A 57671-nucleotide genomic window follows, 5' to 3' on the forward strand; every position below is an offset into this window, starting at 1 on the left:
GTTTTTATTAATGAATAAACAAAGCATGTGGTCCTTGCGTTTTTCAACCGCGTCACTTGTTCTGATACCAGTTGCTGTAGGGATTAACTATATTGGCAAATTTGTTGCCGGGATTTTAAAGCTGCCTTTGTGGCTGGATTCCATTGGTACGGTGTTAGCCGCTATGCTTGGAGGTCCAATTGTCGGAGCGCTGGCGGGTGCAATTAATAACATTATTTATGGTTTTACTGATCCGATTTCTTTCGTATATGCCATTACTAGTGTGGCAATCGGTGTAGCTGCTGGGGTTCTATTTTATAAAGGGTATATTTCCAGCTGGGGTAAAGCTGTGGTGGCCGGAATTATCATTGGCCTTGTGGAAAAAGTGATTTCAACGCCGTTAAATATCGGCTTTTGGGGCGGCCAGACAGGGAATGTTTGGGGCGATGCGTTGTTCGCATTTGTGCTAGCAAACACTGAATCTACTTGGCTTGCTTCTCTGCTTGATGAAATCGTTGTCGATGTGCCGGACAAATTATTGGTTGTACTAGTCAGCTATGGGATTTTCCAAGGTTTACCGCGGAATGTGGTTCAGCTGTACAACAATAATGACAAAGTGGAAACTTTGGACTAAAGAAATCATTAGGAAGCATTTTATGAGGACAGAGGGTTGGGTAAAAAGGCACCCTTTGTCCTCATAGAGTGTTTATGAGAACAGAGAGCTGTGGGAGCGTGCCGTCCTTGTTCTCATAAAGTGCCCATGAGAACAGAAAACCAAGCAACTGCCCTAATCTTGTCCTCATAAAGCGTTCATGAGAACAGAAAGCTGAGAAAAAGTGCCGCCCTTGTCCTCATAAAGCGCCCATGAGAACAGAAAGCCTAAGAAACCGCACCAACTATGTTCTCATAAAAAGTTTATATGCCATAAATGCCCTTGAAAATGAAAGCCGGTGAAATTCCTTGAAATCAATTAGTCTATTTGTAGATCGGGAATCGTTTGTCCACGACATCGATCCGATTACGAAACTCTACTATATTTTATTTGCCATCATCATTCCTATTATTCTGCCATCTTTCACGATTTCCACCATATGTGTTGGCATCAGTATTTTGCTATTACTGACAGCAAAAGTGATTCGCAAAACACTGCCAGTTTATGGCTTTGTTTTTCTAGTCCTAATAACCGTCGTGATCATTCAGGGCCTGTTTAAGCCTGGGAATGAAACGGTTCTGTTTAATCTGGGGCCGTTTGCGATGCATAAGGAAGGACTGTTGTTTGCTATAATGATTGCACTCCGTGTAACCAATATTGTTAGTGCCTTTATGATTCTAGTGTTGACAACGAAGCCGTCGGACCTTGTTGAATCGCTTGTGCGGAAAGGTATGTCGCCAAGAATCGGCTATGTTATTGTATCTGTTTTTCAAATCATCCCGGAAATGATGTCAACGATGAGTACGATTATGGATGCGCAGCGATCTAGAGGTATGGAGACGGAAGGGAAACTACTTATCAGAATCAAAGCCTTTATCCCGCTGCTTGGTCCAGTCGTGCTGGGGTCGCTTATCAACACGAAGGAACGGGCGATGGCGCTTGAAGTGCGGGGCTTCAATTCTCGCAATCCGAAAACCTATTTATATGTGGAAAAAACATTTACTTACAGCAAAGCAATTCAGGCTACGATGATGCTGCTGACCATATGTGCCGTGGCATGGAGGATTTTTTTATGAAAAAGATAGTTGTCGAAGGACTTAAATATAAATATCCAATGTCTGAAGAACTTGCCCTGCAAGACATTTCCTTTGAAGTAGAAGAGGGCGAATTCATCGGCATTATTGGGGAAAATTCTTCAGGCAAGTCAACATTATGTCAGGCACTAGTTGGTCTTGTCCCGCATTTTTATAAAGGTGCTTATGGTGGAAAAGTGCTGGTGAACGGGCTTGAGGTTAGAGCACATTCAATCGCCGACATTTCTTTAAAGGTGGGGATGGTGTTTCAAAATCCGTTCACGCAGGTCACAGGTTCGAAAATGACCGTATACGAAGAAATTTCCTTTGGACTGGAAAATATCGGACTGCCGCGGGAAGAAATGCGGCAGCGGATTGATGAAGTGCTAAAGCTGATGAAAATTGAACATGTGAAGGACCATAGTCCGTTTGATCTGTCTGGCGGGCAAATGCAGCGGATGGCGATTGCCAGTATTATTGCGATGAAACCGGATATTCTCGTGCTGGATGAGCCGACCTCCCAGCTTGACCCGGCAGGTTCTGAGGAAGTGTTCCATTCCATTCAAGATTTAAGTCAGCAGGGAATTACGGTCGTAATGGCGGAGCACAAAATGGAAAAAGTTGCTCAGTATTGCAGCCGGGTGTTGCTGCTGCATGATGGGAAGCTAGTCGATTTTGATACTCCGGAAAAAATATTCTCACGGGACGACTTGAAAGACTATGGTGTGACCGCTCCAGTATACACAAAAGTGTGCAAGTCGCTGGGGATAAAAAAACTAGGAAGTGATGTCTATCCCGTGACATTAGAGGATGCGGAATTGGCATTAAGGGGGGCAATGAAATGATCAAAGTTTCGGATCTATCATTTTCCTATTCAGAAAAAGCCCCGCCAGTTCTTGCTGACATCAACCTAGAGTTTGATCACCGTACCACCGCCATCATCGGACAAAACGGTGCCGGAAAAACAACCTTTGTGAAGCTCTTGAAAGGTTTATTAAAAGCAAAAAATGGAGGGATTTTGATCGGGGATTATGATGTAAAAATGAAAACCGCGGCTGAACTAGCGAGAAAGATTGGCTTGGTTTTTCAAAATCCCAATGATCAAATTTTTAAACGAACCGTTTTAGACGAGGCCATGTTTGGGCTGCTGAATATTAAAATGGGGAAATATACAGCAGAAAAGCTGGCGGTAGAGGCGTTAAAAATGGTCGGGCTAGACGATAAAACGGCGATGAACCCTCATGATTTAAGCTTATCGGAAAAGAAGCTGCTTTGCATCGCATCGGTGGTAGCGATGGATACAGACATTGTGATTTTCGATGAACCGACCATTGCCCAGGACCAAGCCGGGAAAGAAACCATCAGTAAGATCATTCAGGAATTGAAAAAGAAAAACAAACTCGTTATGACGATCATTCATGATATGGATTTTGTTGCAGAGAATTTTGAACGGACCATTGTGTTTAATAAAGGGAAAGTCTTGCTTGATGGCAACACAAGAGAGGTTTTTTCTCAAAAAGAAGTCCTTAAGGAGGCAAATGTTGAACCCCCTGGAGTTACTCAGCTGGGAGATAGGCTGGGCTTAAAGAAAACGATATTAACCGTAGAGGAATTTTTGCAGGAATGTGCAAAATAAAAGGTTTGGATTATTTAATCCAGGCCTTTTTAAACAATTTGTGAAAGTTCATCTAATGCCAATTGTATATCATCCTGCGTGTTATAAAAATGCGGAGCTATTCTAATCACATTTTTTCTCGCCGAAACAATAATCTTTCTTTCTCTTAATTTTGCCTCTACCAGCGGGGCATTTTCAACATGAAAGGACATTAAGCTGGTTCTATTTTCAATAGTTAATGGTCCAGCAAGAGTCAAACCTTTTTCAAGTCCATAATGGAGTCCGAATTGGGTTAGATTTTTTAAATGGCTCTCAATATTATTTATTCCCATTTCAAGTAATACCCTCAGAGCCTCATGAGCAGCATATATGCTAATGAAGGCCGGGGTGCCAGTTTCAAAACGGCGGGTACCCACAGCGGGAATAGGATTCAGGAGATCAAATGCAGCAGATTCCTCTTGCCCCATCCATCCTGTAACTCTTGGATTCAATTCCTTCGCAAGCTCTTTCCTAATATATAAAAACGCCACACCTGGAATGCCCAAAAGATATTTTCGCGTGCCAGTCGCGAGCATATCAATCCCCATTTCCTTAACATTAATCGGAATATGTCCTGCGGATTGGTAGGCATCCACGAATAAAAGTGAGCCTTTCCCATGAACGATATCGGCAATTTTTTTAACGTCTTGTTTGTATCCGTTACAGAAGTTAACATGAGGAATACACGTAAGAAGGGTATCATTGGATACTTTTTTTTCATATTGTTCTAAGGGAATTTCATTATTAAAAGAGCGAACTATAGAGAGATGGTCCTTAAAGGTTTTTTGTGCATATAGGATATGGCCGACGGTGGGAAAATCGATATCTGTAAAAACTATTCCTTTTCGTTTTGGATGATCGGTAAGGGTGGACATTATGGAAGAAAGTGCATCGGAAACTGAACAAAGGATGGCCACCTCATCTTTTTCAGCGCCAATTAGCTGTGCAAATAATCCCCCTGCCGCGTCAGCTTTTTTTAGTGCAGCACCCCAATTAGTCCCATCATTCAGTAAACTTTGATGATAATCTTCAATAGCTTTAGAGACTGGAATCGCTATTGCCCCTTGGGAACAGCTGGCTAGATGTGTATGGCTGGACAGGATGGGGAATAGTGACCTATTACAATTTAAATTCAAACCTCTGCACCCCTTTTCAAGAAATTCTATTCTTTAGGATTGGAATTTAGTAATAACTTCTTCTATAGTCTAAATATACTAAAATATCATAATAATTAAAAATGAATTTGTAAAATAATATAAAATTGGCTAATATATTCATAAAAAGGGGAATTTTGATGGAGAAAAAACTCGAAATTAAGGTTTTAATTGCTAGTCTTGTAGGAAGTTCAATTGAATGGTTCGATTACTTTTTGTATGGAACGGTGTCTGCATTAGTATTTAACCAGCTTATATTCCATAGTGAAGATCCTACTGTTGGGCTGATGCTGGCGTATGCTTCATTTGCCTTGGCCTTTTTTATCCGTCCGCTTGGAGGAATTATTTTTAGTCATATTGGAGACCGGATTGGACGGAAAAAAACGCTGGTTTTAACACTGTCACTTATGGGCGGTTCAACTGTCTTAATGGGTTTTCTTCCTACATATGAAGCAATTGGTGTTGCTGCTCCGATTATTCTCGTTTCATTAAGGCTGGTTCAAGGCGTCGGTCTTGGCGGTGAATGGGGTGGAGCGCTTTTATTAGCGGTAGAATATGCGCCGAAAGAGAAGCGAGGCTTCTTTGGCAGCATCCCGCAAATGGGTGTCACAATCGGTATGTTACTAGGGACACTAGCCTTGTCGATAATGACGCTTTTACCTGAAAACGCCTTTATGACATGGGGCTGGCGCGTGCCATTTATTTTAAGTGCTTTACTCGTTTTGTTTGGTTTATGGATTCGCAAAGGGATTGATGAAACGCCTTCATTCAAACAAGCCCAAGAAAAAGGAGAAATTGCTAAAATTCCTTTCTTGGAAACCATGCGTACCCATTGGAAAGAGGTACTGATTGCGGTTGGAGCAAAAGTAGTTGAAACAGCGCCTTTTTACATTTTTGGTACATTTATCGTTTCCTATGCAACTACACAGCTTGGTTTTTCTCGTACGCTCACATTAAATACTGTTACTATTGCCACAATTGTCACTACCATCCTCATTCCGATAATGGGAAATCTTTCGGATAAAATCGGCCGGAAGAAGCTTTATGTTGGCGGGACTATTTTGATGGCGCTGTACGCTTTCCCGTATTTTTGGCTGCTTCACCAAAAATCAGCTGCCATGTTAGTCGTGGCAACAGTTCTAGGGCTTGGAATCATTTGGGCACCAATCACAGCCGTACTTGGCACCATGTTCTCGGAGATTTTCAAGTCTAATGTCCGCTATACAGGGATTTCCCTTGGCTATCAAATCGGTGCAGCAGTAGCTGGCGGAACCGCACCGCTTGTGGCGACAGCCCTTTTGGCAGCTTATGATAATTCCTATGTACCAGTTGCTTTATATATCATTTTAACTTCTGTCATTTCATTAATTGCTGTTTCGGCTATACGTGATCGAAAAAATGAGGAATTGGATAAAGCAGCTTAAAGTGTGAAAGGAATCGTGTTCTTGCGATTCCTTTTTCTGCAATAAGACGAAGGTTTGATAAACTAATATAAATAGACATTTTTAGAAAGAAGGTTAAACATGCTAATACTATCAGAACCACAAATTCGTTCTTTATATACTATGAAAGATGCGATTCAGGATTTGGAAGCGGCTTTGATTGACTACATAGAAGGAAAAATTTCAAACCCCCACCGGATGGTAATTGAATTTCCAGATAAAAAGGCATCTGCATTATACATGCCATCAGCTATCGAATCAGTTGGAAAATCTGCCGTTAAAGTGGTGACCATTTTTCCATACAATCCTTCCATCGGCAAACGGACTACACAAGGTGTGATTTTATTAAGTGACACCAACAATGGCGATCACTTGGGATGCTTGAATGCCTCTTATTTAACCAGATTAAGAACTGGGGCGGTGAGCGGGATTGCGACGAAGTATCTTGCCAGGGAAAATGCCTCATCAGTTGCGGTGGTTGGCACCGGGGCAATGGCGGAAGAGCAGCTGCAGGCAGTATTAGAAGTACGCGATATTAAAACAATCATGTTATTCAACAGAACGAAGGAAAAAGCACAAGCTTTTGCTAAGAAAATTAGTGAGCTTGCTCCGGGTTTTGATGGCGATATCATTGTAATGCATGATGTCGATGAAGCTGTATCCAAAGCTGATATTGTCATTTGCAGCACACGTTCCGAAACGCCGGTATTCTCCGGTAAAGCTCTTCGGCCGGGTACGCATATTAACGGTGTCGGTTCCTATCTGCCTCATATGCAGGAAGTGGATGTAGTTACACTGCATCGATGCTCAAAGATTGTCGCGGATACAATGGAAGGGGTTAAGGATGAAGCTGGTGACTTTATTATTCCGGCTAATGCAGGGACCTGGAGCTTTTCGGAACTGCATGGAGAAATCGGTGAACTTGCAGCTGGCCAGATTAGCGCCAGGGAAAATGATGAAGAAATCACCTTCTTCAAATCCGTCGGGATTGCCTACTTTGATATCGCCGTAGCAGCTGCTGTGTATGAAAAGGCAATTCAGGCGGGGGTAGGAACCCAGGTTGAAATATAGTAAAAAGATAAAGGTTGACGTTAATCGGGGCCCCATTGGAAACACTTTTGTTGCTTTTGCTAAGAGAAATGTCGCCAACAGGCCCCATTGGAAACACTTTTGTTGCTTTTGCTAAGAGAAATGTCGCCAACAGGCCCCATTGGAAACACTTTTGTTGCTTTTGCTAAGAGAAATGTCGCCAATAGACCCCGTTGGAAACACTTTTGTTGCTTGTACTAAGAGAAATGTCGTCAATAGGCCCTATTGGAAACACTTAAGTTGTATTTTAAAAGAGAAATGTCGGCAATGGGTCCTATTGGAAACACTTAAGTTGTATTTGCAAAAAGAAATGTCGACAATAGCTCCATTGGAAGCACATTTGCCGTTTTTTGCTAAAAAGTTATGTTACCAGGGGCTCCATTTGAAAACTTATCTTGTTCAAGTGATGGCGCTGATTCGTACAAAATGCCGATGTAACTTTCTCCCTATTTAATCAGTCTTATACTGGAAGGGGGATAAAGATTTTGATAAATAAATTAAATATTATTTTGTTTTTTGTAGCCGCTTTATTAACAGGATGTATTGGAAATGAAATTGAGCTAAAAGATGGGGATAAACACATAACTAAAACGATGGACCGGGTGATATCCGATTATATTGTTCAAAAATACTCATCCGCTTATTATCACACAGAAAAGCAATTTGAGGTTCATAAAGTTTATGGCACGAGCGAGTCAAATGGGGTCATCAGTGTCTATATGTGGTCTTTTTTTGGCGGCTTTAACAAATCAACGGGTACACAAGAACAAGCCGGCCATTCTTTGCCCGCTTTAATTCGTTTAAAGAAAGACGCAGGTAAATACATGGTTATAAAATATTCAGAACCCGAAGATGGGAGTTTGTATCAATCTTCATTAGAAAAAATGTTTCCCCAAAAATACTTAAAATTAGTACAACAGGACGCGGGAAATGTAAAGGATTTACAAAAAGAGATGGATAAAGCAGTGGAACAATGGTTGGAAGAATAAAACGAATAACTTTAAATTCATTAAAAACAAACGAGAGCGTTTCAGCAACAAGAGCATAAAAAAAGCCAACAACTAATGTTGGACTTGATTTACTTTCTACATATTTTCAAATTGTATGTATTCAAAAATATTCCCAAACGGATCTCTAAAACTAATATATTTTCCTGGAGGACAATTTGTTGGTTCGTCCACAATAAAATTGACCTCTTTTTGTTTTAAGAATTTTACTGTTTCGTAAATATCTTCTGTCCGCAGCCCTAATGCAACTCCTGTAATTTTTTCATCATGATTATAGGCTGCGTTCTCGTTTTCTTCTAAAACTATTGGTAACTCCCCGTGGACAAGTGAAACAATCTTAGGGCCATACTGTTTGTTTACCTCAAAACCTAAAGTATGAGTATAAAAGTCAATGGCTTCATTTAAATTTGGAACATTAATACTAATAACACAAACTTGGCTGCTCATTTTATCTCCCCTTATTTTGGTACTCCAGTAAATATTCAACAAAACATATGATTTTCCTTTTTTATGAAAATGATTTAAACAATGATATATAGGGAAAAGTATAAAATGAAATGTTGGATGATAAGAGGAGACGACTTAATGAAATGCCCAGAATGTGCTTATGTAAATCCGGATAAAGTAAGGTTCTGTTTAAATTGCGGCCGTAAATTTGTTAGCGGTGACCATTCGCAGCAGGATTTAAACAGCTTGTTTTATGAGTTTGCTCAATTTGTTGATTTTGTTCCGAGGCATGAACGTTCGGTCGAACCCAAATTCCAAAATATTTTTTCCCGGGTGTTCCGAAAACATAGTGAACTTGAGGCTGAACGGCTTTTTATCGTAGGAACGGCGCTTACAACGCCTAAAATTGAGGAAGTAAAGGAAACATGGCCGAAGCCTTGGTTGTTTGCCAGAATATTTCTTATTGCACTTATTGTTTTTGTAGGAATGTACTTGGGAGTGAGTTGGTTTAGAAATATTAATTTCATTCCGGGTCTTATTATTGTTGGTGCTTTTGCTGTGCCAATCACGACATTGACCTTCTTCTGGGAAATGAATGCGCCGCAAAATATTGCTGTTTATAAAATTATTTATGTGGTATTTATCGGCGGAATCCTATCGATGTTAGTCGCTCTGGTGTTTTTTGATATATTAAAACATAACATCAATCCTATTACGATCGGTATTGTTGAAGAACTGGCCAAAGTGATAACGGTGATTATTTTTGTACGGAACATCAAATATCGGTTTGTGTTGAATGGGCTTCTGCTGGGAGCTGCTGTAGGGGCAGGCTTTGCCGCTTTTGAAACGGCTGGCTATGCATTAAGAGCACTTCTGTCCGGCAGCATCCACAACCTGTATGCCACTATTCTTTGGCGCAGTATTTTAGCACCTGGGGGACATGTCGCTTGGGCCGCTTTAACAGGAGCTGCCTTTTGCCTGGTACAAAAGAACAAGGATTTTGATTCGAAGATGTTGTTAAACCCAAAATTCACTCGCATATTTATCATTGTCGTATTAATGCATGCTTTATGGGACACGCCTATATCCGGAATATCCCTTATCGTTCAAATAGTTCTGATGATTCTCTCATGGATTATGGTTTTTAGAATGATCCAGATTGGTTTAAAGGAAATAGCTAATAAAAAAGTGCAGTTGTACACTAAGCCTGCTGGATCTGAATCATAGTAGGAAATACCAGCTACTAAAACTGCATGAACTGAATTCGCGATAGCCAAGGTTTTTCCTAAGTTGTATTAATAAGAGGCGTTTCTGCATAAAGCAGAAACGCTTTTTATGTCGAAATGTACGTAATTAACAGGCAGCCGTATTTTTGTAAGTTCTTAAAAAAGGGATTCCTAAATAGTTTAAAGAATAAATAAAAAAAACCTTATAATGGAGTGATTAGTATGAACATAGCTGGTGAATATTTGAAAACTATTATCCAACGGTTTAGCGAATCAAAAAAAACTGCTGAAAAAGCAATAGAACAATTAGCCGAAGGAGAATTATTTTGGTCCCCGAATGAGGAATCCAACAGTATCGCTATTATTGTAAAACACATGAGCGGTAATATGGTTTCGCGCTGGACTGATTTTTTCACGACAGATGGTGAAAAACCTTCTCGAAATCGAGATGATGAATTTGTCGGAGACCTCCAAACTAAAGAACAAGTCATGAAATTGTGGGAGCTTGGTTGGCAAACCTTTCTATCTGCTTTAAAAGATATTCGGGAAGACCATCTCTTAAAAACAATCACCATTCGAAATGAGCCCCATACAGTGATAGAAGCGATTGAACGACAAATGTACCACTATTCTTATCATGTCGGTCAGATTGTTTATCTAGCAAAAATGTTAAAATCAAGTAATTGGAACACACTAACGATTCCTCGAAAAAAGTAACTAATGTCATGTTTATTAAAGGTGCTTTATAACAACGAAGACCCGTTTCATATTTAGTGCGGTAATTAAAGAAGAAATAAGTTAAGGTCACACATTTTAGATATATCTAATATATGTGACCTTTATATTAATCATTTTACTTATTTCATTGTGTGCACGATTAATCCTATATGCGTAAAATAATTCATAATGCCAAATGCGGTCCAAATAATACCGGTAATGACCCAAGCTGATCTATTAAATTTAACCAGACCTAAGTTAGGCTTTTCTTTTTGATTAACAGCGAATAAGATTGCTCCAACTCCTGTAAGGGCAAGTAAAATAGACATAAATGTTGCTTCAATCATTGGATATGCAGCGAATAATCCAGAAATGGGTTCTTGAGGAGGAGCAGCAAATAAACGAAAAGTTACACCAGCACATCCCATTGCAATAAGAGCAAATCCCATTGCTGCTGCAAAAAATGATAATGGTTTTAGTAATGATGGTAATTCTTTCTTTAATTTTTCAGATACTACAGTTGTATCATTCATATCGATACCTTGTTTTAAATATAAATTTGCTTTCCGCCATAAGAGCACAGTTATTGCTAATAGAAGAACCCCAAAAGCTAAAGATGATTCACCAAAGATTATATCATCAAATGCAAATCCCATTTTTGAAAGCGGCCAAGTCAAAGTCATATGTAAACCAGTTATAGTTAATATGAATCCTGGAATTCCAAAACCAATTGCCCAACCTTCTATATGTCCAATTTTATTAGAATTTAAGTGAGAAAAAAAATTAACAATTGATAATAAAGCAACACCTACTGATACAGACATAATGGTATTATATACTGCTGTTGCACCCCAATTTATAACCATAAGTTATAACCCCTTTCTCGTTGTTTTAAAAACTTAATTAATAGAGGCATTAATAATAAAAAATTCTAATGTTCAGTTCCTTGATTATGTCATTGTTTCATCCCCCATAACAAATTTTCTAAATATAATCTTTCAGGGAACAATTTTTTTTTTTAGGATAACCAGCCAATAAGAATTTATTCATAAATTGCTCAAGCTTTTTCCTATAAATTAATTGTTTGTGAGCATCTGTTATTGTCATAAAATATCGGGGTCAGTTAACCAAAATGTTACAATAAGATTATGAATATTTCGTACTTTATGAATGGAGAAAAGAGATGAGAAAAAATCTTTTATACATAGAAGACGATAGAGAAATTGGAGCTTGGCTTACTGAAGATTTAACTGAACGAGGCTACCATGTGATCTGGCTCACTTCCGGGGAAGGAGTAATTGATCAAATAGAGATAGCCGATCTCGTAATCCTTGATATCATGCTTCCGGGTTTGGATGGTTTTTCAATAGGTCAGCGGCTAAAAAAAGAGTTTCCAAAGACACCGATTTTATTGCTTTCTGCTAGAACCGCAATTGAAGATAAATTGCAAGGTCTAACGTTTGCCGATGACTATTTAACAAAACCATTCCATCCCGATGAGTTAGCGGCACGTATAGAAGTGCTGTTAAGACGATTCGAAAAGCTGTCACCACCAATTATTCAACTTGCCCATCTTCAAATTTATTTGCATCAAAATCGAATTTTAGATTCAAGAACGAATAACGAAATCATCCTAACAGGAAAGCAATTTCAAATTTTTACGTACTTACTCCGCCATCCGAACCAAATTCTCACAAAAGAACAGATATTCGAAGCAGTATGGGGAAGTCCTTATATGGAAGGGGATAAAACGCTGATGGTGCATATCCGCCATTTACGCGAAAAAATAGAGGAGAATCCGAGTCATCCGCAAATTATTGAAACGATTCGAGGTATCGGATACAGGGTACGGCAATGAAAATTCGCAATTCCTTATTAACGAAGTATTTGCTCATTATCTCTGCGGCGCTGGTCTTATGGCCAATAGTATTGCCGGTCTATTACCTTCCAAAGAGTTTCTTAGATAAAGACAGCAAAGAAAAAATCATATATATGGATACGCAAGAATTAGAAAGAATGTGGCAACGGGAAGCGGAAAAGCTGGATGGTGCAACGTCTGATAAAATAGACAAAAGGCTGAGAGCATTGAAAAAACAATATTCAAAGGCAATGATATTTTGGGTGGATGGGAGTGGCAAAACGAAGCAAATGCTGCCTAATCAAAGAAATATCCCGAACCAATGGACAATACAAGAGAGTGTACAATTCATGAAAAAAAGTGTGGGCACAGGCCCATTTACAATCGTTGCCTATATCGGAGGCGATTCAGATCAAGGTTTTATGGTTTTTCAAGTGCCACATTCACTTACGGATCCTCTTTCTATATCAGTAAACGAAGACGTGTACTTACTTTTATACGGTTTTCTTGTTTTCGTATTATTTCTATTTATCTCTTGGTTATTTTTCTCTAAAATTCGCAGACGGCTCGTTCAGCTGCAAACTGCGATGACTGAAGTTGGCGTGACTGGTTTACCTAATAAGGTTACAGTTATGAGATTAGATGAAATTGGGCAATTAGGAATATCATTTAATCATATGATTGACGAGCTGGCAAAAAGCAGAAACCGTGAACAGGAGGAAGAAGTTCTTCGAAAACAATTAATTGCTAATATTTCGCACGATTTACGCACGCCACTAACAACCATTCGTGGTCACGCCTATTCATTAAAGAAGGAGTCTTTATCTTTAAAAGGTCAAGAATCGCTTTACTTGATTGAAAGTAAAGTGGATATGTTAAGCCGATTACTTGATAATCTTCTTGCCTATACGTTGCTGTCAGCAGGGAAATATACCATGGAGCGGAAAATGACAGATATGGTACGGTTATTACGTTCTTCGCTCGCAAGCTGGTATCCAGTGTTTGAAAAAGAAGGATTTGAAGTCAATGTTCGTTTGCCAGATCAAGTGTTAATTTGGAATATCGACCCCCAATGGTTCACGCGAGTATTAGATAATTTGTTTCAGAACGTAGTCAGGCATGCGAAAACTGGACGGTATATCAGTGTCCATACCGAAGAACAAGATGAAAAAAACGTTATTATTATTGAAGACAAAGGACCAGGGATGAACGCTGGATCTCAGGAGAAGGGGGCCGAAATTGGTCTATCCATCGTTTCACTAATGTTAAAGGAAATGAACTTGGATTGGAAGATTGAAAGCTCCTCTAGCGGTACGAGAATTTATGTATTTGAAAAAAGTTAAACAAAATTTAAACTCGGCCCCACCTTCAATTTAACCATCAATGGTTAGTATGAAGGTGGGGTTTAATTATGCCGATTAATTGCGGCCACTCTGAGATATTCTCTTCGAAAAAGTGGAAAGTGCAGTTGGTCAAGTATAGTTATTCAAAATAAAGTGAAAGAGGATGATTACAATGAATTCTATATCGCCTTTAATGAAAAGAGGTACTGAAAAAGGCTTGAAAAATTGGCCTTCTTGGATTGGATATGTAGCAGCTGCTTGGTCGTTACTATATGGGGCTATTCATCTTTATTGGTTATTTCAGGGAGAAGGATATCCATTTAATAATGACAGTTTAGGATACTTTTCGGCCATGATTACCTATCTTCCCGCAAAAGTGGGAGGCATTGTTTTTGTTATTCTTTGTTTCTGTGGTTTTGGCTTAGGTATTTCCATACAAAAATCTTTAGAAAGAATCTTTCTACGACGTGTATTTCTCATCTTTGCCTGGGTATTCGCATCTTTTTTGCTTCTATTTATTCCGGATATTAGTTTAATAGCGGTCATGGCTTATGCTTTCTTGTTTAAGTTTGCATTCAACTGGCTAATGTTCAATCAGATTATATGTATTATAGGTGCGCTGCTTTGGATCTTAACTGCTGTTGTCTATTATAGAAGAACACACATTGCCTGTGGATATTGCGGTCGGGCAGAGGAAGGCAAACCTTTTTTGCTCTTGAGATGGGCGCGGCAAATTACGATTATTGCCGCTATAGCCCCCCTGCCTTATGCACTAACACGTTTTGCATGGGCGTTAAATATTCCACTTGGAGTGGATGCAGAGTTTTTAAAAGATTTTAATACCATTAATCCGATGGCGCAACTCACAGAATGGGTATTTGGGACAATTTGTGTAGCTGGCGGTATTCTCACACTTGGCTTGATTATGAAATGGGGTGAAGTTTTTCCACGCTGGTTCCCATTCATTGGCGGCAAAAGGGTTCCCATCCTTTTAGCGGTTATACCCGCGTCAATTGTAGCAATTGCTATCACGGCAGCCGGTGTTGTCTTTACCTTTTCATTTTTTGCTGTTACCTTTCACCTTTTGCCAGCAGACGGTGTGTTGTTGGGCTCCATCAGTGGTACTGTTGGCCCGATGCTCATTTGGGTTCCATGGGGAGTATTGCTTGGTCTTGCTGCTCTTGCCTACTACTATCGACGACGCGGACAATGTGTCCATTGTGGAAGGAAATAAAAAAATTTCTATCGTGAATAATGCACTTTCCAAAAAATTCACTGGGGGATTTCAAAATGAGAAAAATAATTTTATCGATTACTATGGTTATCTGTATGTTTGGGATCGTTCATATTGCTGTGACCCCGATTGGTTACAATGGATATACAATTAATGATCTTTGGTTTGCTAGTTTTGGATGTTCACTAATTTTCCTTGCTTTATTAAATTATGTTGTTATGAACATCAAGCAAAGACAGACAAACATTTTTATTGTGTGTTATGTGGCAAATATCTTGTGTGCGATTTTGGTTTCACTCATTCTCACACGCGCGTTATTCCCTCATATTATTTTACTGTTTGTTTTATTAGTTTTGGAAACAATTCTTATCATTAGATATCAGTTCTATTTAGAATCTGATAAATTTTAATTTGAAAACCGAGAAGCTATAGGGGTTACTTTTCATCAAGCTAACTGAGAGTGACCCTAAATTGAAACCGAGACAACACTTAGGATTTAGTAATTGTTGCAGTGGTATGGTTGTTTATGTGGCAATTTTTTATTATTAACGTGTCTGGTTAAAAAAGGTGTTTCTTTTCGAGTTGTTGAAATAAATATTATTAGAAGCAGCCTATTAGTTAGAGAGAGAAAACAAACAACAATTTATGATGTGATTTTTACTATTTAAATCTATTAATCGTAGAAAGGAGCAGTTTTTATGCATTTTAATATGAATGAAGCTATCGAGGTTCTAGAACGTACACCACAAACTTTGGAGTATTTTTTATCTGATTTATCTGAGGGGTGGCTTTACTGTCATGAAGGTGAAGGAACATGGAATGCTGCTGAGGTGATTGAGCATCTCATTGAGGCTGAAAAAAATAATTGGATACCGAGGTTAGAATTTATTATTCAGGAAGGTGAGAGTAAACCATTTCCGCCATTTGACCGATTCTCACATTTAAAGGAAGGTACTGAAAGGCCGATGGAACAAAACCTGCTTGAATTTAAAATGCTTAGAATGCAAAATATAACCAAACTTAAAGCTCTTATTAAACCTGAATTACATTTTGAATTGACGGGTTTCCACCCTGCATTTGGTGTAGTGAAGGTAAGAGAATTGCTTTCTACCTGGGTTGTTCATGATTTAACACACATTGCTCAAATTGTCCGGGTCATGGCTAAGAGATATAAGGAAGATGTGGGGCCTTGGGAAGAATATTTAGGTATATTGAAAAAATAATGATGGGGCAGAAAAGAGTATTATAGGGAAGAAGCAATAATGGGGGGAAAGAATGGGAGACATTGTGATCCGAAGACCGAGAGAAGAGGATGTAATAGAGTTAAATAAGTTTTTTAGAATTGTAATAACCGATACCTTTATTTAAGGAAGGTATTGGGAATATGTTGGATGATATGGAACAAGAAATAAAGGCAAAGGAAATTATCTAAGAAAAGATATCGCTAGCGGCGGCAAAGATAGGTATTTTCTAATTGCATTAGATGGAAAAAAAATAATTGGATCAATCGAATATGGTCCAGCAAGTGAGCTAATTAATCATTGCACAGACAATGCATTAAAAGATCTACATGAAGTGGGGACAGTATTCGTGCATCCAGATTATCAAAGACAGGGGATTGGTAACCAACTGCTAGCCGAAATGTACTTAACCTTAAAAAATGCGGGAATTGAAGAATTCTGTTTAGATAGCGGATATAGCAGTGCACAAAAAATCTGGCAAAAGAAATTTGGTGAACCGGATTATTTGTTAAAGGATTATTGGGGAGATGGGGCTCATCATATGATTTGGAAAATAAACGTTCATAAAATATGATCCTGGGACTTCGATTTGACTTTCTTCCCAACGGGCAAGTCTTAGACGAATCTTTAAAAAAAGCTATGGCAGTAAACCTCTGACCATAGCTTTGAACTTTTAGCAATTACAAATCATTAAAACATTTCCATCTAAATCTTGAAAGTTAAAATAGGCAAAATGACCAATACGTTCTATTTCCTTAACAATAGTTATTCCTTTTTCTGTAATAAAATGGTACGCTTCATCAATATCTTTGGCGAAGAAATTAAATAAAACATGCTCCGAGGGTTTTAATTTAAACCCTGGATCAAACGTGTGGTCATCGAGAGTTAGTCCAGTTTCAGAGGTAACAGGGATGTTGTAGACAGGAGATTCAACAAGATCCGTTTCAAATGGTAGCCCAAGTAAATCACTGTACCATTCCACGGATCTTTTGAGGTCACTCACATGAATAAAAACGTTGTTAACCTTACAGGCAATAGGAGAGCTAATCAAATTCACAATTATTCCACCTTATAACGGATTTTATTTTATTAATTCCACAAAAATGATGAAATTCCTTTGAAAATTTTATAAAAATTATATAAAGCGAATATATATAGAAGTGAATGTAATTGATTAAGAAACAGTAGTTTTTTGTTTTAAAAATGGATCAAGAAAAATTTTAGAGAGGGGAAGAAATATGTCTGAACAAGGTTGCATAAAATGCGGAAGCAAAGATGCGGCGAAAAAGGAAGTTGCGATGACTGGAACTGGATTATCTAAAATGTTTGATATTCAGCATAATCAGTTTATCGTTGTATATTGCAAGAATTGCGGGTATTCCGAATTCTACAATAAGGCATCTTCTACGGGATCAAATATACTGGATTTATTTTTTGGTTAGTAATATAAGGGAATTACGATTGGGGCATTACTTTATAGGGTAATGTCTTTCCTTTTTTTGATTTACTGACAGTTAGCTAAATCTGGTTGGGGGCCGCGTGATGAAAGAATAGGAAGGAATATAGGTATTTTTGACGAATAAGTATTATTAAAAAAGTGGAGTTCAGGTCGAGTTGTTTATGGGTGAGGAAGATTTAGCTTAAATTAATTTTTTTCGACTGTTCATTTTTTGTTGAGGGGAAGAAGGATCAATATGTTTGTGGTTAATATGCTATTAGCAATTACAGTAATGCTAATACTAATTTCGGTGCTAATATTCTTCATCTATAAATTATCCCGAACAAAAAAGGACCTTTATTCTTGGTTTATACTAATAATCACTATCTTTTTTTTTACTCTCGCGGTATGTCAAAGTTTACGTTGGTTTAACATAGGGATTTAAATTTTTTATAACAATAATGTTAATCAGCAAAGGGGAAAATTAAATGGTATTAGAAGCTGCTATGCTGCAAGTTAAGGAAGGTATGGAAGCGGAATATGAAGAAGCATTTTGTAAAGCATCGGAAATTATTTCTTCAATGAAGGGCTACATATCTCATGAATTACAAGGTTGTATGGAAGTTAAGGGGAAATACTTATTATTGGTTGAATGGGAGACATTAGAAGATCACACAGTTGGGTTTAGACAATCCAAAGAATATCAAGAATGGAAAAGGCAGTTACATCATTTTTATGATCCATTTCCAACCGTTGAACATTTTGAGAAAGTTAAGTGATTCTTCAATTAAGAATGCGTTTCTGTGATAAACAGGAACGCTTTTTTAATAATGAGCAAGTAAAATTTATAGGAAAGAGGTGTCCTTGTTGTTATATCAAAAAGAAAGTTTAAATGTTCGGCATTTACAAGACGAAGATAAGCTTTTTTTGGCTAAATGGCTTTCCAACCCTGCTGTCCTTGAATTTTATGAAGGCAGGGATAACCCATTTGATACAGAAAAAGTAGCAAATGTATTTTTTAATGGTGAAGCTGAAGTGGAAAAATGTATTGTAGAATACAATCAAATAAGGATTGGGTACATACAGTTTTATCAAGTGAATGAAGAGACGAGTAAGATAAGAGACTACGGTACGGAAGAAATTATATATGGGATTGACCAGTTCATTGGTGAACCAGAATATTGGAATAAAGGGATTGGGACTCTGCTTGTCAATTCAATGGTAGAGTATCTAGTTGAAAAGAAGCAGGCTAACAGAATCATTATGGATCCACAAATATCTAATGTCAGGGCATTAAGGTGTTATGAAAAGTGCGGATTTAAAAAGGTTAGAATTCTACCAAAACATGAATTTCATGAGGGCCAGTATAGAGACTGCTGGTTAATCGAATATAAAAATCTGCAAACATAGCAGATTAAATTAATTAGTGTAGTATAAATAAATCGGGAGAGATGGACGCTAATGGGGTTCTTGGTAATTGCAATCTTATTGGTATTTTTGTTTGACTTCACAAAGTTAAGAAAACAAAATCAAACAATTATTGATCAGAATGAAAAGGTTATTTCTCTACTAGAAGAAATTAAAAATAAATAACTAAATTTGAAATACAGTTGATGTGGTATTTTCTTAAAAATCCGCTTCCTATTTACACACAAACAGGCGCTGATCTTTTTATAAGGATCAGCGCTCAATTTCTAAATAGGGCCGACAGTGGACTAAAGGAATTTTAGAGAATTTTTAATATAGAAATATTGCGGAAGAATCGGATATTTCATAATAAGGCGGTTTAGTAGTTTCAGGAAAGATTTGAAGTACTGTTTTGCCTTAATAAGCCTAAGTTGTATAGAATTTAAGATTCTTTTTTATATGTCTTCATTTTTCTATTTTGCTGCAACAGCAAATCTAATTTACGAATAAGTATTTCCTTCTTTTTTTTCCTCTCAAGCACTTTACTTTTAAGATTAAATGACATATTTGCACCCCAAAAAAATATAGAATTCTGATTATCAAATTCATATAATCAGACTTATGGCTTAACCATTATATTATTCGACAATATTCTCGTTTTTTTGTACATCGTCTCTTAAAATTATCCTCTAAAGGGAATAGGTAATACCAAATATTTCAAGGGTGACACTTCTTTTTTCTTATCAAAATGATTTATTTAGTAGGTATATAGATTGTTTTGTTAGGAAGAAAATGAGTATGAGTGTAGTGAATTATTTTTTTAAGTATATGAATCAAGTATGTACAACCATTTGGCAACCTTTTTATATAAAATAGAAATTCAGTAAAGCAAAAAATTTGAATGGTAAAGCATACGTACAATGGAGATATTAAAAAACTGTAAAAAAATCATCAAATGATTGAGAGGATGTTTTATAAAAATGTAGAATCTTATACAGAGGTTATTTTTAGAAAATTCTTGGTATTATGAAGGAGGAGAGATACTTGCGTCGAATTGACTTGCTTTTAAATGTCCTGGATTCAACTTTCGATAAAGAGAGTTGGTATGCACCCTTTAAACATTCAATAGAAGGACTTACAGCGGAACAAGCTATCTGGAAACCATCTGGAAAGGCTACAAAAACCATTTGGGAGAATGTTAATCATCTTATATATTACAAAGAGAGACTTGCTGAAACCTTGCAGGGGCGTGAATGGACACATAATCTCGACGGTGATGAAACCTTCTATCTCACCAATCAATCTAATGACGATAACGAATGGAAAAAAGTCGTTGAACGTGCCGAAAAAGCTCAACGTAATTTAAGACAGGTATTGACTACAATTTCCGATGAAAAGCTTGACGAAAATTCACTTGAGGGGAAATTACTTGACATCATGCTTCATGATGCTTATCATACAGGGCAAATTATTCAATTAAGAAAAATGCAAGGGACTTGGCCGTCAATTCGTTAATTGAACAAAGAATTTTTTGTTTTGATGAATTAATGATAAGGTAAGGTCTCCATAGTTGTTCCATTAAATGACGCATTTCTCGACAAAGAAAGTGTCTTTTTTATTGTACAGGATTCTACAACCACACTTTTAGTAATTGGACATAGTCGGTAAATAACGTTTTTATGATATTATTGCGAAAAAAATACCCGTATCAAAACAGGTAATCAAAAAATAGATGCTAACAATAAAAGGGGATAGTTTAAGTTTAAGTTTAAGAGGGCTTTTGTCTCTATTCTCTCTTAAGGGTGGAGAACGTTTCTGAACCCCACCCCTATAGCGCTGAAATCATGGCGTTTGTTATCGGACTGGTGCCGCTAATGGTACGGCAAACAAAGGAGCGGATCCATTATGAAAAAAGTGGGTATAGACAGGGTGATGGTGTGCCGTTGAAACTAAAGGTGGATCATATTGAGATGGAAAAACTTGAGGTGGATAATAGTGAAGTGGACAGCCTATCCATCCACCATAAGGGATACCAAAAGGCATATTATGCATTAAACACACTCCTTAAACATTTGTCCTGATTCACCAATAGTCTATGCAAATTCTTTATCTTCGGACTAGTTGGATACCTATTTTGGAACTAAAAGTGGTGCATAAAATTATTTATATTCCTCCAAATAAAAGGACAGAAAAGCAAAATTAAAATACATACGTTGTCATTATAGATATTTAATCAAATTATTATTTTTACGAATTAAATGGAACACTGAAACCATATTCTTTTTTTGTTGTCTTTAATGGAAAATGGAATATAATTGTATTATAGAGTTCACTAAATTGTCATAAATAATGTTTGTCATAAATGGGATTGGAGAAAAAATTGGGGGGATTAAATTGTTTAGAGCAGCGGCTGCGGGTGTGCTCGGGTTTATTTTGATTTTTGTTGAGTCGATGATTGTGATGAAGTTAAAGGGATATGCAACGATTGAATTTGGAGGCATTGCCCCATTTATTAACGTATGGGCCATGAATTTCTTTTTCGTCTTTGCGATTCTTACACAGCTTACGAATTGGTATGGGAGTAAAAACCGTTTAGAGGAAGATCAAAGTTATTAATGATGACGAAAGCACCACAATCTCGCATTTTTCGATGATTGTGGTGCTTTTTATATTTTATGATTTTTGTTGTTGTACTTATCAGTTTAGACCGATGTTTTTTAGAAGCGATGTAATGAATAGTCCCGATAAAAAAACAGGGAATAATTCTCCTGTTGCTATGAACCAGAAAAATCATCCCCCGTGTTTTATTTCCGATGCATTTTAAATTGTAAGAAAAGCTCGTTGTATGTGGCTAGGTTGCGTTTGCCTAGGTTTTCGTATACTTCGAGTTTTTTGGTTAGTTCGGGTGTTGGGTAGAAACGCTCGTCTTCTACGACCTCTTTTGGCATATATTTCAGGGCTGCTTTGTTAGGCGTTGAGTAGCCCACATAGTCGGTGTTTTTGGCGGTGACTTTTGGGTCGAGCATAAAGTTAATGAACTTATGGGCTCCTTCGATGTTTTTGGCTGTTTTCGGAATAACCATATTATCAAACCACAGGTTGGAGCCTTCCTTAGGCACCACATAGTCCAAATCTTCATTCTCCGACATTATTTCAGAAGCATCCCCCGACCACACTAGACCAATAGAAGCTTCTTCATTAGCCATCAGCATCTTAATTTCATCGCCGACAATCGCCTTGACATTTGGTGTGAGCAGATCCAGTTTGTTCTTTGCTTCAAGCAAATGCTTCTTATTCGTATCGTTCAACGAATAGCCTAAACTGTTCAGCCCCATTCCCATGACTTCACGGGCGCCGTCGATTAACAGAATCTGATTTTTTAAATCAGGGTCCCATAGGTCGTTCCAGCTGGTAATTTTTTTACCATGAAGCATTTTGGGATTATAAACAATTCCGACCGTGCCCCAGAAATAAGGAACGGAATATTTATTCTCGGGATCAAACGGCAGATCCATAAAGCGCGGATCAATATTTTTTAAATTCGGCAGCTTCGAGTGATCCAGCGGAATTAATAAATCTTCCTGCCGCATTTTATCGATCATATATTCAGACGGAACAGCGATATCATAACTCGTACCGCCCTGCTCGATTTTGGTCATCATCGCTTCATTGGAATCGAACGTTTCATAGATTACCTTGATGCCGGTTTGTTTTTCGAACTTTTTAATTAAACTTTCGTCAATATAATCGCCCCAGTTATAAACTGTCAGCGTGTTGGTGCCGGAATAGCCCTGTGAGGTATTCAGGCTTGAAATCGCATATAAAATAATCGCTGACGATACGGCGATAATCAGGAAAAAACGGACCAAGTGGTTCATCGTTTCCGCACCCCCATTCCGCTCGGCTTATTCCGTTGGGTGATAAAGTAATAGATTACCACTAAAGCAAAAGTGAACAGGAACAGCAAGGCCGATAAAGCATTAATATTCAAGGAAATGCCGCGGCGTGCTAACGAATAAATTTCAACGGAAAGCGTTGAAAAACCATTTCCGGTGACAAAAAACGTAACCGCAAAGTCGTCTAAAGAATACGTTAACGCCATGAAAAATCCGGCAAAAATCCCTGGTGAAATATAAGGAATAATGACCTTCGACATCACATCCCAGCTACTTGCCCCAAGGTCTCTTGCAGCATCAATCAGTGACGGACTCATCTCCGTTAATTTTGGCAGCACCATCAGCACCACAATCGGAATGCTAAAAGCAATATGTGACAAGAGAACCGAGTAGAATCCAAGTTTAATGCCTGCCATTGTAAACAAAATTAGAAACGAAGCCCCGATAATAACATCTGGGCTGACAATCAGCACATTGTTGAACGACAATAACGCATTTTTGGTTTGCCGTCTTTTGGCCATATGGATGGCTAAAGCACCAAAGATGCCAATGATTGTTGAAAAAAGGGAAGATAACAGGGCAACCACAATCGTATTCAGAACGATAATGAGCAGCCTTGTATCGTGGAACAGCTCCCGGTACCATTCCAGGGAAAAGCCTTTAAAGCTATACATCGTCTCCCCGCTGTTAAAGGAGTAAAAAATGAGAAAGAAAATAGGTGCATACAGGATAAAAAAGATGATGATCAAAAACAGTTTTGATAATAGAGTTAGTTTTCTATCCAAATTACACACCTCGCTTCCTAGTGTTAGTCAGTACCATGATCAATACCATGATAATAATCAAAAACACCGCAATAGTTGAACCCATTCCCCAGTCCTGTGTTACAAGAAAATGCTGTTCGATGGAGGTACCGAGCGTAATCACGCGGTTACCAGCGATAAGTCGTGTCAGCATGAACAATGACAGTGCTGGGATGAACGTTACCTGGCAGCCGGATTTTACACCGTCAATCGTTAACGGAAAAATCACACGGCGGAATGTAGTCCATTTGGATGCCCCTAAGTCGTTGGCAGCATCAATTAGGGTTGGATTCAGTTCGTTTAATGAGTTGAAAATTGGCAAAATCATAAATGGGATAAAGATATAGACCGATACAAACACAAAGCTGAAATCGGTAAACAAAATTTGCTGCTGGCCAATCCCAATGATTTTTAAAAAGCTGTTAGCAGCCCCGTACGTGCCAAAAATGCCAATGAAGGCATAGGCCTTTAACAGGAGGTTAATCCAAGATGGAACAATAATCAATAACAGCCACAGCTGCTTATGCTTTGTTTTTGTTAATAACAAAGCGGTAGGATAGGCGATAATCAACGAAATCGCTGTGATTAAAAACGCATACCAAAATGAGCTGACCGTCATTTGTAAGTAAACCGGCGTAAAAAATTTCCGGTAATTGTCCAGTGAAAAATGGCCCTCAATATCAAAAAATGAATAATAGACGATAAGGGCAATCGGTACAATAACAAAAACAAGAATCCACAGTAAATACGGTATTTTATATAAATTACGGGTCAGTTTATTTTCCATGGCGGTCCACATCCGCATAGGTTTCTAAGCGCCGGTCAAACTCTTCTTCGGTCTCTCCAAGGCGCATTACGTGAATCGCCTCCGGATCAAAATAAAGTCCAATTTGATCACCGACATTTGCCTTTTTAGTCGAGTGAACAAGCCATTCGTTGCCGTCCTTGTCATAGCAGGAGATTTCATAATGAACCCCGCGGAATAATTGGGAATCAACTTTAACCTGCAGCTTGCCGCGCTCAAGTGAAGTGATTTCAAGATCCTCAGGACGGATGACAATTTCGACGGGCTCATTTGGGGTGAAGCCCATGTCCACACAGTCAAATTCGCGGCCGACGAACTCGACAAGATAATCTTTTTTCATTTTACCGCTAACGATATTCGATTCCCCGATGAAATCAGCAACGAAGCGGTTAATCGGCTCGTCATAAATATCTGTGGGTGTTCCGCTCTGCTGAATGGTCCCTTTATTGATAACAAAGATTTCATCAGACATTGCCAGCGCTTCTTCCTGGTCGTGGGTGACAAAAATAAAAGTAATCCCAAGGCGGCGCTGGAGCTCGCGTAATTCATATTGCATTTCGGTCCGAAGTTTAAGGTCGAGGGCCGATAACGGTTCATCCAGAAGAATCACTTCCGGTTCGTTTACAATTGCCCGGGCGATGGCCACACGCTGGCGCTGACCGCCAGACATTTCGCGGATTTCCCGGTTTTCATAGCCGGAAAGGTTAACGAAGCTAAGGGCTTCTTTTACCTTCGCTTGAATCTCGGCATTTTTTAATTTCTTGATCCGCAGCCCGAATGCCACATTTTCAAACACATTTAAATGAGGAAAAAGGGCGTAATCCTGGAAGACCGTATTAACCTGACGTTTATTGGCCGGTATTTGGTTGATTTTTTTACCATTAAAAAATATTTCCCCTTTAGACGGTTCCATAAATCCTGCAATAAGCCGCAAAATGGTGGTCTTACCGCAGCCTGACGGACCTAGGAGTGTATAAAACTTTCCACGCTCAATCTCGAAGCTGACATTATCAAGAACAGGCGGATCGTTATCGTATTGTTTCGTTACATTGTTAAATTGGATAATAGTGGCGTTTGCCATTTTCGACCTCCCCCTTTTGGGTTCATATTAGTGATTCAGGAACAATTATACAGTAGGGAATGGAAATTTCAATAATTCTTTCAATATCTGATATAAGAGAAAACGCCCCGCTCCTTTTTAAGGAGCGAGGCGTTTTGGGAGAAGGGATTAAGCATTTTGTTTTATCGTGTTGTTTCTTTTAATAGCAGTCCGGCGAATGAATGGAATCACCCAGCGGTCAAGGCCGAAATGACCAGCGTTGTAGCCTGCGAATAGGATAATCGCACCGATGAATAGGTCGGTTGGGATATGAGATACAGTTCCAGCAAGGAAGAAAGCAAAGTTCATCACTAGACCAAAGAACATGGCAGCTGTTGTTAAGCATCCTAAGATTAAACCTAATCCGACTAGAAATTCACCTAATGGAACAATTGTATTGAATATATCGACGTTTGGAAGAGCGAAATGTTTTAAGAAAGATACATACCAGCCATAAACTAAGCTTCCGTCTGGACCTTTAACCGGATTAGCAATCGCACCCTTTAAATATCCAGAAGCATCAAAACCGCCTGTTAGTTTGTGGAAGCCTGCTGTGATCCAAGAATATCCGAGATATAATCGAAGAACAGTTAGAATAACGGCAGCAACTTTGTTTTCTCTTAACCAATTAACAGCCATTTGAAACACCCCTTAAATTATTTATCTTTTAATTAATGATTACACTGTAAATATATCAGATTTATTTTGAAAATAGGGTAGATTGATCACTAATTCACAAATCTGTAAAAATGATTTGAACGATTTGTTACAAGCTGGATCTTGAAATATTTTTTATAAAAAATGGAAAAAGTCAATTGATTTAACTAATGGTATTAGTTAAAATAAAACTAATGATGTTAGTTAAGGAGAGGGTCGAAGTGAGAGTGATTCAAAACGGTCATTTATATCAAGTAACGTTTATGGCGAAGGTTTTTCCGGTTAATTGCTATTTGGTTGAGGAAGAGGATGGGTTAACATTGATTGATGCGGCTCTTGGTTTTTGTACGAACGGCATTGTGAAAGCAGCAGAAAGCATCGGAAAACCTATTACCAAAATTGTATTGACCCATGCCCATGAAGATCATGTAGGAGCTCTTGATTCTTTAAAAGAGCTTATGCCAGATGTGCCCGTCTATATTTCTGTTCGCGATCACAGATTAATGAGTAATGACCGCTCTCTAGATCCCCATGAAGATCAGATGCCAATCAAAGGCGGTGTTCCGAAAAAATTAAAAACAAGGGCAAACGTATTATTGGAGGAAGGCGGTTTGGTTGGCTCTTTGAAGGCTATTGAGTCTCCAGGGCATACTCCGGGCTCTATGTCGTTTCTGGATATCCGGACAAATGCATTGATTGCAGGTGATGCTTTTCAAACAAGAGGAGGAATCGCAGTCCCGGGAGATTTGAAGCCGCTGTTTCCATTTCCTTCGTTCGGAACGTGGAGTAAAAAGACGGCTCTTGCCAGCGCAAAGAAGCTCTTGAACTACAAACCTCAGCTCCTAGCAGTCGGCCATGGAGAAATGATAGCAAATCCTTTGAAAGTGATGGAACAAGCTATCGAAAATTTAGAACGAAAAATAAGATAGAGGAGTAAAAAAGATGTCACCAAGACCCAAAATTGGACTTAGGTTAACTACGATATTAGAAGCAGCAGGGAAAATTGCTGACAAACAAGGAATAGATGAGGTTTCACTTGCCAACTTAGCGAAGAATCTAGGGATTCGGCCGCCCTCATTATATAACCATTTTGACGGGCTGCCGGATTTAAGAAAGAAACTGGCCATTTTTGGCCTTGACCGCTTATATAAGGTTGTGGCTGATGCTGCAGTCGGGGTGTCAGGCACCGAAGCTGTATTTGCTATAAGTAAAGCATATGTTAGTTTTGCCCGAGAGCACCCAGGAATTTACGAGGCAACATTGATGGCACCTGATTCCGAGGATAATGAGGTTCAGCAAGCAGGTGCTAAAATTGTTAATCTTTCCCTCCAAGTGCTTCGTGATTTTAATTTAGAAGGAGATAGGGCTTTGCATGCGGTTAGAGGATTACGGAGTATACTGCATGGTTTTTCTGCATTGGAGCAAAAGGGTGGTTTTAAACTTACACTTGATTTGGATCAAAGCTTGGAGTTTATTTTAGAGGCTTTCATTGCGGGGTTATCAAGTAAATGGTAGAAACACCGGCAAAAAATGATTTAGCAGTGTAGCTGATGTTTCTTCTATCCATGAATATGAGAGAATTAACCAGAAAGTGGAATTGAATTTAGGGTAGGCTTGATTCGTTCAGTTTTGCTATAATGGAAGAAATTTCACTATTAAAAGGATGATGATTTTGCGGATAGAGGAAAAGGTAGGTCTGGTACTTGACGTTGAGACAACTGGTTTAGGCCCAAAAACAGATGAAGTAATTGAATTAGCATTGAAGCTGTTTTCGTATCGGACGGATACTGGTGAAGTAATTGATGTAATTGAGGAGGATTCCTTTTTACGGGAGCCGTTGTCAGGTTCTGCGCGAAGGAATTATGACCGGGCTTTTCAAGTACACGGGATTCCTTATGAGGCTGTTGAGGGAAAAAGTTTCTACGATGTAAAGATTAAAACTTATTTTCAACGTGCTGATGCTGTTTTTGCGCATAACGCTTCTTTTGACCGCAGCTTTCTTTTTCATATGTACCCGGAAGTGAATGACCTGCAGTGGTTCTGTACGATGAGGAATGTGCCTTGGAAACAATACGGCTTTCCAAATGGAAAACTGCTAACATTGTTGGAGGCACACAATATTACAAACTATCAAACACATAGAGCGATGGACGATATTACATATTTGATGGAACTGCTTAAGAAAACAAGTCCAAAAGGTAATCTTTATCTCCAAGAGGTATTGGATTTTGGCCCAATGAGAAAATATCAACCAGCAGCTTCACGAGCCAAGCTTGGATAAAAACCTAATCAGATGCGATTAGGTTTTTTCATGTTAAATAACTCGTTAAATACTACTGAAAGGTTATTATGTAAAATATTGTGTCCACCTACCGTGGACAACTGTCCACGAGTGGTGCCTGACACCAAATTAAAGGTATCTATCTTTAATAATGCTCCGATGGTGGACTTCGTGGCCGGCAATGATGTAGGCAATGGCTCTGGTTGTGATTTGGCTTCCATTGGCAAAGCCTTCGTTTGTCCAGGCTTCTTCAGGCATATTTTTAATTAAGCTGATGGTGGCGTTTCTTGTGGCAATGAAATCTTCGAGAAGATCCTTTAGAGAACGTTGATTTGATTTCGCACCTTGGACAAAGAAATTCTCATCAAATCCCGCTAATTCTGTTTGATCTCCGCGTCCCACTCTTAAAAGGCGATAGCTCATGATTCTTTCAGTGTCAGTAATATGACCAAGAACTTCTTTGATGCTCCATTTATTCTCAGCATAGCGGAAAAGGCTGTCTTCTTCGGAAATCCCTTCAAAAAGCTCAGTCATTTTCTCTAAATGATCATTAAGAATCTCTCTCAAATCCCCTTCAGGAACAGATTGAACATATGGCACATAATACTTCGGATACTCATTTTCGGTAGGTCGCTGCAGCATGAAAATCTCTCCTTTTTATTAATTAATTTTATCCTACCATAAAATTCAGATTAAAAAATATATTGGATTAATTCTTTAGGGGGTATATTTGAAATTAAGCTTTTTGGCCATTCAATAGAGAGGGGAGATGGGCTATTTCGGAAAAGGCGTTTATTGAGGGGGTCATTAAGCACATGAGGCTGAGTTTTTTCGGAAAAGGTGTTCATAGAAGAGGTCAATGAACACATGAGGCTAAGTTTTTTCGGAAAAAGTGTTCATAGAAGAGGTCAATGAGCACATGGCTTTGAGTTTTTTCGGAAAAAGTGTTCATAGAAGAGGTCAATGAGCACATGAGGCTGAATTTTTTCAGAAAAGGTGTTCATAGAAGAGGCCAATGAGCAAATGTGGCTAAGTTTTTTCGGAAAAGGTGTTCATAGAAGAGGTCAATGAACACATGAGGCTGAGTTTTTTCGGAAAAAGTGTTCATAGAAGAGGTCAATGAGCACACGGCTCTGAGTTTTTTCGGAAAAAGTGTTCATAGATGAGGTCAATGAACACATGTAGCAGGAGTTTTTCGAAAAAGATGTTCATTGACCTTTTCAATGTGCATATGAAGCTCCGATTATTTGAAAAAGTGTTCTTTGAATTTAACAATGCGCACCTATAATACAATCAAGTAATCTATGACCCTGCTTTTTTATCAGCTATCACTAAGCATAAAGTAGCAAACGGTCCAAGAAATAAAGATAAGAAAAACCAGTTAAGTCCGCTGCGTTTTTTCCCTTGAGCTAATCCAGCGTTAATCAGAGCGAGGGTTCCCCATCCGACAAAATATTCATTTTCCATTTAATTCACCTGCAATTCGCAATTTAATTACATGCCAAAATTTTACCATAGAGAATAAAAACAGCGATAATAATGGATGATTTTATATAAAATCATTGTGCATAGAATTTCTATGTAATATTATAAATATAGTATATAGTAATTCTATGTAATGTAAGGAGGGAGTTCTTGTCTAGAAAAATATTCATTATGATTATAGTGGTTGGAGTAATAGTTTTTGCATTATATGCTTATTTAAAGCCCAGCTTACCTCGTTCATTTCACCACAGATTTACCGAAAGTACAGATCTTCATAATGAAAGCATTAACAACCTTCAATTATATGAGAATATTAATGGGGATAGATTTAAACAAGCGTACGCAAAGGGGATATCGAAAAAAAGTCGTAATCATGAGAAGTATGATTACTACAAAATACAAAATGGTGTAGAAATTGGCACGAATAAAGCGGGTTATATTTTACGTTTTATTATAGAAAATAGTAAAACAGCTTCTAAAAAAGGTGTAAAACCAGGGGATCCAATAGCAAAGGTAAGAAAAGCATATGGTGACCATTACTATACACGAATTGAGCAAGGTCTAGTTATAATCGGCTATATCGATAAGAAAAGCCATCAATCTATTGAATTTTGGCATGATAAGAAAAGGGTCATTTTTTTCCGGCTCGATGATCAATCTATGGAGTAATGATAAAGGTACTTTCAAAGATGGTTGCTATTTAACATAAATAAAAAGAACTGTTACTTTTTTAGTAAAGCAACAGCCCTTTTAATTAAACGATTTTATCAAAACGGACAGACTTATTGATGTAATACATGATTGGCATACCGACCGCCATCACTGCAAATTCACCAACAGCCGTTGTTAACCATGTGAATAGGAATGGCAATCCGAAAGCCAGATGCAATTCCAGGGCAATCAGGAACATTGTAAACGTGAATACCATTGTATTTACAATCATTCGTGTCCAGATTCCTTTAATAAAGCGTGCACAAACAATTGTAATCCCCAATGCCAGCAGCGATTGACCGACACCGAAAATCAGGTCATAAGCCTTCATCGGCGAAAAGAACAAGTTTGTGAGAAACACACCTAGGATTATGCCGAAAAAATACTTTTTGTTAAAAACGACGAGATGGTTAAACATCTCCGAAACACGGAACTGGATTTGGCTAAAACCAAATGGGGCAATGACGGCCGAAACCGCAATATACAATGCTGCGACAATTCCATTGACAACAATTCCCTGCACGTTTGATTGCGCACCGTGAGACTTGTTTTTCTTAGCAGCCATTTGCTGCGGAAAAGTGTTTGTTGTTTTTTCCATATTCAATTCTCCTTAGTTTTTTATAGTGGGATGGTTACGAACCACTGTCATACTTACAAACTAATATAATAATATAAACTATAATACCAGTCAATGACATTATTTTGAAAAAACTTAATTCAATTTCCCATTTAAATTTCCGCTACTTTGTGTAAAATGATGATATGGCTATAGATAGCCCAGGAGGAAAGACATAATGATCACAATTAAAGAGATTGCAGAACGGGCGAATGTTTCCCGGACAACCGTTTCCAGAGTTTTAAATAATTCCGGCTACGTGAGTGAAGAGGCTAAAAAAAGGGTCTTGCAGGTCATCGAGGAAACAGGCTATGTCCCAAGTGAAAATGCCAAATCATTACGGACAAAAAAGACAAAAGTAATTGGTGTCATCCTGCCAAAAATCAGCACTGAAACATCAAGCCGCCTCGTAAAAGGAATGGATGAAATTTTGGCAAAAGAGGGCTATCAAATTCTTTTAACAAACACGAACCTCAACCCAGAAAAGGAAATTGAATATTTGAAGCTGCTGAAAAGCCGTCATGTTGATGGAATTATTTTATCAGCCACCAATATTAACCGCACGCTAGTGGAAGAAATATATAATCTAAAAATCCCATTTGTAACGGTCGGACAAACCATCTCCGGTTTAGCTAACGTTATTTTTGACGATTATCAGGCCACGAAGGACATGGTGAACTTCCTTATTAAAAAAGGACATACTAAAATTGCCTTTATTGGTGTTAGTGAGCAGGATCGTGCCGTCGGTTATTTACGAAAAAAAGGCTATCTGGATGCCATAAAAGAAAAAAACTTAAAGGTAGAAACCGGCTGGGTGCAAAAAGGTGTGTTTAATGTAGAATCCGGGTACGAAAGCATGAAGGCCATTCTACTGGATGCCGCGGAAAATAAACCAACAGCTGTGTTAGCGGTTACCGATCGGTTAGCCATTGGCGCAATGCAGTATTTGAGCGAAGCTGGGTTATCCGTTCCAGATGATATTGCTCTTGCAGGTATGGGGGCATCAGAACTTGCAAAATTTATCTCACCAGCGTTAACGACGATTGATTTTTCCATCGAAGAGGCTGGGCAGGAGGCTGCATCGTTAATTCTCCAAAAGATAGGTGGGGAAAATTACCAGGAGATAATTAAAACAATTCCCTATAGACTAGTTGAACGTTCAAGTGTATAATAAACGTGTAATCGATTCCACACAGTAATCTCCTCGGTTACACTTTTATTTTTCATATTTGTGGAATCGATTCCACAAATTAATTAGAATAAATTTACTGACTTGATTACACATTAAAAAATACATTAAAAAATTTTTTAACAAATGTGTAATCGATTCCACACAAAAATAGGGGTGAGGGAAATGTCCGAAAATCGCAAAATTGCGGAAGAAGTCATTGAGGCTGTCGGGGGCAGAGGAAACATTCAATCTGTTGCTCACTGTGCAACCCGGCTGCGGATTATGGTAAATGACAAAGAAAAAATCAATCAAGAAAAAGTTGAATCTATTAATAAAGTAAAAGGCGCCTTTTTTAACTCCGGCCAGTACCAGATTATTTTTGGAACGGGAACGGTTAATAAAGTCTACGAAGAAGTTTCCCAATTGGGCCTAGATACAATGTCTGCCTCCAATCAGAAAAAAGAAGCGGTAAAAAGCGGCAGCCGATTCCAAAGGGCAGTCAGAACATTTGGTGATGTGTTTGTGCCGATTATCCCAGTCCTTGTGGCGACAGGATTATTTATGGGGCTTCGCGGTCTTGTGATGCAGGAACAGGTTCTTGCTTTATTCGGGATGAAACCGGAAGATATTTCACAGAACTTTATTCTTTTTACACAAGTTTTAACAGATACGGCGTTTATTTTCCTGCCGGCACTTGTGGCTTGGTCGACATTTAGAGTATTCGGCGGCACGCCAATCATCGGGTTAGTGCTTGGTTTGATGCTTGTTTCACCTTCGTTGCCAAATGCATGGGGGGTTGCTGGCGGGGACGTCAAGCCGCTATATTTCTTAGACTTTATTCCTGTTGTTGGTTACCAAGGATCCGTGTTGCCAGCGTTTATTGCCGGTATTATTGGAGCAAAGCTTGAAAGACTCATCAGAAAACGTGTTCCGGAAGCATTGGATTTGATTGTTACACCATTTTTAACGCTTTTAATCATGATTACGTTATCATTACTAGTCGTCGGACCAATCTTCCATATTGTCGAACAAGATATTTTAAAAGTAGCGACAAACGTGCTTTCATGGCCATTTGGCATCAGCGGGATTTTAATTGGTGGTCTCAACCAATTGGTCGTCATCACTGGGGTACACCATATCTTCAATATGTTAGAAATTCAGCTTTTATCGCAATTTCACAACAATCCGTATAATGCTATCATTACATGTTCGGTAGCTGCGCAAGGCGGTGCTGCACTGGCTGTCGGATTAAAAACAAAATCAAAAAAATTGAAGGCTCTTGCTTTACCTTCAGCATTATCAGCGTTTTTAGGTATTACCGAACCAGCCATTTTCGGGGTAAACTTACGCTATGGAAAACCATTCATTATGGCGTTAATCGGCGGTGCGGCCGGCGGATTCCTTTCATCCATTTTGGGCTTGAAAGCAACAGGTATGGCGGTAACCGTTATTCCGGGAACATTGCTTTACCTAAACGGCCAGATTATGCTTTACATTTTAGTAAACTTAGTGGCCATCGCAGTTGCCTTCGTGCTTACATGGATGTTCGGCTATTCCGATAAAGTGAAAAAGGAAATTGAGCAATAATTTGAAAAAGGCAAGGGAACTCTTGCCTTTTTCCTTTAATAACAGCATGGAGGGTTCTTTGATGACAGAAAGAGAAAGTCTTCTAAAAGAACATGCATACACTGAAGTAAAAAAATATGAGAAACAGGTCCAGCGAGATCCATATCGGCTTGGTTACCATCTTATGCCCCCGGTCGGGCTGTTAAATGATCCGAACGGGTTAATCCAATTTAACGGTGTTTATCATGTGTTTTATCAATGGAACCCATTTGCCACCACACATGGTGCGAAGTTTTGGGGACATTATTCATCCGTTGATATGGTTCGCTGGAAAGAGGAGCCGATCGCCCTGGCGCCAAGTGAATGGTATGAAAAAAATGGCTGCTACTCAGGCAGTGCTGTTGAATCAGATGGGAAACTTTACTTGTTTTACACTGGAAATGTGAAGTTGGATGACAGCACACGCGAGACATATCAATGTCTAGCTGTTTCGACAGACGGTGCTTCTTTTGAAAAAAAAGGCCCGGTTCTTAAGCTGCCTGCCGGTTATACCGCCCACTTCCGCGACCCAAAGATTTGGAACAAGCAAGACCGCTGGTATATGATTATTGGTGCTCAAACATTGGAAGAAAAAGGAGCGGCTGTGCTATTTGTATCCGATGATTTGTATTATTGGGAGGAGCTGGGCCTGATTGCCGGTTCCGGAATAAACGGTCTTGAGGACTTCGGCTATATGTGGGAATGCCCCGATTTGATTCAGTTACAGGGAAAAGAGGTATTATTGGTGTCGCCTCAAGGGTTGGAGCCGAAGGGGCATTTGTACAATAATCTCTTTCAATCAGGTTATTTTGTCGGCGATTTGGATTATAAAACGGCCCAGTTTCAGCATGGCGATTTTGTGGAGCTGGACCGCGGCTTTGACTTTTACGCCCCACAAACTTTTACAGATGAATCGGGGAGAGTCATCCTTTATGCTTGGATGGGGATTACCGACGAGAGCGAACCATATCAGCCGACAGTTGCTAATAATTGGGTGCATGCCTTAACGATCCCGCGGGAATTGAAACTCCGGGATGGGCAGATTTTTCAAAAACCAGCAGAGGAATTGAAAAAGCTTCGACAAGACGAGGTTCGTTTTGATTACGGTGAACATGAAAGCTTGGACGAAGTTTGTTCTGCGGAAGTAGAGCTTGATTTTGCTGAAGCTGTTGCCGGAAGTTTTGAAATAAATTTTCGCGGAGAGGCCGTGCTTTCCTATGATTCATCAAAGCAGGAAATGAGTTTGCTGCGAAGAAATATAAAAACAGGGTTAAGCGAAAAAAGAATGTGCAGGCTGGATTCGCTTATGAAGCTTCAGATTTTTATCGATCATTCTTCATTAGAGATTTTCGTCAATGGTGGACAAGAGGTGTTTACCGCACGTTATTTTCCGCAGTCTGAAAATCACACAATTACCTTTAATGGAACAACATCCTTTCGGTTGAAAAAATGGAACCTTGGAGGTGTGGTATGAACGGTGTTATTTGTTTAGGCGAGGCGTTGATAGATTTTATCCCCTTGGATGCAGAAAATTTAACCTATCAAAAGGCTCCCGGCGGTGCACCCGCGAACGTATCAGTGGGTATCGCGAAGCTTGGCGGTATGGCTGCTTTTGTTGGCAAGGTCGGGGACGATGTATTAGGGCAATTTCTAAAGGAGACTTTATCCGGCTACGGGGTTAACGTTGATGGAATGGTGTTAACGGAGGAAGCAAGAACGGGTGTAGTATTTGTAACTTTAGAGCCTTCTGGAGAACGACATTTTTGTTTTTACATTAACCCAAGTGCCGATCGCTTTTTGAAAAATGAAGAATTGGTTCCAGGGGTTTTTTCAGGGCAAAAAATTCTTCACTTTGGTTCTATATCACTAATCAGCGAACCGGCAAAGTCAGCAACAATCCATGCGGTGGAGCTGGCAAAAAAAGCAGGTATGCTGGTTTCCTATGATCCGAATCTTCGTTTAGGATTGTGGGACTCGGAGGAACAAGCAAAAGAAACGATTCTAGAAACGCTCCCTTATGCTGATATATTAAAAGTATCGGAGGAAGAGCTTGAGTTTTTAACCGGGTGTGCCAGTTTGGAAGATGGGATTACAAAGCTGCCTGACATTCCGCTAATCTTAGTGACATTTGGGGCGGAAGGCAGCATTTATCGCTTTAAAGGCGAGATTGGCAGGGTTTCCGCCATGCCAAGTAAGGTAGTAGATACGACTGGGGCCGGGGATGCATTTGTTTCAGGGATTCTTTATTCAATTAACGAATCTTCAAAAACGTTAGCTGAACTTTCTGTGTCTGAAATAGAGGAAATGCTTCGCTTTGCCAGCATCTCCGGCGGTCTGGCAACGACGAAAAAGGGTGCCATGACAGGGCTGCCGACATTGGAAGAGGTTAAAAAAGAATTAGAAGACAGATAGGAATTTAAAAGTCCAAATCATATGGTTTGGGCTTTTTTGAATGTTTTTTCGACTATTAAAGGTTTTTTTAAAACTAGGTACATTGGCTTTTAAGACTGTTGGAAACACTTTTTTCGTTTTTTTGAAGAGATTTGTTTCCAATAGGTGCGATTGGAAACACTTTACTCGTATTTTCGCAGAGTTTTGTTTCCAATAGGCGTGATTGGAAACACTTTACTCGTATTTTCATTGAGATTTGTTTCCAATAGATGCGATTGGAAACACTTTACTAGTATTTTCGCAGAGATTTGTTTCCAATAGGCGTGATTGGAAACACTTTACTCTATTTTTCATATAGATTTGTTTCCAATAGATGCGATTGGAAACACTTTACTCGTATTTTCACAGAGTTTTGTTTCCAATAGGTGCGATTGGAAACACTTTACTCGTATTTTCGTAGAGATTTGTTTCCAATAGTTGTGATTGGGAACACTTTACTCGTATTTTCGCAGAGTTTTGTTTCCAATAGGCGTGATTGGAAACACTTTACTCTATTTTTCATATAGATTTGTTTCCAATAGATGCGATTGGAAACACTTTACTCGTATTTTCACAGAGTTTTGTTTCCAATAGGTGCGATTGGAAACACTTTACTCGTATTTTCGCAGAGTTTTGTTTTCAATAGGCGTGATTGGAAACACTTTACTCGTATTTTCATTGAGATTTGTTTCCAATAGATGCGATTGGAAACACTTTACTAGTATTTTCGCAGAGATTTGTTTCCAATAGGTGTGATTGGAAACACTTTACTCTATTTTTCATAGAGATTTGTTTCTAATAGGTCCGATTGGAAACACTTTACTCGTTTTTCGCGGAGATTTGTTTCCAATAGGTAGGATTGGAAACACTTTTCCTGTTTTTTCATAGAGTTTTGTTTCCAATGAACTTGAACAATGCCCAAATCGGATTTTATTTTTCGAAAAAAAGGATATAAGATGAAATTACAGAATTAAAATAGAAAAGTCATTTTTGGGGAGGTAAGCAAATGAACAGATTAAATCTAATTACCCTCGGTACAAGGGATATTGTGAAGGCTCATAAGTTTTATAAGGATCTTGGGTTTGACACCTCTATTAGGGGAACGGAATCCAATCCTTTTATTATTTTCTTTAGAAATGAAGGCTCCAAAATTGCTTTGTATCCAATTGAGGAACTAGCCAAAGATATTAATCACAATAATCCGCCCAAAATACTAAACGGTTTTCCTGGTATCACCCTGGCTTATAATGCAAAGTCTATGGAGGAAGTAGATGAAGTGATCAAAAAGGCGGCGGCAGCAGGAGCAACAATCCAAAAGGAACCGAAAAAGACAGATTGGGGCGGCTACGGAGGGTATTTCACCGACCCAGATGGCTATTATTGGGAAGTAGCCTATGGTGAGGATTGGGAGTTTGATGAATCCAACATGTTAGTGATCAATGATCAGTAATTTAGGCAGCATTATTTACAAAAAAGAGAAATGGCTCAGAAGCGCTCCCCGGGCCATTTCTTTTGTATGCATGCTTTTTCACTCAACTAGATCTACTTTGAGTTAATAAAATAAATTAGATTATTGGTCCATTCGTCAAATTCATATATAAACCCTTTTCTAATACATTCAAATGTCATTCCAACACTTTCCGCTAATTTTATCGATGGAATATTATCGGGATTTATATGAGCCTCGATCCGATGATAATTTAATTTTTCAAATGCAAGACTTATTGCCGCTTTCACTGCTTCCTGACCATATCCATTTCTCCAAAATTGATTGTGAATCGTATATCCAAATCTTGCCCATTGAAATTCATCCCTCATAAGCGTGGAGAAGTCTATTGCTCCTAAATGGGTATGATCCGCTTTCCGAAATACACCAAAAACATATACTTTATCCTCTAAAGCCAATCTTTGCTGGTTTTCTACCAATTTCATAAACCAATCTTTGGTCCAGATACCCATATCGATTTTGCCTTCATCATATTTGTGTTGTGAAGGCAATCTATTTTCATATTCAGTGAACCAAACAGAATAATCCTCTTTTTCAAAGGGTCTAATAACCAATCTTTCAGTTTCAATTTTGTAGCTAAACTTGTTCAACCAAACACCTCATCATTAAAAATTAAATATGTATCTCACTCATAAGCGCATGAGTGTTGTCCTCGGTGTCTTTAAAAAATACCATCCATGTCTCGGTTTGGCCCATTTTGGCAACGAGATGCGGCTCCCCAAGGAACTCTACCTCTTTTTCGAGCAATTTTTCATAGCTTGCATTAATATCCTCAACTTGAAAATAAACGACTGAACTGGCATGGGCATATTGCTCTTGCTCCGGCAGGCTGAGCAGCAGACGCAAGCCGCCGCACTCGAAAAATGCCATCGTATCGGTATTAAACAACAGCTGCATCTCAAGCTGTTCTTTATAAAAATGTAGTGCACGCTGCAAATCTTTAACAGGTACGCCAATCTGCCCAACTTTTTGTATTTGTGTCATAGAACGTTCTCCCCCCATTCTCAATTACTACCAATTTCTATGATAAATGATAGAACCAATAACTTCCACATAATTAACAGGAAATACACACGTGGAAGAATATAAAAACTTTTCCATGTAACATCAGGGATCGGCTAACTGAAGAAACTCCGAAAATAAGAAAGTAATATGATGTTTGGGTGGAACAGTCTTTCATAAAATACTACAATATTAACCATAGCATCTATAACATAGGAAAGGGGATAAGGGAAATGTACAATAAAAAGGCTTTTCGGTTAAAAGGAATTATTATTTTGATTCTTCTTATATTTTTAGCATTGACGGCCATTTATGCTACTGGAGCATTTGACAGTGGCAAGCCTTCAGATAAAGTGGACCCTAAACAAACGTCTCAGGGCAGTAAAAAACCGGAGGATTCAACTAATGGCCAGCCGTCAACTGTTCGGCCTTACAATATAGAGGCATTAGTCAAGAAGACCTTTTCCCTATCCAAGGAAGGGAAAGTTGTACACGCTGCCTTTATTTCCGGTAAATCCAATCGGATAGAAGTTAATGAAAAATGGGGAAAACCGAATCACATATCACAAACGGCAAGGGGTAAATACGAAGAATATGATAAATACCATGTTGTCTTTGGTTATGCTGGTGAAATTGTGAATGATATCAGATCGTATGTCTCCGAAATACAAAGCATCTCCTTAAATGAGATTAAGAAGGCAGGCGGTGAGCCTGACCAAGTTCGGTATTATCAAGATGCAACCAATAATCAAATTATTCTTGTCTATCATGTTACCAAGAAGACCGATTTATTATGGATATTGCCAAAACCAACAGGTCAGGATTCGAATCCTAAAGTGGATCATATTTCGGTTTTTACTCAAGTTGATAATCAACCAAATCAGCATGAGAGCCAAACCAAAACCAAGACCATTTCCGAAATGAGCCTGGAGGAGAAAATAGGGCAGATGATTCTTGCTGGTATTTCTGGAACCACAGTGGATACAAATACACAGAATTTAATAAACCAGTATAAGGTGGGGGGAATTATTTTTTATCAGGATAATTTGGAAAATCCTGTACAAACTCTCCAGCTTGTGAATCAAATTAAATCTAAAAGTGATCCCAAACTGCCTCTTCTTTTAAGTGTTGACCAGGAGGGGGGACGGGTTACCAGGCTTCCTGGCGGACTTGTTAACTTTCCGCCAAATAAAAGTATTGGAGAGGTAAATAACCCTGAGTTTTCATATAAAGTCGGAACAATTTTAGGTCAGGAGTTAAAAGCATTTGGTTTAAATCTTGATTTCGCACCGGTTCTTGATATCAACAGCAATCCAAAGAACCCTGTTATAGGAGACCGATCATTTGGAAACAATTCGGAAGTAGTTAGCAGGCTGGGGATTCAAACGATGAAAGGCATTCAGTCTCAAGACATTATCACAACAATTAAACATTTTCCCGGCCATGGCGACACATCGGTTGATTCTCATTTGGACCTTCCTATTGTAAATAAAAGCCTAAAGGAACTTAAAGAGCTTGAGTTGATTCCATTTGAGCGTGCTATCAATAATGGGGCAGATGTTGTCATGGTGGCCCATATTTTATTACCTCAACTGGATGCCAAATATCCCGCGTCCATGTCGAAAGCGGTTATGACGGATATTCTAAGAAATCAGCTAGGTTTCAAAGGTGTTATTATTACGGACGATATGACAATGGGGGCAATTATTGACCATTTTGATATTGGGCAGGCAGCAGTGAAGTCTGTTAATTCCGGCAGTGATATTATTTTAGTGGGGCATGATTATAACAAAATTGTCGAAATCATCTCTTCTCTGAAGAAGGCTGTTCTTAATGGTGAGATTTCCGAACAAAGGATAAATGATAGTGTCAGCAGAATTCTTGTGTTAAAAAATAATTATGGAATTAATAATGAAAAAGTGAGAAACGTGAATATAGGTGAACTAAACAAATCAATCACAAATCTACTGAAGGAGTATTCAAAATAAATGACTTTTAGTGGCACCATCCGGCATTTGTCGAAATCAAAATTGACATAATTCGGGTGGTGCCACAGGCATTTTAATCGATTTAGAATACTGATCAAACAAAACTGTTCGTAAAATGGGATTTTTTTCAAAAAATGGTTCCTCAGATGTAGTTATAAATAAATCTCAGGACCCGTTATTATAAAACTCCGCTCATGTATCATCAAGGTAAGATGATCAAAGGAGGTGGAATGTGTTTAATGAAAACGCAATTAACAACAAGTCAGAGATTGGCGGGTTATGCTGTTTTTATTTGGTCGATCGTCTATATGTTTCCTCACCTTTATTGGGCTTTGGGCGGCACATTGGGTCTGTCGATACTAAAGCCTTCTATATCCGAAATACCTCAATGGGAACTGATTAATTGGATAGCATCAGCCATCCTAACCGCAGCTGGGCTCCTAGGGATTGTATTGATTTATTTTTGGAATAGTAAGCTGTTAAAAGGATTATTATTGACGATAACCTGGGCAGGCTGTTCGGTGGCTGCCTCCCATGGCATTTATGGCATCATTCACCGATTACTTCAAATTGCTGGAATAATTGAGGTAGAATCAGGTCCGTTCAATGTTGGTGAACATGCCTATGTGCTATGGGATCTTTTACTATTCGAACCATGGTTCTTAATTGAGGGGATTCTTTTTGCAGTGCTCGGCTGGTGTTCCTTTAAAAAACCGACTAATAGGGCGATCTGGTTAATACTCTGTACGCTTGGTGTCATCATTGGTATTGTTACAGGTTTGTTAGGTGTTCGATTCGCATAGCAATAGCCGGAAAATTATTTAAACTATAGTAAAATCATAAATTAAGAATGTTGAAATGGAACAGCTGCCATGGTGGAAGAAAATTATTAAGATCTCTGCAAGCCACTCACAAGTTCCCCAGTAAAATTGGGCTTTTTCTTATTGTTTAAGTAAAAATCGTTGCTGAATTATGTACAATATAATCAAAAAGTAGAAAATATTAAGAGGTTATAAAAATGTTTAATGAAACAGCCAAAAATATTAGAGAAAGTTTAACAGCTGATTGTTCGAAGTGCTTTGGACTTTGCTGCACGGCGCTTAATATTGCAGCATCAAGTGATTTTGCAATAAATAAAACTGCTGGAACACCTTGTCCTAATTTACAAGGAGATTATCGTTGTAAAATTCATAAGAATCTAAGAGAAAAAGGATTTAAGGGATGTACAGTGTATGATTGTTTAGGTGCTGGCCAGAAAGTTTCTCAATCCACTTTTAACGGACAAAGTTGGCAAGAAAATCCTGAAGTTGCCGAAAAAATGTTTAGTGTATTTCCTGTGATGGAACAATTATATGAAATGATTGCGTTTATCTCTGAAGCATTAACTTATGAAGTTTCAGATTCATTGAAGGAACAGTTAAATAAACAATTAGAAAAGTTACAAAGCTTAACAGATATGGATGCTGATAGATTATTATCATTAGATATCATAGGCTGTAGATTACCAGTAAACGAGTTGTTTCTAGAAACAAGTGAATACATTCGAACGGAGCTAAGTTCGAAGGTTTTTGCTATTAAGATAGGAAAAAAATGCAGGGGTTTTGATTGGATTGGTAAGAATTTAGCAGGTAAAGATTTAAGAACGACTGATTTTCGAGGCGCTTATTTAATTGCCGCTGATTTAAGAAATACAGATCTAAGAGGTGTTGATTTAATTGGAGCTGATTTACGCGATGCAAATTTAAGCGGGGCAAATCTTTCCACAAGTATGTTTTTAACCCAGATGCAAATTAATTCAGCTAAAGGTAACGATAAAACGAAGCTACCTTCGCATATACAACCACCTTCCCATTGGATTGACTGATTTTTGTTCACCAAGGATTGTAAAAAGAATAAAGCACGAGACCGTCCCCGTGCTTCATTACGCTGCCTTCACTTCTTGCTGTGCAGTTTGCTTCGGCAGACATACACTGACAAGCGCTGCAATCATCAATAGGATAGCTGCTGACACTAATGAACTTGTATAGCTTCCGGCGCGGTCAAAGAAGACTCCGGGAAGAAACGAGCCGATCGCTGACCCAAGCTGATGGCTCATATACAGGAAGCCGGTTACAACACCTAAGGAAGTGCCGCGAAAATAGCCTGCTAGTAATTTTACTGTGGGGGCCACAACGGCAAAATCTACGATACCGAAAGAAATGGAAAAGACGAATAACAGCCAAGGATTTTCTACGAAAAAGCCTAACCATTTTGCATTTGTTAAAAAGATTAATAGAAAGGCAATCGTCAGTCCACGTAAAAAATAAATCCAGGCGAGCATTTTTCGATTATCAAATCGGTCTGCTAAGATTCCGGCAACAACTGTTCCTCCAGTGTTAAAAGCAGCAAGCAGGCTGACTGCCGTGCCCGTTACAGCAATAGAAAAGCCGCAAGATTGGGCAAGCGGTATTAAATGGGTATCCATTAGACCTGTAGTGGTAAAGCCACAAATAAAATACGGAATAATCAGAAACCAAAAACCGCGGTGAAAGAGGTACCTCTTTTTCGAAACAGGGGGTGTTTCTTTCGTTTCAATAGGATTCTGTTGCGGCCTTTCCGCGGTCCCTGCCGCTCCTAAAGGTTTAATGCCGATTTCTGCAGGTTCCGATTTTAGAAAAAGTGCCAGAATCGGAAAAACAATCAGCAGAAGAAAGCCACCTAAAATTAAAACGGTAGATTTCCAGCCGAATGCATTAATTAAAAACAGTGAGCTTGAAACCATTACCATTTGCCCTGCACCAAAGCCCGCTTCCACTAAACCAAGGGCCAAGCCTTGTTTTTCATGAAACCATTTAGTTACGGCAATAGAGGCAGTCACCCCGGATGCCCCGCCAAACCCAAGCGAAGAAATAACGCCATATAAAATCAGCAGCTGCCAAATATTTTGGGCGAAATAAGTGAGAATGGTTGTAACACCTAACAGGATAATGCTGTATACAAATATCCGCTTCACGCCTTGCTTGTCAATAAGCTTTCCGATCACCGGCTGTGAGAGCGCGAAGACGATAAAGCTGACAAAGGAAATGGCCGAAACCATGCCCCTTGAAGCGGTGAATTCGTGCTCCCACGGCTCCATAAAAGCACCGAAACAATAACGCAGGCCTTGAGCGGCTAAAACTCCGATAAAACAAACCGCTAAAATAACCCAGCCATAGTGTATCTTTTTGAACAACCCAAGCCCTTCTTTCCTAACTAAGTATACTTCTATTATAAGGAAAAGGGTGTTTTTACGGCAATTAAAATACTTTATTGCAGAAAAGGGGTAAAGGGATTAATTAAAGAGAATATGAATTGTGAACAAAAAGAAACAGTAAAGGATGCTTCTATTGCCCGATTGGGGTGTCCAAGGGGTGAAAATGGTAAAAAGAAGTGGTTTCTATTGCCCGAAATGGGTTCGGAAGAGGTCTAAGCGGTAAAAAGAACTCGCCTCTATTGCCCGATTGGGTGTCCAAGGGGTGCAAATGGTAAAAAGAAAAGCTTTCTATTGCCCGAAAAAGGTCCGGAAGAGGTCCTAACGGTAAAAAGAACAAGCTTCTATTGCCCGATTGGGTGTCCAAGAGGTGCAAATGGTAAAAAGAAAAGGTTTCTATTGCCCGAAATGGGTCCGGAAGAGGGCTAATGGTAAAAAGAACACGCTTCTATTGCCCGATTGGTGTGTCCAAGGGGTGCAAATGGTAAAAAGAAAAGGTTTCTATTGCCCGAAATGGGTCCGGAAGAGGGCTAATGGTAATAAGAACACGCTTCTATTGCCCGATTGTGGTGTCCAAGGGGTGTAAATGGTAAAAAGAAGTGGTTTTTATTGCCCGAGCAAGGTCTTGGAGGGGGGCAAACGGTAAAAAGAAAAGGTTTCTATTGCCCGAAAAAGGTCCGGAAGAGGTCCAAACGGTAAAAAGAACACGCTTCTATTGCCCGATTGGGTGTCCAAGGGGGTGCAAATGGTAAAAAGAACACGCTTCTATTGCCCGAAATGGGTCCGGAAGAGGGCTAAGCGGTAAAAAGAACTCGCCTCTATTGCCCCGAAAAAGTAGAAAGTGAGCCCATTGGTAAAAAGACCGTCCCGCCCCCCTAAGAAAACACTTTCAACCCTATCACCCCAACAATAATCAACCCTACACTAACCATCCGCCCGATATTCTTTGATTCCCCAAACAAATACATGTTGATGAGAACGGCACCGGCCGTCCCGATGCCGACCCATACGATATAGGCGATGCTGAGCTGTAAAAAATGAAACGAGGTATATAGAAACACAAAAGAGGCACCGAAGCCGCCAATATAAAGCAATCCATTTCCTATATTCTTTTGCTGGCTGTATAATTTCAAACCGGCCGCACCGGCCACTTCACTTGCTGCTGCCAAAAGAACCAATAACCATCCCATTTTAGGCAGCTCCTTTCGCGATCTCATTTTTCTCGGATTTATTATCAGCCAGATTCAGACCAATGACCCCGATGATTATCAGAATGATGCACAAAATCATGCCTATGTTTAAAGTGCCGTCAAATAGAATGACATCCATTAGCACCGTGCCAATGGTACCAACACCGGAAAAAATAGCGTAAACCGTACCGGTTGGAAGTGTTTCGCATGCTTTAGGAAGGATATAAAAGTCAAGCAAAATAATACCGACCACAATGGCCCACTCCCACCAAGTTTTAGCTGTATTAAAACCATATACCCATATGATTTCGAAAAAACAAGTCAAAAAAACATAAATCCAGGCTTTATTCAAGTTACTCACCTCAAGCAAAATTGCCTAATTTTATTTATCTTTCCCAAAGTACAACTTTGGCATTATTTTAGAATAACACATGCTATAAAAAAATGTGGTTAAATTGCTTATGACAGAATTGGACAAAAATGTGATATAAATCACGATAACCCCAGCGAAATCCCATTATAATAAAAATAACTACAGGGAAAATTAAAAGAGGATGGTGAAGAATAATGGATTATCAATTTAAGTCGTTATTTAATGAAATTGGCGGGCTGGAAACAATCGACAAGCTAGTTGAAGCGTTTTACCCACGCGTTTATGCTGACCCTGATTTAGAGCCAATTTTTGAAGGGGATATGGATGAAATTAAACGCAAACAAAAATTATTTTTACCACAATTTTTAGGGGGCCCGGCCCTTTACAGTCAGGAATTTGGAGCGCCTGCCATGAGACAGCGGCATCTTCCGCACGAAGTTACTCCAAAAAGAGCAAAGGCTTGGCTCCGCTGCATGAAGGAAGCGTTCGAAGAAATTGGTCTCGACAAAAATCCGGCAGGCCCAGCTTTTTATGACCGTTTAACGCAAGTAGCCGGCATCATGGTCAATACACCGGATTCAGAAGAATAAAATAAAAATCCTCATCCTTTAATGAAAGGGGTGAGGATTTTTCGTTTTTTCTTTAAATGGATTAAGGACAAAGGCTCTCACTTTCTTTAAGGGGAGCTTTGTTTTTAGTTATTTTTCAACACAATAACTTCATACGGGCGAAGTACATCTGTCCCCTCCGTTTCATAATTCCCAAGTAGAACCTCATCATTTTTCAGCTTTGTACTAACCGCTTCATCGTCCACTGTTACTTCTTCCCCGCTGAAGTTGCATACAACAAGCAGCCTTTCATCATTTAGCTTCCGTTCATAGACAAACAATTGCGGGTGGTCCCTTAACAGCAGCTCGAAGTCCCCTTCGGTAATGATGTTAAGTTCTTTCCGAAGCTGAATTAATTTTTGATAAAAATAAAAGATAGACTGGGAATCCTCTAAAGCTGCCTTAGCATTTATTTCTTTATATCTAGGGTTCACCTTGATCCAGGGAGTTCCTGCTGAAAATCCGGCATTTTTCGTTGAATCCCACTGCATCGGAGTTCTCGCATTATCCCTGCCTTTTACATAAATCGAAGCCATAATCTCCTCATGTGAGTAGCCCAACTCTTTACGCTCATGATACATATTGATGGTCTCGATATCGCGGTAATCATCAAGCGACGCAAACTTCACATTGGTCATGCCGATTTCTTCGCCTTGATAAATATATGGCGTCCCCTGCATGAAGTGGAGACAGGCGGCTAACATTTTCGCAGATTGGACACGATATTTACCATCATCGCCAAACCGTGAAACAATCCGCGGCTGGTCATGGTTATTCCAATACAAGCTGTTCCAGCCTTTATTATGCAGCGCCGTTTGCCATTTTGCCAGATTCTCTTTCAGATCCACCAAATCGAGCGGCTTTAAATTCCACTTTCCGCCAGGGGCGCTGTCTAAATCCATATGTTCAAAGGTAAAAATCATATTGACTTCTTTTCTTTCCGGATCGGTGTAAAGAACAGCGTCCGCCGGGGAAGCTCCCGGCATTTCACCAACTGTCATTATTGGATACTTCGACAGGACTTCTTGATTGATTTCCTGTAAAAACTCATGAATTCTAGGTCCGTTCATAAAATAACGGCCGCCGTCTCCGTACGGTTGTCCCTCACCTTGATCACCATCGGGCAGCTCCGGATTTTTAGAAATCATATTAATAACATCCATCCGGAAACCATCAATTCCTTTATCAAGCCAAAACTTCATCATGTTATACACTTTTTCACGGAGTTTCGGGTTTTCCCAATTCAGATCAGGCTGTTTTTTCGAAAAGAGATGAAGATAATATTCATCGGTCGTTTCATCATATTGCCATGCCGAGCCGCCGAAAACTGAGCCCCAATTATTTGGCTCTTTTCCGTCTTTCCCTTCCCGCCAAAAATAAAAATCACGGTACGGATTGTCCTTTAACTTTTTCGATTCGACAAACCATGCATGTTCATCAGATGTATGGTTTACCACTAAATCCATCACCAATTTCATGCCACGGTTATGTGCTTCGGTTAACATTTGATCAAAATCCGCCATCGTTCCGAATTCATTCATGATTGCTTGATAGTTACGGATATCATAGCCATTATCATCGTTAGGCGAATCATAAACTGGGCTTAACCAGATTACATCTACACCCAATAATTTTAAATAATCTAATTTTCCAATAATCCCCTGGATGTCGCCGATTCCATCACCATTAGAATCCATAAAGCTCCGCGGGTATATTTGATAGACAACGCTTTTCTTCCACCACTCGTCGTTAACGCTCATCGTTTTCCCCTCCATACTTGAATCCCTTCAATATAACAATAAAATAGCAAACCCCTTACCCGGCAGGGATAATTCTAATTTATCCCCCGAAATCGCAATCTCCTTATCTTCAAAAAGATTCATCACAGTTTTTCTCCTAACATCGACTGATACCGTATAATTAACCGCTTCGCTACTTGTATTAAGAATAACTACAGCGTTTTTTCCAGAGCCGGACTTTGTATAGACCAAACAACCATCATCAGATCCATCCGAAATAAAGCGCAGGTCACCGTCGTTTGCAAGTAATGGATGCTTGCCGCGGAGGTGGATCAATTTCTGCACATGTTCAAACAAATCACGATTTTGTTCTTCCTGTTCCCACACCATGCACTTCCTGCAGCCAGGATCCATCTCACCGGTAATGCCAATTTCATCGCCATAATAGATGCAAGGTGAGCCGATAAACGTCAACAAGACTGTAAATACCTGTTTTACCCTATCGATATCCTCATCACACAATGTTAAAATCCTTGCCGTATCATGGCTGCCGACCAAATTAAAGGCAACTTCATTAGCGTTTTTCGGATACATATGAATTACACTCGTCATATTTTCAACGAATTCCTTTACCGAAATGCTCTCCTTGGCAAATAGGTTCAAGATATTCGTCATAAAAGGATAGTTCATCACGGCATCAAATTGATCACCGCGAAGCCATGGCATAGCATCATGCCATACTTCCCCAAGGATATATAAATCATGCTTGAGCGATTTGACTTCACGGCGGAATTCGCGCCAAAATGCGTGATCGACTTCATTGGCGACATCGAGACGCCAGCCGTCAATATCAAATTCCTTCACCCAATAGCGTCCAACCGAAAGAAGGTATTCCTTTACTTCCGGGTTTTCCGTCTTTAATTTCGGCATCAACGGTGTAAAGGCAAACGTATCATAGTTTGGCTGCGGTTCGGTAACTAATGGAAACTCATGAACATGGAACCAATTTTTGAAGCGCGAATTTTCTCCGTTCTCTAACACATCCTGAAACTGTGGGAAATAAAAGCCGCTATGGTTAAAAACAGCATCCAACATCACCTTAATGCCGTTCTCATGGCAGACCTCGATTAATTTTTTCAAGGTTTCCTTCGTTCCAAACTGCGGGTCTATTTCCAGATAGTCGATGGTATCATATTTGTGGTTCGAATATGCTTTAAAAATTGGTGTAAAGTAAATGCCGCTGATTCCTAACTCCTTTAGATATGGAACCTTTTGAATAACACCCTCGAGGTCGCCTCCAAAAAAGTTAGATGGTGATGGGGCTTCACTGCCCCATGGAATCACATTCACAGGATCGTTATCCTTGTTTCCGTTCGCAAACCGTTCAGGGAAGATTTGGTACCAAACGGTGTCTTTTACCCATTCCGGTGCCCGGAAAATATCCGCTTCGTTCATAAATGGAAAGGCGAAATAATAGGCTGTATCATCCACAGGAGGCTCCGCATAAAAGCCTTTTTCGGTATAGCAGGCTGTTTCAGATCCGTCATCCAAAATAAACCCATAGCGGAATCGCTTAAAAGGTGGTGTGACGGCCGCAAACCAGTAATCAAATAATTGATCAGACCCGCTCTTTTTCATCGCCATGGTGGTGGGCTGCCACTGTTTTCTATTCCAGTCATAGGGATCACCGTGGAGCAAGGTTACCCTTTTTATATCATCTTTTTTCGTGCGGATTTGAATATGCAACTCACTTGTAGTGCAAACGTATGCATAATTATCCTTAGGACGATGGTAAACCGCTTCTTTTAACAAATCCAATCAACTCTCTTTCTTGGGAAGTGATTTTATTGCTATTTTACTAAAAAGAAACCGTTTTATCAAAATGATTTGATGATTTTTTTACCAAAATAATGTTAAAAATTTTTTTGAAAAAATGGTTGTAAATTTTTATCTAGGCATTATAATGAAATTACGTTGTGCAATCGTTTTCGCAAATGAAAGCGCTATAAGAAAAACATTGAAAAATGATTGACACGGCTCAAAACATTCCTACAATTTCAGGAGGGGACAAAATGAAAAAGGCACTTTCTATTTTCATGATGGTTGTCTTAATGCTTGGTGTTCTTTCAGCTTGTGGTCCGAAACGAGACGATGCAGGCACAAAGGATACCGGTAAGAAGGAAGAAACAGCGGCTAAGCCGGAAAAACTGATTGTTTGGGAAGATAAAGATAAATCAGGCTGGCTTAAAAAGGCAGCGGCTGATTTCGAAAAAGAGAATGGGATCAAAGTTGAATTTAAAGAAGTAGAAATGGCTACAAAAATGCGTGACCAGCTGCGTCTTGATGGTCCTGCCGGGACAGGCCCTGATATTGTAACCTTACCACATGACCAAATCGGCCAGGTTGCGACTGAAGGTTTAATTGCAGAGCTTAAAGTAGATAAATCAGTGACAGATAAATTTTCAGATTCATCCATTGCAGCTGAAACATATAATGGAAAACTTTATGGTCTTCCAAAGTCATCTGAGACTCCAGTTCTTATTTACAATAAAAAATTAATGTCTGAAGCTCCTAAGACTATGGACGATGTTTATGCATTTTCAAAAGATTTCACGAAAGATGGTAAATATGGTTTCTTAGCTCTTTGGGATAACTACTATTTTGCACATGGTATTATCGGCGGTATGGGCGGCTATGTATTTAAAGATAATAATGGCACGCTTGACCCTAAAGATATAGGTTTAAACAATGACGGTGCTGTTAAAGGTGCTGAATACATTCAGAAATGGTACAAAGAAGGACTATTCCCTAAAGGCATTATTGGTGAAAATGGCGGTTCCGCAATGGACGGCCTGTTCCAAGAAGGTAAAGTAGCGGCCGTTATGAACGGACCTTGGGCTTTCCAACCGTACGCAGATGCAGGGAAAAAAGCAGGTTTTGAAATCGGTATGGCTGCACTTCCAACACTTCCAAACGGTGAACATGTTAAAACATTTATGGGTGTTAAAGGCTGGCATGTATCTGCTTATTCGAAAAACCAGGAGTGGGCTACTAAGTTCCTTGAGTTCATGACAAATGATGAAAACTCAAAATATCGTTTTGAACAAACGGCTGAAGTTCCAACAAATAAAGCATTGTTAGATGATCCGGCCATCAAAGACAATGAAGGGGCAAAAGCGGTTGCAGAGCAGTCTCAATACGCAACTCCAATGCCAAACATTCCTGAAATGGGTCAGGTTTGGGATCCGATGGCAAAATCATTACAAACCATCGTAACTGGAAAAACAGAACCTAAAAAGGCGCTGGATTCAGCGGTTAAACAAATCCAAACAAACATTGATTCTACAAAATAATGTAACAATGGCAGTACCTCTTTCTCCGGGGTACTGCCCCACTTTCACATTATTTTAGGGGCTTTATGAGGAAGAAATGGTTTCTTCTTGATAAAGCCTCTAAGCGAAAAGAGTGCTTATTTAGTTAAGAAAGGGGAGTTTAGGATGTCAAAAGGGGAAGTGTCCTATACAACCAGTCATCGTAAGAAAGCGTTGGCCCTATCCATCATTCCTGGGCTCGGGCAGATTTACAACAAACAAATCTTAAAGGGTGTTTCGTTCCTCATTTTGAGTGCCGCGTTCATCTTTGTGTTTAAAGATTTATTAAATATCGGCTTATGGGGTCTCGTTACTTTAGGTGAAATTCCATTTGAAGATCACTCGATTTTCCTATTGGTGTACGGGATTTTAGCGCTTATTGTCATTGTTTTCGGACTTGGCTTCTATATTTTTAACCTGCGGGATGCCTTTAAAGTAGGGAAAAAACACGATACCAATGAGCCCGTTAGCTCTGTTAAAGAACAGTACCGAAACCTTGTGGACAATGGCTTTCCTTATTTAATTATGTCTCCCGGATTTTTACTGTTAGTTTTCGTTGTTATTTTTCCGATTATTTTCGTTATTTTACTTGCATTTACAAACTATGACCTCTATCACTCCCCGCCAGCAAAGCTTGTTGATTGGGTAGGTTTAAAAAACTTTGTTGAAATATTTAAAGTCGATATGTGGCGTCAGACCTTTTTCTCTGTTTTAGCATGGACATTAGTATGGACGTTCGTCGCGACGACTTTTCAAGTGGCGTTAGGGATTTTCCTAGCGATTATTGTCAACCAAAAGGATGTTAAAGGTAAGGCGATTATGCGGACTGTGTTCATCTTGCCGTGGGCGGTACCTGCATTTGTTTCCATCCTTGTTTTTGCTGGGATGTTTAATGAATCATTTGGGGCGATTAACCGGGATATACTTGGCTTTTTCGGAATTGAAGGGCTGCCGTGGATGACGGAACCGTTGTTTACTAGGATTGCGTTAATCCTAATTCAAACATGGCTGGGATTCCCGTTCATTTTTGCGATGGTCACTGGTGTCCTGCAGTCGATTCCGCAGGATTTATATGAAGCTGCCACAGTTGACGGGGCATCCAATTTGCAAAAGTTTAAAAACATTACTTTGCCGCTTGTGTTATATGCGACAGCACCTGTATTGATTACACAATATACGTTTAACTTTAATAACTTCAACATTATTTACCTATTTAATGGCGGCGGACCTGCTGTTTCCGGACAAAATGCAGGCGGTACAGATATTCTGATTTCTTGGATTTATCGTCTGACGATGACATCGGCTCAATATTCTAAGGCCGCAACACTGACAATGTTATTATCGATTATCGTCATTACCGTTGCCATCTGGCAGTTTAGAAGAACAAAATCATTCCAAGAAGAGGATATGATGTAAATGAGTATAAAAAGGCAGAAAATCATCAGACTGACATTAACTTATCTAGTGGTTTTGGTTATGTTTGTGATTATTCTTTATCCGCTGGCTTGGATTATCGGGTCATCGTTTAACCCAGGGCAAAGCTTGTCAGGTTCTAGTATCATTCCAAAGAATGCGACACTTGATCACTACAAAGAGCTTTTCAATATGGAGAAAAGCAATTATGTCTATTGGTATATTAACTCGCTGAAGGTAAGTATTTTAACAATGGTGTTTACCGTTATTCTTGTTAGTTTAACAGCCTATTCTTTTTCTAGATACCGTTTCGTCGGCCGGAAAAATGGGCTTGTCACCTTCTTAATTTTACAAATGATTCCTAACTTCGCGGCGCTAATTGCAATTTATATTTTAGCAACGCTTACTAAATTAATTGACTCACATTTAGGTTTGATCCTTGTGTATGTCGGCGGGCAAATCCCAATGAACACATGGCTGATGAAAGGGTACTTGGATACGATTCCGAAAGAGCTTGATGAGTCAGCGAAGATCGATGGGGCCGGACATCTGCGGATTTTTTTCCAAATCGTAATGCCGCTTGCAACACCGATTATTGCAGTTGTTGCCTTGTTCGCCTTTATCGCGCCATTTGCCGATTTTATCATCGCCAGCATTTTACTTAGAACGGAAGAGAATTATACGCTCGCAGTCGGGCTTTATGACCTTGTTGCGAAGCAGTTTGGTGCTGAATTTACGACCTTTGCTGCAGGTGCTGTGTTAATTGCTGTGCCGATTGCGATACTCTTCTTGTCCTTCCAGCGCTTCTTCGTATCAGGATTGACAGCAGGCGGTACAAAAGGGTAAGTGTATTATATTACTATTTAGCTTCCTTTGAGAGGGGAGAATATTATGACCGTAACGATTAAAGATGTAGCAAGGCTAGCAAATGTGGCACCTTCAACGGTCTCAAGGGTGATTGCAGACAGTCCGCGTATAAGTGAAGAAACGAAGCAAAAAGTGAAAGATGCTATGGAACAGCTTGGCTATCATCCTAATTTAAATGCTAGAAATCTGGCAAGTAAATCCACACAGACGATTGGTCTTGTGATGCCAAGCTCGAAGGATGTCGGCTTTCAGAATCCCTTTTTCCCAACCGTCCTGCAAGGGATTAGCGAGGGAGCGCAGGAAAAAAATTATGCCCTGCATATGACGACAGGTAAATCAGAAGCAGAAATTCTTGAAGCTGTCATCCAAATGGTACAGGGAAGACGAGTGGATGGCGTTGTCCTGCTTACCTCAAGAGTTGAGGATAAGGTAATCTCTTATTTGCGAAAAAGAAAATTTCCATTTGTCTTGATTGGGAAGCCACACAAAAATATTGAGGAAATTACTCATGTAGATAATGATAATGTCGGTGCAATGAAAGAAGCAACTAATTACTTAATCCGATTAGGACATCAGCAGATTGCCTTTATTGGCGGAACGACAGAGTTGATTGTAACCGTGGACCGGCAGGATGGCTATGAAAAAGCGTTGCATGAAGCAGGCATTCCGGTAAAACATGAATATATTGTTCATGAAGCATTTTTACGGGAAGGCGGTCAGGAGGCGGTCCGTGAATTAATGGCACTTGAAGAGCCGCCGACAGCCCTTGTAGTTGCCGATGACTTCATGGCGCTTGGTGTTCTGAATACTCTTGATGAATTGGGAATAAGAGTTCCGGAGGATATTTCAATTGTCAGTTTCAATAATGTACTGCTTGCGGAAATGGCCAAACCGCCATTAACCTCGGTAGATATTAATATATTTGAGCTCGGTTACCAAGCTTCGAAAAATTTAATCCAAATGGTTGAGAATGAGAAAGAGCCAAAGAAACGGCTGATTATTTCGCATCGTTTGGTGAAGCGCTCATCCTGTACCGAGCTAAATACAGCTAGGATTGGGAAGGATTTAACATGAAAAAATTATGGTGGAAAGAAGCGGTTGCCTACCAAATTTATCCCCGCAGCTTTATGGATTCCAATGGGGATGGGATTGGCGACATCAATGGAATTATCTCTAAGCTTGATTATTTGAAGGATTTGGGAATTGATGTGATTTGGGTTTCCCCAATGTACCAATCTCCAAATGATGATAATGGTTATGATATCAGCGACTATCAGGAAATCATGGCCGAGTTCGGGACAATGTCGGACTTTGATCTGCTGCTAGACGAAACGCATAAGCGCGGGATGAAACTGATCCTTGATCTTGTCATCAATCATACCAGCGATGAACATTCATGGTTCATTGAATCCCGCTCATCAAAAGATAGTCCTAAGCGCGATTGGTATATTTGGCGTGATGGGGAAAAAGGAAAAGAACCGAATAACTGGGAGAGTATTTTCAGCGGTTCGGCCTGGGAATACGATGAACAAACCGATCAATATTTCATGCATATTTTTTCGAAAAAACAGCCAGATTTGAATTGGGAAAACAAAGCTGTTCGATCTGAATTATATAAAATGATTAATTGGTGGCTTGATAAAGGAATCGACGGCTTCCGTGTGGATGCAATCAGTCACATTAAAAAAGAAGCGGGTCTTAAGGATATGCCGAATCCAAAAGGACTTAAATATGTTCCGGCCTACGACAAAATGATGAATGTGGAAGGGATCCATACCTTTCTTCAGGAGTTAAAGGTAGAAACATTCTCTAAATACGACATCATGACCGTCGGTGAAGCGAACGGAGTAACGGTTGAGGATACCCGCGATCTAGAGCTTTGGGTAGGCGAAGATGAAGGCAAGTTTAACATGGTATTTCAATTCGAGCATCTCAGCCTGTGGGATGCAGAGAAAAAGAAAGAGCTTGATATTGTTGAATTAAAAAACGTCTTGTCACGATGGCAAAAGGCTCTCGAGGGTAAGGGCTGGAATGCGCTGTTTATTGAAAACCATGATAAAGCCCGGGTTGTCTCCACTTGGGGAAATGACAAGGAATACTGGCGGGAAAGTGCTACTGCCTTTGCAGCAATGTATTTTCTAATGCAAGGGACGCCGTTTATTTATCAGGGTCAGGAAATCGGCATGACTAATGTCCAATTTGCTTCGATAGATGAATATGACGATGTTTCCGCGAAGAATATGTACCGCTTGAAACGGGAAGAAGGAGTGCCGCAACAGGATATTATGGAAATCCTCTGGGCTTCCGGCCGCGATAACTCACGCACCCCGATGCAATGGTCAAATGAAGAAAATGGCGGATTTTCAACCGGAACTCCTTGGCTGAAGGTGAATCCGAATTATAAAGAAATCAATGTCGAGGGACAGCAAAAAGACGCTGATTCAATCTTGAATTTTTACAAAAAAATGATTCGCTTGAAAAAGGCAAACGAGGTATTTACTTACGGCACATATGATTTGCTGTTAAAGAATGATCCGCAGATCTTTGCTTATACCAGGACGCTGAAGGATGAGAAGGTAATGGTCGTCGCCAATCTTTCTTTAAGTGATGCGCTTATTAAAGGATATACCTTTAACTATGATCAGCTGTTGTTAAATAATTATGAAGTAAATGTGCATGAACCGATTCGGGAACTTAACCTGAAGCCGTATGAGACAAGAGTTTACCGAATAAAAGATTAAATATAAGACGATTCGAGGGGCGAGACCTTGAATCGTCTTTTTTTGCTTGGTTCTTTTGGAGTTTATTTAGAGGTCTTTAAAGAGGAATAAAACACCGTTTTGATAAGGAAAATCACAATCTTTTTGAATCGGTTATAGGCAGTTGGGAGACTGGAATCCAATTATGCGCACTATAGAAAGTTCATAAGTGCGCGGAGTCAGAGAAATATCTAATCTCAAGCGCACTATAAGAAGTTTCATAATGAACTTACGCCGGAACTCCAGCTTTCCTCCTCATTATCCGCTCCCAAGGCTTCATGAGCCAACGCTTCGTGGCGAAAATGCCTCGCAGCCATTCGTCTGTACCTTGGGCAAGCCAAATTCCTAGCAGGCCTAATCCATAATGAATACCAAGCAGGTAGCTTAAGGAAACGGCTACTCCCCACATGGAAACAATTCCAATAACGACAGGGAAGCGGACATCGCCGGCGGACTTTAATGAGCTCATCAAGACGATATTCATTGCTCTTCCAGGTTCGACGAAAACGATTGCCCATAAAACAGGTATTCCAACAGCAATAATGCTGGGATCCTCGGTAAATGTCTCTAAAATTGGCACTCCGGTTAGGGCGATAATGATGGAAGTCACCAGCGAAGCGACCATGGCAATTTTTAGCGTGCGAATGCCGCGATGAAGTGCCCGATCAAATTGTTTGGCCCCGATATAGCGCGCCACCAACAACTGCGTTCCTTGGGCAATTGCCAGCGTGAATAGGAAACAGACCATGTTAATATTTAAAATGTACACCCTTGCTGCAAGAGATGCTGTTCCAAGCGAAACAACAATACTGGTGATGACAAGCTGGGATAATTGATACGAAAGGTTTTCGCCAGCGGACGGAATTCCAATAGCAAGCACCCCTCTAATATCCTCTTTTTTCGCATCAATGACATCTTTTAATGTGAGCTTTAAAGAAAGTCTATTATACACAAGGAAAATTAATGCGCAGACAGCAAAAGCGCGGGCGGCCACCATAGCCCATGAAACGCCGGTCACGCCTGTAACGGGGAGTCCGAATATGCCGCCGATGGCAATAATATTTCCCCCTAAACTGATGACATCCATAATGATGGTAACGACCAT

General features: G+C 39.4%; 59 protein-coding genes, 1 pseudogene and 1 riboswitch (1 of these 61 cut by a window edge). Of the genes and pseudogenes, 40 read left to right on the forward strand and 20 right to left on the reverse strand.

All coding sequences use genetic code 11. The features are described 5' to 3' along the window. Nucleotides 1-10 precede the first annotated feature (10 nt). The 4 genes from A6749_RS17585 to A6749_RS17600 all read left to right on the forward strand — a co-directional run bounded on the left by A6749_RS17585 (nt 11) and on the right by A6749_RS17600 (nt 3340). Nucleotides 11-613: an ECF transporter S component gene (locus A6749_RS17585; protein ID WP_066393020.1), complete on the forward strand. Its 603-nt coding sequence runs from the start codon at nt 11-13 to the stop codon at nt 611-613. A 326-nt stretch (nt 614-939) separates the two neighbouring features. Then, on the forward strand, nt 940-1707 hold the full coding sequence (locus tag A6749_RS17590) for an energy-coupling factor transporter transmembrane component T family protein (protein ID WP_066393022.1): 768 nt from the start codon (nt 940-942) through the stop codon (nt 1705-1707). Next, a complete protein-coding gene (locus A6749_RS17595) occupies nt 1704-2549 on the forward strand; it encodes an energy-coupling factor ABC transporter ATP-binding protein (protein ID WP_066393024.1) in 846 nt (281 codons plus the stop codon). Before A6749_RS17590 ends, A6749_RS17595 begins: the two co-directional genes overlap by 4 nt. Beyond that, complete coding sequence (locus A6749_RS17600; RefSeq protein WP_066393026.1) at nt 2546-3340, forward strand: energy-coupling factor ABC transporter ATP-binding protein; 795 nt, start codon at nt 2546-2548, stop codon at nt 3338-3340. The genes A6749_RS17595 and A6749_RS17600 overlap by 4 nt, the downstream gene beginning before the upstream one ends. Nucleotides 3341-3369: 29 nt before the next feature. Here A6749_RS17600 and A6749_RS17605 read toward each other — a convergent pair whose 3' ends face one another. Beyond that, entirely contained in the window at nt 3370-4494 is a 1125-nt protein-coding gene (locus tag A6749_RS17605) for an aminotransferase class V-fold PLP-dependent enzyme (protein ID WP_066393029.1), read from the reverse strand. A gap of 158 nt (nt 4495-4652) precedes the next feature. Here A6749_RS17605 and A6749_RS17610 point away from each other — a divergent pair, with 158 nt between their 5' ends. The 3 genes from A6749_RS17610 (at nt 4653) to A6749_RS17620 (ending at nt 8032) form a co-directional block, all read left to right on the forward strand. After that, nucleotides 4653-5936 (forward strand): MFS transporter, encoded by a 1284-nt coding sequence (locus A6749_RS17610; RefSeq protein ID WP_066393032.1) that lies wholly within the window; start codon nt 4653-4655, stop codon nt 5934-5936. A gap of 99 nt (nt 5937-6035) precedes the next feature. Then, nucleotides 6036-7025 (forward strand): ornithine cyclodeaminase family protein, encoded by a 990-nt coding sequence (locus A6749_RS17615; protein ID WP_066393035.1) that lies wholly within the window; start codon nt 6036-6038, stop codon nt 7023-7025. Between the two features lie 503 nt (nt 7026-7528). Further along, the gene (locus A6749_RS17620; protein WP_066393037.1) at nt 7529-8032 is read left to right on the forward strand and encodes a hypothetical protein; all 504 of its coding nucleotides are present in this window, start codon (nt 7529-7531) and stop codon (nt 8030-8032) included. 96 nt (nt 8033-8128) lie between these two features. Here A6749_RS17620 and A6749_RS17625 read toward each other — a convergent pair whose 3' ends face one another. Next, a complete protein-coding gene (locus A6749_RS17625) occupies nt 8129-8497 on the reverse strand; it encodes a VOC family protein (protein WP_066393039.1) in 369 nt (122 codons plus the stop codon). A gap of 138 nt (nt 8498-8635) precedes the next feature. Between A6749_RS17625 and A6749_RS17630 the strand changes: the two genes are divergently transcribed. Continuing rightward, entirely contained in the window at nt 8636-9724 is a 1089-nt protein-coding gene (locus A6749_RS17630; RefSeq protein WP_066393042.1) for a PrsW family intramembrane metalloprotease, read from the forward strand. 221 nt (nt 9725-9945) lie between these two features. Then, nucleotides 9946-10440, forward strand: coding sequence for a DinB family protein (locus A6749_RS17635; protein WP_066393049.1), 495 nt, complete (start codon nt 9946-9948; stop codon nt 10438-10440). Between the two features lie 140 nt (nt 10441-10580). Here the strand turns inward: A6749_RS17635 and A6749_RS17640 are convergent, their stop codons facing one another. Beyond that, nucleotides 10581-11306: a DUF981 family protein gene (locus tag A6749_RS17640; RefSeq protein WP_066393052.1), complete on the reverse strand. Its 726-nt coding sequence runs from the start codon at nt 11304-11306 to the stop codon at nt 10581-10583. 317 nt (nt 11307-11623) lie between these two features. On the opposite strand from A6749_RS17640, the gene A6749_RS17645 reads away from it, so the two are divergent. The 6 genes and pseudogenes from A6749_RS17645 (at nt 11624) to A6749_RS17670 (ending at nt 16690) form a co-directional block, all read left to right on the forward strand. After that, the gene (locus tag A6749_RS17645; RefSeq protein ID WP_066393055.1) at nt 11624-12298 is read left to right on the forward strand and encodes a response regulator transcription factor; all 675 of its coding nucleotides are present in this window, start codon (nt 11624-11626) and stop codon (nt 12296-12298) included. Continuing rightward, the gene (locus A6749_RS17650; protein WP_066393063.1) at nt 12295-13641 is read left to right on the forward strand and encodes a HAMP domain-containing sensor histidine kinase; all 1347 of its coding nucleotides are present in this window, start codon (nt 12295-12297) and stop codon (nt 13639-13641) included. The genes A6749_RS17645 and A6749_RS17650 overlap by 4 nt, the downstream gene beginning before the upstream one ends. Before the next feature lie 163 nt (nt 13642-13804). Further along, a complete protein-coding gene (locus A6749_RS17655; protein WP_153043035.1) occupies nt 13805-14875 on the forward strand; it encodes a hypothetical protein in 1071 nt (356 codons plus the stop codon). A gap of 56 nt (nt 14876-14931) precedes the next feature. Further along, nucleotides 14932-15285 carry a hypothetical protein gene (locus A6749_RS17660; RefSeq protein ID WP_066393069.1) on the forward strand — a complete coding sequence of 118 codons (354 nt, stop codon included), beginning with the start codon at nt 14932-14934 and terminating at the stop codon, nt 15283-15285. Nucleotides 15286-15573: 288 nt separating this feature from the next. Beyond that, nucleotides 15574-16098 carry a DinB family protein gene (locus A6749_RS17665; protein WP_066393072.1) on the forward strand — a complete coding sequence of 175 codons (525 nt, stop codon included), beginning with the start codon at nt 15574-15576 and terminating at the stop codon, nt 16096-16098. A 52-nt stretch (nt 16099-16150) separates the two neighbouring features. Then, nucleotides 16151-16690: pseudogene (locus tag A6749_RS17670) on the forward strand (GNAT family N-acetyltransferase). A gap of 99 nt (nt 16691-16789) precedes the next feature. On the opposite strand, the gene A6749_RS17675 reads toward A6749_RS17670, so the two are convergent. Further along, nucleotides 16790-17173, reverse strand: a complete 384-nt coding sequence (locus A6749_RS17675) for a VOC family protein (protein WP_084797888.1) — start codon at nt 17171-17173, stop codon at nt 16790-16792. 181 nt (nt 17174-17354) lie between these two features. Here A6749_RS17675 and A6749_RS17680 point away from each other — a divergent pair, with 181 nt between their 5' ends. From A6749_RS17680 to A6749_RS17705, 7 genes are all read left to right on the forward strand, one after another. Next, the gene (locus A6749_RS17680; RefSeq protein ID WP_066393084.1) at nt 17355-17558 is read left to right on the forward strand and encodes a zinc ribbon domain-containing protein; all 204 of its coding nucleotides are present in this window, start codon (nt 17355-17357) and stop codon (nt 17556-17558) included. A 484-nt stretch (nt 17559-18042) separates the two neighbouring features. Further along, complete coding sequence (locus A6749_RS17685; RefSeq protein WP_066393086.1) at nt 18043-18333, forward strand: antibiotic biosynthesis monooxygenase family protein; 291 nt, start codon at nt 18043-18045, stop codon at nt 18331-18333. Nucleotides 18334-18412: 79 nt separating this feature from the next. Beyond that, the gene (locus A6749_RS17690; protein WP_330220449.1) at nt 18413-18964 is read left to right on the forward strand and encodes a GNAT family N-acetyltransferase; all 552 of its coding nucleotides are present in this window, start codon (nt 18413-18415) and stop codon (nt 18962-18964) included. Nucleotides 18965-19015: 51 nt separating this feature from the next. Beyond that, complete coding sequence (locus tag A6749_RS29165) at nt 19016-19147, forward strand: hypothetical protein (protein ID WP_269085704.1); 132 nt, start codon at nt 19016-19018, stop codon at nt 19145-19147. Between the two features lie 858 nt (nt 19148-20005). Next, the gene (locus tag A6749_RS17695) at nt 20006-20476 is read left to right on the forward strand and encodes a DinB family protein (protein WP_066393089.1); all 471 of its coding nucleotides are present in this window, start codon (nt 20006-20008) and stop codon (nt 20474-20476) included. Between the two features lie 329 nt (nt 20477-20805). After that, on the forward strand, nt 20806-21042 hold the full coding sequence (locus tag A6749_RS17700; protein ID WP_127485551.1) for a hypothetical protein: 237 nt from the start codon (nt 20806-20808) through the stop codon (nt 21040-21042). A 313-nt stretch (nt 21043-21355) separates the two neighbouring features. Then, on the forward strand, nt 21356-21577 hold the full coding sequence (locus tag A6749_RS17705) for a hypothetical protein (protein ID WP_066401030.1): 222 nt from the start codon (nt 21356-21358) through the stop codon (nt 21575-21577). A 188-nt stretch (nt 21578-21765) separates the two neighbouring features. Here A6749_RS17705 and A6749_RS17710 read toward each other — a convergent pair whose 3' ends face one another. From A6749_RS17710 to A6749_RS17730, 5 genes are all read right to left on the reverse strand, one after another. Then, complete coding sequence (locus A6749_RS17710; protein WP_066393096.1) at nt 21766-22839, reverse strand: ABC transporter substrate-binding protein; 1074 nt, start codon at nt 22837-22839, stop codon at nt 21766-21768. Further along, nucleotides 22836-23642 carry an ABC transporter permease gene (locus A6749_RS17715; protein ID WP_066393099.1) on the reverse strand — a complete coding sequence of 269 codons (807 nt, stop codon included), beginning with the start codon at nt 23640-23642 and terminating at the stop codon, nt 22836-22838. The genes A6749_RS17710 and A6749_RS17715 overlap by 4 nt, the downstream gene beginning before the upstream one ends. A gap of 1 nt (nt 23643) precedes the next feature. Beyond that, nucleotides 23644-24447, reverse strand: coding sequence for an ABC transporter permease (locus A6749_RS17720; RefSeq protein ID WP_066393101.1), 804 nt, complete (start codon nt 24445-24447; stop codon nt 23644-23646). Further along, on the reverse strand, nt 24437-25546 hold the full coding sequence (locus A6749_RS17725; protein WP_066393105.1) for an ABC transporter ATP-binding protein: 1110 nt from the start codon (nt 25544-25546) through the stop codon (nt 24437-24439). Before A6749_RS17725 ends, A6749_RS17720 begins: the two co-directional genes overlap by 11 nt. 147 nt (nt 25547-25693) lie before the next feature. Next, entirely contained in the window at nt 25694-26203 is a 510-nt protein-coding gene (locus A6749_RS17730; RefSeq protein ID WP_066393107.1) for a DoxX family protein, read from the reverse strand. A 239-nt stretch (nt 26204-26442) separates the two neighbouring features. On the opposite strand from A6749_RS17730, the gene A6749_RS17735 reads away from it, so the two are divergent. The 3 genes from A6749_RS17735 (at nt 26443) to A6749_RS17745 (ending at nt 28502) form a co-directional block, all read left to right on the forward strand. Next, nucleotides 26443-27150, forward strand: a complete 708-nt coding sequence (locus A6749_RS17735; RefSeq protein ID WP_066393110.1) for an MBL fold metallo-hydrolase — start codon at nt 26443-26445, stop codon at nt 27148-27150. A gap of 13 nt (nt 27151-27163) precedes the next feature. Continuing rightward, nucleotides 27164-27736, forward strand: coding sequence for a TetR/AcrR family transcriptional regulator (locus tag A6749_RS17740; RefSeq protein WP_066393112.1), 573 nt, complete (start codon nt 27164-27166; stop codon nt 27734-27736). A gap of 151 nt (nt 27737-27887) precedes the next feature. Next, a complete protein-coding gene (locus A6749_RS17745; protein WP_236719694.1) occupies nt 27888-28502 on the forward strand; it encodes an exonuclease domain-containing protein in 615 nt (204 codons plus the stop codon). 129 nt (nt 28503-28631) lie between these two features. On the opposite strand, the gene A6749_RS17750 is transcribed toward A6749_RS17745, so the two are convergent. Next, complete coding sequence (locus A6749_RS17750) at nt 28632-29144, reverse strand: DinB family protein (RefSeq protein WP_066393122.1); 513 nt, start codon at nt 29142-29144, stop codon at nt 28632-28634. Nucleotides 29145-29804: 660 nt separating this feature from the next. Further along, complete coding sequence (locus A6749_RS28645) at nt 29805-29969, reverse strand: hypothetical protein (RefSeq protein ID WP_169809867.1); 165 nt, start codon at nt 29967-29969, stop codon at nt 29805-29807. A gap of 168 nt (nt 29970-30137) precedes the next feature. Between A6749_RS28645 and A6749_RS17755 the strand changes: the two genes are divergently transcribed. Then, the gene (locus tag A6749_RS17755) at nt 30138-30656 is read left to right on the forward strand and encodes a hypothetical protein (RefSeq protein ID WP_066393130.1); all 519 of its coding nucleotides are present in this window, start codon (nt 30138-30140) and stop codon (nt 30654-30656) included. An 85-nt stretch (nt 30657-30741) separates the two neighbouring features. Here A6749_RS17755 and A6749_RS17760 read toward each other — a convergent pair whose 3' ends face one another. Further along, nucleotides 30742-31263, reverse strand: coding sequence for a QueT transporter family protein (locus tag A6749_RS17760; RefSeq protein ID WP_066401031.1), 522 nt, complete (start codon nt 31261-31263; stop codon nt 30742-30744). A 39-nt stretch (nt 31264-31302) separates the two neighbouring features. Continuing rightward, a riboswitch (PreQ1 riboswitch) is annotated at nt 31303-31347 on the reverse strand. Between the two features lie 145 nt (nt 31348-31492). On the opposite strand from A6749_RS17760, the gene A6749_RS17765 reads away from it, so the two are divergent. From A6749_RS17765 to A6749_RS17785, 5 genes are all read left to right on the forward strand, one after another. Next, on the forward strand, nt 31493-32485 hold the full coding sequence (locus tag A6749_RS17765; RefSeq protein ID WP_066393132.1) for a LacI family DNA-binding transcriptional regulator: 993 nt from the start codon (nt 31493-31495) through the stop codon (nt 32483-32485). A gap of 183 nt (nt 32486-32668) precedes the next feature. Further along, nucleotides 32669-34072 (forward strand): sucrose-specific PTS transporter subunit IIBC, encoded by a 1404-nt coding sequence (locus A6749_RS17770; protein WP_066393134.1) that lies wholly within the window; start codon nt 32669-32671, stop codon nt 34070-34072. A gap of 61 nt (nt 34073-34133) precedes the next feature. Further along, the gene (locus A6749_RS17775) at nt 34134-35564 is read left to right on the forward strand and encodes a sucrose-6-phosphate hydrolase (RefSeq protein ID WP_180321138.1); all 1431 of its coding nucleotides are present in this window, start codon (nt 34134-34136) and stop codon (nt 35562-35564) included. Then, a complete protein-coding gene (locus A6749_RS17780; RefSeq protein ID WP_066393140.1) occupies nt 35561-36502 on the forward strand; it encodes an aminoimidazole riboside kinase in 942 nt (313 codons plus the stop codon). Before A6749_RS17775 ends, A6749_RS17780 begins: the two co-directional genes overlap by 4 nt. 1024 nt (nt 36503-37526) lie before the next feature. Then, nucleotides 37527-37970, forward strand: coding sequence for a VOC family protein (locus tag A6749_RS17785; protein WP_066393141.1), 444 nt, complete (start codon nt 37527-37529; stop codon nt 37968-37970). Nucleotides 37971-38062: 92 nt separating this feature from the next. On the opposite strand, the gene A6749_RS17790 is transcribed toward A6749_RS17785, so the two are convergent. Both A6749_RS17790 and A6749_RS17795 read right to left on the reverse strand, forming a co-directional pair. Then, complete coding sequence (locus tag A6749_RS17790; RefSeq protein WP_066393144.1) at nt 38063-38617, reverse strand: GNAT family N-acetyltransferase; 555 nt, start codon at nt 38615-38617, stop codon at nt 38063-38065. Nucleotides 38618-38639: 22 nt separating this feature from the next. Next, nucleotides 38640-39011: a VOC family protein gene (locus A6749_RS17795; RefSeq protein ID WP_066393145.1), complete on the reverse strand. Its 372-nt coding sequence runs from the start codon at nt 39009-39011 to the stop codon at nt 38640-38642. A gap of 251 nt (nt 39012-39262) precedes the next feature. On the opposite strand from A6749_RS17795, the gene nagZ reads away from it, so the two are divergent. The 3 genes from nagZ (at nt 39263) to A6749_RS17810 (ending at nt 42881) form a co-directional block, all read left to right on the forward strand. Beyond that, nucleotides 39263-41017 (forward strand): beta-N-acetylhexosaminidase, encoded by a 1755-nt coding sequence (nagZ, locus tag A6749_RS17800; RefSeq protein ID WP_066393148.1) that lies wholly within the window; start codon nt 39263-39265, stop codon nt 41015-41017. A gap of 239 nt (nt 41018-41256) precedes the next feature. Further along, nucleotides 41257-41820, forward strand: a complete 564-nt coding sequence (locus A6749_RS17805; RefSeq protein WP_066393150.1) for a DUF3995 domain-containing protein — start codon at nt 41257-41259, stop codon at nt 41818-41820. Between the two features lie 215 nt (nt 41821-42035). Continuing rightward, nucleotides 42036-42881, forward strand: coding sequence for a pentapeptide repeat-containing protein (locus tag A6749_RS17810; RefSeq protein WP_066393153.1), 846 nt, complete (start codon nt 42036-42038; stop codon nt 42879-42881). Nucleotides 42882-42938: 57 nt separating this feature from the next. On the opposite strand, the gene A6749_RS17815 is transcribed toward A6749_RS17810, so the two are convergent. The 3 genes from A6749_RS17815 to A6749_RS17830 all read right to left on the reverse strand — a co-directional run bounded on the left by A6749_RS17815 (nt 42939) and on the right by A6749_RS17830 (nt 45788). Next, complete coding sequence (locus A6749_RS17815; protein ID WP_066393156.1) at nt 42939-44228, reverse strand: MFS transporter; 1290 nt, start codon at nt 44226-44228, stop codon at nt 42939-42941. A gap of 893 nt (nt 44229-45121) precedes the next feature. Then, nucleotides 45122-45436, reverse strand: coding sequence for a DMT family transporter (locus tag A6749_RS17825; protein ID WP_066393160.1), 315 nt, complete (start codon nt 45434-45436; stop codon nt 45122-45124). A 1-nt stretch (nt 45437) separates the two neighbouring features. Then, nucleotides 45438-45788: a DMT family transporter gene (locus A6749_RS17830; RefSeq protein ID WP_407937515.1), complete on the reverse strand. Its 351-nt coding sequence runs from the start codon at nt 45786-45788 to the stop codon at nt 45438-45440. 215 nt (nt 45789-46003) lie between these two features. Between A6749_RS17830 and A6749_RS17835 the strand changes: the two genes are divergently transcribed. Beyond that, nucleotides 46004-46399, forward strand: coding sequence for a globin domain-containing protein (locus A6749_RS17835; protein WP_066393162.1), 396 nt, complete (start codon nt 46004-46006; stop codon nt 46397-46399). 104 nt (nt 46400-46503) lie between these two features. On the opposite strand, the gene A6749_RS17840 is transcribed toward A6749_RS17835, so the two are convergent. Together A6749_RS17840 and A6749_RS17845 are read right to left on the reverse strand one after the other, a co-directional pair. Continuing rightward, the gene (locus tag A6749_RS17840) at nt 46504-48177 is read right to left on the reverse strand and encodes an alpha,alpha-phosphotrehalase (protein WP_066393173.1); all 1674 of its coding nucleotides are present in this window, start codon (nt 48175-48177) and stop codon (nt 46504-46506) included. A gap of 27 nt (nt 48178-48204) precedes the next feature. Then, nucleotides 48205-49968 carry an alpha-glycosidase gene (locus A6749_RS17845; protein WP_066401033.1) on the reverse strand — a complete coding sequence of 588 codons (1764 nt, stop codon included), beginning with the start codon at nt 49966-49968 and terminating at the stop codon, nt 48205-48207. 260 nt (nt 49969-50228) lie between these two features. On the opposite strand from A6749_RS17845, the gene A6749_RS17850 reads away from it, so the two are divergent. From A6749_RS17850 to A6749_RS17870, 5 genes are all read left to right on the forward strand, one after another. Continuing rightward, a complete protein-coding gene (locus tag A6749_RS17850; protein WP_066393180.1) occupies nt 50229-51509 on the forward strand; it encodes an extracellular solute-binding protein in 1281 nt (426 codons plus the stop codon). 144 nt (nt 51510-51653) lie between these two features. Beyond that, nucleotides 51654-52943, forward strand: a complete 1290-nt coding sequence (locus A6749_RS17855) for a carbohydrate ABC transporter permease (protein ID WP_066393183.1) — start codon at nt 51654-51656, stop codon at nt 52941-52943. Then, the gene (locus tag A6749_RS17860) at nt 52944-53786 is read left to right on the forward strand and encodes a sugar ABC transporter permease (RefSeq protein WP_066393187.1); all 843 of its coding nucleotides are present in this window, start codon (nt 52944-52946) and stop codon (nt 53784-53786) included. Between the two features lie 45 nt (nt 53787-53831). After that, nucleotides 53832-54881, forward strand: coding sequence for a LacI family DNA-binding transcriptional regulator (locus A6749_RS17865; protein ID WP_066393192.1), 1050 nt, complete (start codon nt 53832-53834; stop codon nt 54879-54881). Continuing rightward, a complete protein-coding gene (locus A6749_RS17870; protein ID WP_066393194.1) occupies nt 54878-56548 on the forward strand; it encodes a glycoside hydrolase family 13 protein in 1671 nt (556 codons plus the stop codon). The genes A6749_RS17865 and A6749_RS17870 overlap by 4 nt, the downstream gene beginning before the upstream one ends. Before the next feature lie 247 nt (nt 56549-56795). Here A6749_RS17870 and A6749_RS17875 read toward each other — a convergent pair whose 3' ends face one another. Further along, nucleotides 56796-57671 carry the 3' portion of an MATE family efflux transporter gene (locus A6749_RS17875; protein WP_066393198.1) on the reverse strand. 486 nt of this gene lie beyond the right edge of the window, so the window shows 876 of its 1362 coding nt (coding positions 487-1362); the start codon falls outside the window, past its right edge; the stop codon is at nt 56796-56798.

This window comes from Neobacillus mesonae, from assembly GCF_001636315.1.
Lineage (GTDB): Bacteria > Bacillota > Bacilli > Bacillales > Cytobacillaceae > Neobacillus > Neobacillus mesonae.

What these genes read in the sequence shown, in the direction of transcription:
- A6749_RS17585 (WP_066393020.1), top strand. Translation starts at nt 11, where the DNA reads ATGAATAAACAAAGCATGTGGTCCTTGCGTTTTTCAACCGCGTCACTT.
- A6749_RS17595 (WP_066393024.1), top strand. Translation starts at nt 1,704, where the DNA reads ATGAAAAAGATAGTTGTCGAAGGACTTAAATATAAATATCCAATGTCT.
- A6749_RS17600 (WP_066393026.1), top strand. Translation starts at nt 2,546, where the DNA reads ATGATCAAAGTTTCGGATCTATCATTTTCCTATTCAGAAAAAGCCCCG.
- A6749_RS17610 (WP_066393032.1), top strand. Translation starts at nt 4,653, where the DNA reads ATGGAGAAAAAACTCGAAATTAAGGTTTTAATTGCTAGTCTTGTAGGA.
- A6749_RS17615 (WP_066393035.1), top strand. Translation starts at nt 6,036, where the DNA reads ATGCTAATACTATCAGAACCACAAATTCGTTCTTTATATACTATGAAA.
- A6749_RS17625 (WP_066393039.1), bottom strand. Translation starts at nt 8,497, where the DNA reads ATGAGCAGCCAAGTTTGTGTTATTAGTATTAATGTTCCAAATTTAAAT.
- A6749_RS17630 (WP_066393042.1), top strand. Translation starts at nt 8,636, where the DNA reads ATGAAATGCCCAGAATGTGCTTATGTAAATCCGGATAAAGTAAGGTTC.
- A6749_RS17635 (WP_066393049.1), top strand. Translation starts at nt 9,946, where the DNA reads ATGAACATAGCTGGTGAATATTTGAAAACTATTATCCAACGGTTTAGC.
- A6749_RS17640 (WP_066393052.1), bottom strand. Translation starts at nt 11,306, where the DNA reads ATGGTTATAAATTGGGGTGCAACAGCAGTATATAATACCATTATGTCT.
- A6749_RS17645 (WP_066393055.1), top strand. Translation starts at nt 11,624, where the DNA reads ATGAGAAAAAATCTTTTATACATAGAAGACGATAGAGAAATTGGAGCT.
- A6749_RS17650 (WP_066393063.1), top strand. Translation starts at nt 12,295, where the DNA reads ATGAAAATTCGCAATTCCTTATTAACGAAGTATTTGCTCATTATCTCT.
- A6749_RS17655 (WP_153043035.1), top strand. Translation starts at nt 13,805, where the DNA reads ATGATTACAATGAATTCTATATCGCCTTTAATGAAAAGAGGTACTGAA.
- A6749_RS17660 (WP_066393069.1), top strand. Translation starts at nt 14,932, where the DNA reads ATGAGAAAAATAATTTTATCGATTACTATGGTTATCTGTATGTTTGGG.
- A6749_RS17665 (WP_066393072.1), top strand. Translation starts at nt 15,574, where the DNA reads ATGCATTTTAATATGAATGAAGCTATCGAGGTTCTAGAACGTACACCA.
- A6749_RS17680 (WP_066393084.1), top strand. Translation starts at nt 17,355, where the DNA reads ATGTCTGAACAAGGTTGCATAAAATGCGGAAGCAAAGATGCGGCGAAA.
- A6749_RS17685 (WP_066393086.1), top strand. Translation starts at nt 18,043, where the DNA reads ATGGTATTAGAAGCTGCTATGCTGCAAGTTAAGGAAGGTATGGAAGCG.
- A6749_RS29165 (WP_269085704.1), top strand. Translation starts at nt 19,016, where the DNA reads ATGGGGTTCTTGGTAATTGCAATCTTATTGGTATTTTTGTTTGACTTC.
- A6749_RS17700 (WP_127485551.1), top strand. Translation starts at nt 20,806, where the DNA reads ATGGCGTTTGTTATCGGACTGGTGCCGCTAATGGTACGGCAAACAAAG.
- A6749_RS17710 (WP_066393096.1), bottom strand. Translation starts at nt 22,839, where the DNA reads ATGAACCACTTGGTCCGTTTTTTCCTGATTATCGCCGTATCGTCAGCG.
- A6749_RS17720 (WP_066393101.1), bottom strand. Translation starts at nt 24,447, where the DNA reads ATGGAAAATAAACTGACCCGTAATTTATATAAAATACCGTATTTACTG.
- A6749_RS17725 (WP_066393105.1), bottom strand. Translation starts at nt 25,546, where the DNA reads ATGGCAAACGCCACTATTATCCAATTTAACAATGTAACGAAACAATAC.
- A6749_RS17730 (WP_066393107.1), bottom strand. Translation starts at nt 26,203, where the DNA reads ATGGCTGTTAATTGGTTAAGAGAAAACAAAGTTGCTGCCGTTATTCTA.
- A6749_RS17740 (WP_066393112.1), top strand. Translation starts at nt 27,164, where the DNA reads ATGTCACCAAGACCCAAAATTGGACTTAGGTTAACTACGATATTAGAA.
- A6749_RS17745 (WP_236719694.1), top strand. Translation starts at nt 27,888, where the DNA reads ATGATTTTGCGGATAGAGGAAAAGGTAGGTCTGGTACTTGACGTTGAG.
- A6749_RS17750 (WP_066393122.1), bottom strand. Translation starts at nt 29,144, where the DNA reads ATGCTGCAGCGACCTACCGAAAATGAGTATCCGAAGTATTATGTGCCA.
- A6749_RS28645 (WP_169809867.1), bottom strand. Translation starts at nt 29,969, where the DNA reads ATGGAAAATGAATATTTTGTCGGATGGGGAACCCTCGCTCTGATTAAC.
- A6749_RS17760 (WP_066401031.1), bottom strand. Translation starts at nt 31,263, where the DNA reads ATGGCTGCTAAGAAAAACAAGTCTCACGGTGCGCAATCAAACGTGCAG.
- A6749_RS17765 (WP_066393132.1), top strand. Translation starts at nt 31,493, where the DNA reads ATGATCACAATTAAAGAGATTGCAGAACGGGCGAATGTTTCCCGGACA.
- A6749_RS17770 (WP_066393134.1), top strand. Translation starts at nt 32,669, where the DNA reads ATGTCCGAAAATCGCAAAATTGCGGAAGAAGTCATTGAGGCTGTCGGG.
- A6749_RS17775 (WP_180321138.1), top strand. Translation starts at nt 34,134, where the DNA reads ATGACAGAAAGAGAAAGTCTTCTAAAAGAACATGCATACACTGAAGTA.
- A6749_RS17780 (WP_066393140.1), top strand. Translation starts at nt 35,561, where the DNA reads ATGAACGGTGTTATTTGTTTAGGCGAGGCGTTGATAGATTTTATCCCC.
- A6749_RS17785 (WP_066393141.1), top strand. Translation starts at nt 37,527, where the DNA reads ATGAACAGATTAAATCTAATTACCCTCGGTACAAGGGATATTGTGAAG.
- A6749_RS17795 (WP_066393145.1), bottom strand. Translation starts at nt 39,011, where the DNA reads ATGACACAAATACAAAAAGTTGGGCAGATTGGCGTACCTGTTAAAGAT.
- nagZ (WP_066393148.1), top strand. Translation starts at nt 39,263, where the DNA reads ATGTACAATAAAAAGGCTTTTCGGTTAAAAGGAATTATTATTTTGATT.
- A6749_RS17805 (WP_066393150.1), top strand. Translation starts at nt 41,257, where the DNA reads ATGAAAACGCAATTAACAACAAGTCAGAGATTGGCGGGTTATGCTGTT.
- A6749_RS17810 (WP_066393153.1), top strand. Translation starts at nt 42,036, where the DNA reads ATGTTTAATGAAACAGCCAAAAATATTAGAGAAAGTTTAACAGCTGAT.
- A6749_RS17825 (WP_066393160.1), bottom strand. Translation starts at nt 45,436, where the DNA reads ATGGGATGGTTATTGGTTCTTTTGGCAGCAGCAAGTGAAGTGGCCGGT.
- A6749_RS17835 (WP_066393162.1), top strand. Translation starts at nt 46,004, where the DNA reads ATGGATTATCAATTTAAGTCGTTATTTAATGAAATTGGCGGGCTGGAA.
- A6749_RS17840 (WP_066393173.1), bottom strand. Translation starts at nt 48,177, where the DNA reads ATGAGCGTTAACGACGAGTGGTGGAAGAAAAGCGTTGTCTATCAAATA.
- A6749_RS17850 (WP_066393180.1), top strand. Translation starts at nt 50,229, where the DNA reads ATGAAAAAGGCACTTTCTATTTTCATGATGGTTGTCTTAATGCTTGGT.
- A6749_RS17855 (WP_066393183.1), top strand. Translation starts at nt 51,654, where the DNA reads ATGTCAAAAGGGGAAGTGTCCTATACAACCAGTCATCGTAAGAAAGCG.
- A6749_RS17860 (WP_066393187.1), top strand. Translation starts at nt 52,944, where the DNA reads ATGAGTATAAAAAGGCAGAAAATCATCAGACTGACATTAACTTATCTA.
- A6749_RS17865 (WP_066393192.1), top strand. Translation starts at nt 53,832, where the DNA reads ATGACCGTAACGATTAAAGATGTAGCAAGGCTAGCAAATGTGGCACCT.
- A6749_RS17870 (WP_066393194.1), top strand. Translation starts at nt 54,878, where the DNA reads ATGAAAAAATTATGGTGGAAAGAAGCGGTTGCCTACCAAATTTATCCC.